47 protein-coding genes and 1 tRNA gene (1 of these 48 running past the window's edge) are annotated in these 57,252 nt (G+C 72.8%); 23 read left to right on the top strand and 25 right to left on the bottom strand.

Annotated elements, in window-relative coordinates:
• Positions 1-1,197: the beginning of an SUKH-4 family immunity protein gene (locus AC069K_RS21375; protein ID WP_478618542.1), read on the bottom strand. The gene continues 1,797 nt to the left of window position 1, outside the view; 1,197 of the gene's 2,994 nt are visible here — the first part of the coding sequence; its start codon is at positions 1,195-1,197; its stop codon lies beyond the left edge, outside the window.
• 5 nt (positions 1,198-1,202) lie between these two features.
• A complete protein-coding gene (locus tag AC069K_RS21370) occupies positions 1,203-2,177 on the bottom strand; it encodes an SMI1/KNR4 family protein (protein WP_365105860.1) in 975 nt (324 codons plus the stop codon).
• Positions 2,178-2,599: 422 nt separating this feature from the next.
• Here AC069K_RS21370 and AC069K_RS21365 point away from each other — a divergent pair, with 422 nt between their 5' ends.
• Positions 2,600-3,109: a YwqJ-related putative deaminase gene (locus AC069K_RS21365; protein ID WP_478618769.1), complete on the top strand. Its 510-nt coding sequence runs from the start codon at positions 2,600-2,602 to the stop codon at positions 3,107-3,109.
• A gap of 10 nt (positions 3,110-3,119) precedes the next feature.
• A complete protein-coding gene (locus AC069K_RS21360; protein WP_358836495.1) occupies positions 3,120-3,614 on the top strand; it encodes an SUKH-3 domain-containing protein in 495 nt (164 codons plus the stop codon).
• Positions 3,615-4,113: 499 nt separating this feature from the next.
• Here the strand turns inward: AC069K_RS21360 and AC069K_RS21355 are convergent, their stop codons facing one another.
• Complete coding sequence (locus AC069K_RS21355; RefSeq protein ID WP_478618539.1) at positions 4,114-5,466, bottom strand: sensor histidine kinase; 1,353 nt, start codon at positions 5,464-5,466, stop codon at positions 4,114-4,116.
• Between the two features lie 232 nt (positions 5,467-5,698).
• Between AC069K_RS21355 and AC069K_RS21350 the strand changes: the two genes are divergently transcribed.
• The 5 genes from AC069K_RS21350 (at position 5,699) to pth (ending at position 9,952) form a co-directional block, all read left to right on the top strand.
• Positions 5,699-5,770, top strand: a tRNA-Gln gene (locus tag AC069K_RS21350).
• A 128-nt stretch (positions 5,771-5,898) separates the two neighbouring features.
• A complete protein-coding gene (gene glmU, locus AC069K_RS21345; RefSeq protein WP_478618536.1) occupies positions 5,899-7,386 on the top strand; it encodes a bifunctional UDP-N-acetylglucosamine diphosphorylase/glucosamine-1-phosphate N-acetyltransferase GlmU in 1,488 nt (495 codons plus the stop codon).
• A gap of 117 nt (positions 7,387-7,503) precedes the next feature.
• Positions 7,504-8,478: a ribose-phosphate diphosphokinase gene (locus AC069K_RS21340; protein WP_358836491.1), complete on the top strand. Its 975-nt coding sequence runs from the start codon at positions 7,504-7,506 to the stop codon at positions 8,476-8,478.
• Positions 8,479-8,682: 204 nt separating this feature from the next.
• Entirely contained in the window at positions 8,683-9,270 is a 588-nt protein-coding gene (locus tag AC069K_RS21335) for a 50S ribosomal protein L25/general stress protein Ctc (protein WP_358836490.1), read from the top strand.
• Between the two features lie 88 nt (positions 9,271-9,358).
• Complete coding sequence (gene pth / locus AC069K_RS21330; RefSeq protein WP_358834659.1) at positions 9,359-9,952, top strand: aminoacyl-tRNA hydrolase; 594 nt, start codon at positions 9,359-9,361, stop codon at positions 9,950-9,952.
• A gap of 66 nt (positions 9,953-10,018) precedes the next feature.
• On the opposite strand, the gene ppc is transcribed toward pth, so the two are convergent.
• Entirely contained in the window at positions 10,019-12,748 is a 2,730-nt protein-coding gene (ppc, locus tag AC069K_RS21325) for a phosphoenolpyruvate carboxylase (protein ID WP_478618531.1), read from the bottom strand.
• A gap of 228 nt (positions 12,749-12,976) precedes the next feature.
• Between ppc and AC069K_RS21320 the strand changes: the two genes are divergently transcribed.
• The 3 genes from AC069K_RS21320 to AC069K_RS21310 all read left to right on the top strand — a co-directional run bounded on the left by AC069K_RS21320 (position 12,977) and on the right by AC069K_RS21310 (position 16,670).
• Positions 12,977-14,005, top strand: a complete 1,029-nt coding sequence (locus AC069K_RS21320) for an acyl-CoA desaturase (protein ID WP_478618528.1) — start codon at positions 12,977-12,979, stop codon at positions 14,003-14,005.
• Complete coding sequence (locus tag AC069K_RS21315; RefSeq protein ID WP_358834656.1) at positions 14,002-14,703, top strand: TetR/AcrR family transcriptional regulator; 702 nt, start codon at positions 14,002-14,004, stop codon at positions 14,701-14,703. The genes AC069K_RS21320 and AC069K_RS21315 overlap by 4 nt, the downstream gene beginning before the upstream one ends.
• A 275-nt stretch (positions 14,704-14,978) precedes the next feature.
• Complete coding sequence (locus tag AC069K_RS21310) at positions 14,979-16,670, top strand: FG-GAP-like repeat-containing protein (RefSeq protein WP_478618525.1); 1,692 nt, start codon at positions 14,979-14,981, stop codon at positions 16,668-16,670.
• A gap of 112 nt (positions 16,671-16,782) precedes the next feature.
• On the opposite strand, the gene AC069K_RS21305 is transcribed toward AC069K_RS21310, so the two are convergent.
• The gene (locus AC069K_RS21305; protein ID WP_478618522.1) at positions 16,783-17,784 is read right to left on the bottom strand and encodes a methyltransferase domain-containing protein; all 1,002 of its coding nucleotides are present in this window, start codon (positions 17,782-17,784) and stop codon (positions 16,783-16,785) included.
• 131 nt (positions 17,785-17,915) lie between these two features.
• Here AC069K_RS21305 and AC069K_RS21300 point away from each other — a divergent pair, with 131 nt between their 5' ends.
• Positions 17,916-18,413, top strand: coding sequence for a MarR family winged helix-turn-helix transcriptional regulator (locus AC069K_RS21300; RefSeq protein ID WP_358835919.1), 498 nt, complete (start codon positions 17,916-17,918; stop codon positions 18,411-18,413).
• On the opposite strand, the gene AC069K_RS21295 is transcribed toward AC069K_RS21300, so the two are convergent.
• Positions 18,372-19,151 carry a response regulator transcription factor gene (locus tag AC069K_RS21295; protein WP_358835920.1) on the bottom strand — a complete coding sequence of 260 codons (780 nt, stop codon included), beginning with the start codon at positions 19,149-19,151 and terminating at the stop codon, positions 18,372-18,374. The two genes, AC069K_RS21300 and AC069K_RS21295, sit on opposite strands and share 42 nt — an antisense overlap.
• Positions 19,152-19,380: 229 nt before the next feature.
• Here AC069K_RS21295 and AC069K_RS21290 point away from each other — a divergent pair, with 229 nt between their 5' ends.
• Complete coding sequence (locus tag AC069K_RS21290) at positions 19,381-19,824, top strand: GNAT family N-acetyltransferase (RefSeq protein ID WP_365105887.1); 444 nt, start codon at positions 19,381-19,383, stop codon at positions 19,822-19,824.
• A 70-nt stretch (positions 19,825-19,894) separates the two neighbouring features.
• On the opposite strand, the gene galK is transcribed toward AC069K_RS21290, so the two are convergent.
• The 13 genes from galK to rsmI all read right to left on the bottom strand — a co-directional run bounded on the left by galK (position 19,895) and on the right by rsmI (position 35,877).
• On the bottom strand, positions 19,895-21,040 hold the full coding sequence (galK, locus tag AC069K_RS21285; protein WP_478618519.1) for a galactokinase: 1,146 nt from the start codon (positions 21,038-21,040) through the stop codon (positions 19,895-19,897).
• On the bottom strand, positions 21,033-22,013 hold the full coding sequence (galE, locus tag AC069K_RS21280; protein ID WP_478618516.1) for a UDP-glucose 4-epimerase GalE: 981 nt from the start codon (positions 22,011-22,013) through the stop codon (positions 21,033-21,035). Before galE ends, galK begins: the two co-directional genes overlap by 8 nt.
• Positions 22,010-23,059: a galactose-1-phosphate uridylyltransferase gene (gene galT / locus AC069K_RS21275; RefSeq protein WP_478618513.1), complete on the bottom strand. Its 1,050-nt coding sequence runs from the start codon at positions 23,057-23,059 to the stop codon at positions 22,010-22,012. Before galT ends, galE begins: the two co-directional genes overlap by 4 nt.
• Positions 23,060-23,273: 214 nt before the next feature.
• Positions 23,274-23,948 carry a helix-turn-helix transcriptional regulator gene (locus AC069K_RS21270; protein WP_358835925.1) on the bottom strand — a complete coding sequence of 225 codons (675 nt, stop codon included), beginning with the start codon at positions 23,946-23,948 and terminating at the stop codon, positions 23,274-23,276.
• A 268-nt stretch (positions 23,949-24,216) separates the two neighbouring features.
• Positions 24,217-26,025, bottom strand: coding sequence for an outer membrane protein assembly factor BamB family protein (locus AC069K_RS21265; RefSeq protein WP_478618510.1), 1,809 nt, complete (start codon positions 26,023-26,025; stop codon positions 24,217-24,219).
• 49 nt (positions 26,026-26,074) lie between these two features.
• Positions 26,075-27,868 (bottom strand): outer membrane protein assembly factor BamB family protein, encoded by a 1,794-nt coding sequence (locus AC069K_RS21260; protein WP_365114127.1) that lies wholly within the window; start codon positions 27,866-27,868, stop codon positions 26,075-26,077.
• Between the two features lie 257 nt (positions 27,869-28,125).
• Positions 28,126-29,931, bottom strand: coding sequence for an ABC-F family ATP-binding cassette domain-containing protein (locus AC069K_RS21255; protein WP_358835928.1), 1,806 nt, complete (start codon positions 29,929-29,931; stop codon positions 28,126-28,128).
• A gap of 297 nt (positions 29,932-30,228) precedes the next feature.
• Positions 30,229-31,158: a 4-(cytidine 5'-diphospho)-2-C-methyl-D-erythritol kinase gene (locus tag AC069K_RS21250; RefSeq protein ID WP_478618506.1), complete on the bottom strand. Its 930-nt coding sequence runs from the start codon at positions 31,156-31,158 to the stop codon at positions 30,229-30,231.
• On the bottom strand, positions 31,155-32,015 hold the full coding sequence (gene rsmA / locus AC069K_RS21245) for a 16S rRNA (adenine(1518)-N(6)/adenine(1519)-N(6))-dimethyltransferase RsmA (RefSeq protein WP_365114122.1): 861 nt from the start codon (positions 32,013-32,015) through the stop codon (positions 31,155-31,157). Before rsmA ends, AC069K_RS21250 begins: the two co-directional genes overlap by 4 nt.
• Positions 32,012-33,349, bottom strand: a complete 1,338-nt coding sequence (locus AC069K_RS21240; RefSeq protein WP_478618503.1) for a ubiquitin-like domain-containing protein — start codon at positions 33,347-33,349, stop codon at positions 32,012-32,014. Before AC069K_RS21240 ends, rsmA begins: the two co-directional genes overlap by 4 nt.
• A gap of 141 nt (positions 33,350-33,490) precedes the next feature.
• A complete protein-coding gene (locus tag AC069K_RS21235; RefSeq protein WP_365114118.1) occupies positions 33,491-34,363 on the bottom strand; it encodes a TatD family hydrolase in 873 nt (290 codons plus the stop codon).
• 30 nt (positions 34,364-34,393) lie between these two features.
• Positions 34,394-34,816, bottom strand: coding sequence for a hypothetical protein (locus tag AC069K_RS21230; RefSeq protein WP_365114116.1), 423 nt, complete (start codon positions 34,814-34,816; stop codon positions 34,394-34,396).
• A gap of 182 nt (positions 34,817-34,998) precedes the next feature.
• On the bottom strand, positions 34,999-35,877 hold the full coding sequence (gene rsmI / locus AC069K_RS21225) for a 16S rRNA (cytidine(1402)-2'-O)-methyltransferase (RefSeq protein ID WP_365114114.1): 879 nt from the start codon (positions 35,875-35,877) through the stop codon (positions 34,999-35,001).
• Between the two features lie 96 nt (positions 35,878-35,973).
• Here rsmI and AC069K_RS21220 point away from each other — a divergent pair, with 96 nt between their 5' ends.
• The 5 genes from AC069K_RS21220 to AC069K_RS21200 all read left to right on the top strand — a co-directional run bounded on the left by AC069K_RS21220 (position 35,974) and on the right by AC069K_RS21200 (position 42,655).
• Positions 35,974-37,746, top strand: a complete 1,773-nt coding sequence (locus tag AC069K_RS21220; RefSeq protein ID WP_478618498.1) for a dolichyl-phosphate-mannose--protein mannosyltransferase — start codon at positions 35,974-35,976, stop codon at positions 37,744-37,746.
• A 119-nt stretch (positions 37,747-37,865) separates the two neighbouring features.
• Complete coding sequence (locus tag AC069K_RS21215; protein WP_478618766.1) at positions 37,866-39,506, top strand: penicillin-binding transpeptidase domain-containing protein; 1,641 nt, start codon at positions 37,866-37,868, stop codon at positions 39,504-39,506.
• A gap of 88 nt (positions 39,507-39,594) precedes the next feature.
• The gene (locus tag AC069K_RS21210; protein ID WP_478618495.1) at positions 39,595-40,083 is read left to right on the top strand and encodes a YbaK/EbsC family protein; all 489 of its coding nucleotides are present in this window, start codon (positions 39,595-39,597) and stop codon (positions 40,081-40,083) included.
• Positions 40,080-40,931 (top strand): EamA family transporter, encoded by an 852-nt coding sequence (locus AC069K_RS21205; protein WP_365114106.1) that lies wholly within the window; start codon positions 40,080-40,082, stop codon positions 40,929-40,931. The genes AC069K_RS21210 and AC069K_RS21205 overlap by 4 nt, the downstream gene beginning before the upstream one ends.
• A 563-nt stretch (positions 40,932-41,494) precedes the next feature.
• Positions 41,495-42,655 carry a serine hydrolase domain-containing protein gene (locus AC069K_RS21200; protein WP_478618491.1) on the top strand — a complete coding sequence of 387 codons (1,161 nt, stop codon included), beginning with the start codon at positions 41,495-41,497 and terminating at the stop codon, positions 42,653-42,655.
• Positions 42,656-42,660: 5 nt separating this feature from the next.
• Here the strand turns inward: AC069K_RS21200 and AC069K_RS21195 are convergent, their stop codons facing one another.
• From AC069K_RS21195 to AC069K_RS21185, 3 genes are read right to left on the bottom strand one after another with little or no spacing between them, the layout of a single operon-like run.
• Positions 42,661-43,467, bottom strand: coding sequence for an energy-coupling factor ABC transporter ATP-binding protein (locus AC069K_RS21195; protein ID WP_478618763.1), 807 nt, complete (start codon positions 43,465-43,467; stop codon positions 42,661-42,663).
• Positions 43,443-44,204, bottom strand: coding sequence for a cobalt ECF transporter T component CbiQ (gene cbiQ / locus AC069K_RS21190; protein WP_365114193.1), 762 nt, complete (start codon positions 44,202-44,204; stop codon positions 43,443-43,445). The genes AC069K_RS21195 and cbiQ overlap by 25 nt, the downstream gene beginning before the upstream one ends.
• 1 nt (position 44,205) lies before the next feature.
• A complete protein-coding gene (locus AC069K_RS21185) occupies positions 44,206-45,267 on the bottom strand; it encodes an energy-coupling factor ABC transporter permease (RefSeq protein ID WP_478618488.1) in 1,062 nt (353 codons plus the stop codon).
• Positions 45,268-45,467: 200 nt separating this feature from the next.
• Between AC069K_RS21185 and AC069K_RS21180 the strand changes: the two genes are divergently transcribed.
• Positions 45,468-45,818 carry an SsgA family sporulation/cell division regulator gene (locus AC069K_RS21180; RefSeq protein WP_365114189.1) on the top strand — a complete coding sequence of 117 codons (351 nt, stop codon included), beginning with the start codon at positions 45,468-45,470 and terminating at the stop codon, positions 45,816-45,818.
• 121 nt (positions 45,819-45,939) lie between these two features.
• Here the strand turns inward: AC069K_RS21180 and AC069K_RS21175 are convergent, their stop codons facing one another.
• Both AC069K_RS21175 and AC069K_RS21170 read right to left on the bottom strand, forming a co-directional pair.
• A complete protein-coding gene (locus AC069K_RS21175) occupies positions 45,940-48,165 on the bottom strand; it encodes an MMPL family transporter (RefSeq protein WP_365114187.1) in 2,226 nt (741 codons plus the stop codon).
• Between the two features lie 97 nt (positions 48,166-48,262).
• Complete coding sequence (locus AC069K_RS21170; protein ID WP_358835802.1) at positions 48,263-48,838, bottom strand: TetR/AcrR family transcriptional regulator; 576 nt, start codon at positions 48,836-48,838, stop codon at positions 48,263-48,265.
• A 154-nt stretch (positions 48,839-48,992) separates the two neighbouring features.
• Between AC069K_RS21170 and AC069K_RS21165 the strand changes: the two genes are divergently transcribed.
• Positions 48,993-52,280, top strand: a complete 3,288-nt coding sequence (locus AC069K_RS21165; protein WP_365114184.1) for a S41 family peptidase — start codon at positions 48,993-48,995, stop codon at positions 52,278-52,280.
• Positions 52,281-52,602: 322 nt separating this feature from the next.
• Here AC069K_RS21165 and AC069K_RS21160 read toward each other — a convergent pair whose 3' ends face one another.
• Positions 52,603-53,223: a MerR family transcriptional regulator gene (locus tag AC069K_RS21160; RefSeq protein WP_478618760.1), complete on the bottom strand. Its 621-nt coding sequence runs from the start codon at positions 53,221-53,223 to the stop codon at positions 52,603-52,605.
• Positions 53,224-53,446: 223 nt separating this feature from the next.
• Between AC069K_RS21160 and AC069K_RS21155 the strand changes: the two genes are divergently transcribed.
• Genes AC069K_RS21155 through AC069K_RS21140 form a run of 4 tightly spaced genes read left to right on the top strand, consistent with a single transcriptional unit; the run spans position 53,447 to position 57,122 of the window.
• Positions 53,447-55,015, top strand: a complete 1,569-nt coding sequence (locus AC069K_RS21155) for a flavin-containing monooxygenase (RefSeq protein WP_478618481.1) — start codon at positions 53,447-53,449, stop codon at positions 55,013-55,015.
• On the top strand, positions 55,012-55,932 hold the full coding sequence (locus tag AC069K_RS21150; protein WP_478618478.1) for an alpha/beta fold hydrolase: 921 nt from the start codon (positions 55,012-55,014) through the stop codon (positions 55,930-55,932). Before AC069K_RS21155 ends, AC069K_RS21150 begins: the two co-directional genes overlap by 4 nt.
• A complete protein-coding gene (locus AC069K_RS21145) occupies positions 55,929-56,816 on the top strand; it encodes an SDR family oxidoreductase (protein ID WP_478618475.1) in 888 nt (295 codons plus the stop codon). Before AC069K_RS21150 ends, AC069K_RS21145 begins: the two co-directional genes overlap by 4 nt.
• An 18-nt stretch (positions 56,817-56,834) precedes the next feature.
• On the top strand, positions 56,835-57,122 hold the full coding sequence (locus AC069K_RS21140; protein ID WP_365114176.1) for a hypothetical protein: 288 nt from the start codon (positions 56,835-56,837) through the stop codon (positions 57,120-57,122).
• The last annotated feature ends 130 nt before the right edge of the window (positions 57,123-57,252 follow it).

Here is a 57,252-nt window from a genome sequence, read left to right as displayed (position 1 = left end):
GGGCGCACCGGGCGCGTCCTGACCGCCCGTCGCCCCCGGCGGCGGTGCCTGCGGGTCGAGCGCCGGGGCGATGGCCGTCGGCGGGAGCTGGCTGCCGCCCTGGAGCAGCGCCGTCCTGGCCTCCGGGAGGACCCTCGGCGGCGGGGTGTCGTCCAGGTCCGAACCGGACAGCGGCGGGGCGAACACCGTCGCCGGAAGCGGTACGGAGCCCTCGTCCGACCCGGCGTTGGTGTCCGTACCGGCCCATGGGGTCGCCCCGGCCGGCGCATCGGCATCCGGCGCCGGCCACGGCACCGCCCCGGAGGACCCGGGCACGGGAGCCGGCCACGCGGGCGCCGCGTCCTGAGCGGGGACGGGGGCCGGGGCAGGGGCCGGCCACGAGGGGACCGCGTCCTGAACGGGGGGCGGGGTCGAGGTCGAGGCCGGGGCGGAGCCCGGAGCAGGCGTCGGGGCGGGCCACGCAGGTCCCGCGTCCTGGACGGGAGCAGGGGTCGGGGCGGACCCCTGACTCGGGGTCGAACCCAGGGCCGGAGCCGGGGCGGAGCCCTGACCCGCAGCGGGGGCCGGGGCCGGCCACGCAGGTCCCGCGTCCTGGACGGGAGCAGGGGTCGGGGCGGACCCCTGACTCGGGTTGGGACCCGGAGCGGGCGCCGAGGCCGAACCCGGCGCGGGGGCCGGGGCCGGAGTCGAGGGGGACGCCGGAGCCGGAGCCTGGGCCGGGGCCGGAGTCGAGGCGGACGCCGGAGCCGGAGTCTGAGTCGAGGCGGGGGCCGGGGCCGGAGTCGAGGCCGGGGTCGGGCCGTTGTCCCGGCGGTCCGGGATCCCCATCCTGTCCGCCGCCTCCTGCAACCACTCCGGCGGCGTCAGCAGGAACGACGTCTGGTTGAGGTCGATGCGTTCCGGCGCGGGCGCGGGCGCCGCGTCCTCGGGCTCGTCCGCCACGCCGTACTCCTCCTCGTACCGCCGGATCACCTCACCCACCGGCAGTCCCGGCCACAGCGTGGCCTCCCCGCTGTCGCGGGCGATGACGAGCCGCTGGCGGCCGCCGTCCGAGGAGGGGCCCTCGGCCCGGTCCTCGGCCCACACCACGAACCCCAGCTCGAACTCCCGCACCCGCACCTCGCGGTGCTGGTACGCGGGAACGTCCCCGTTGATCCACTCTTCCGCGCGCTCCTGCGCCTGGGCGAAGGTCACCATCACACTCACTCCCCCACCGGTACGGCGCGCGCGAAGCCGCCGTCCACCATCAGGTTCGCCACGGTCTCCAGCTCCGGCGGGTTGCCCGCCAGGCGCTGGAGGAAGTCGTCGAAATCCGTACCGCAGGGCAGCAGCAGCCGCTCCACGCGCTCCTGCACCCCCCAGCCGTCCTGGTCGCGCGCGTCGTCGTACGCGCAGAACCAGACCGAGCCGGTCGCGGAACCCTTCACCTTCACGGCGAGGATGCCGCCCTGGACGAAGGCCACGCCCAGGTAGTCCTTGGTCAGATGGTCGCGCAGGCACTTGTTGACGTAGACGAGGTCGTTGACCGCCGCCTGGTCGCGGACGGTGAAGAACGGCTGGTCCACCAGCAGCCCCAGCTCCGCGTCGAGCGCCGCGCCCACCGGCGCGCAACCGCCCGCCGCCTTCAGGAAGGTCCGGTATGCGCCGGGCAGCCGGTACCCCAAGTCCTCCTCGACGCCCAGGATCTGGGCCTCGGAGACGGACACCAGGTCCTTGGGCACTCCGAAGTGCGCGGGGCGCGTCTCCTGGAGCGGGCGGGTGCCGCGCTTGTCCTGGTCGACACCGGCCGTCGTCAGCCCTCCGTGGTGGCGCAGCAGGGCCTTCACCTCGACCGGGACCAGCTCCAGCCGGCGGGTGCCGGGCACATGGTGCCAGGTCCAGCCGTGCGGGGTGGCGACCGCGGGGACGGTGTCCCACAGCTCGTGCCCGTCGGCGGCGAGCGCCGCGTTGGCCGACACGTAGTCCGTCAGCCGCAGCTCGTCCACGCCGAAGCCCTCCGGCGGCTCCGCGATCTCCGCCGCCGCGCGCGCGTACGCCGAGAAGTCCGGGTAGCCGTCACCGTCCACCCGCACCCCTCGGGGGTGGCGGGAGGCGCGGACCGGGTCCGGGAAGTTCACGACCTGCCCGGCGTAGGCCGCGTTCGGTGGCGCGGCGTGCCCGAGCCGACCTGTCGTCATGGCGGATGCCCCCTGCGTGCGAGCTGCTGCGTCTGGCTGGTGAGGACCAGACTATGCGGTGGGGCAATACCGGGTCCCTGCCGTGCGCCCGGCCCCCGCACCACCGTGACCTGGTGTCACAACCGGGTCACCGTGCGGCGATGGTGACGACACGGACGTAGTGACATCAGAGCCCCAGCTTCCGTACCACTGGGCACATTTGGCAGTCTGTTCCCGCAACGGGGCGTTAACGGGGGCGTTGACACCGGCGGCGAAGAGCGTCGGCAACGGGAGGGACAGCGAGCACCATGCACGGAACGACCGACATATCGGGTACGGCGGCGAACGCCTCCCGGGCCGGGGCGCCGGGGGCGGGAGACCCCCGGGCGGGGGCGCCGACGGCGGCGCCCGGAACCGGGACGGGCCCGGGAACGGGGACGGGGATGGGGCCGGGGGCGGGCCCGGGAACGGGGGATCCGCGGCTCCAGTGGAGCAGCACGACCGCCTCCGCGCCTGTACTGCTGCACCGCCGCGACGGCATCCTTCCCGCCGTGGCCGCCGCGCTCTCGGTCCGGGGCCAGACGCTGACCTGTACCGCGGGCAAGGGCGACCAGCCACCGGTGCTCCACCCGCTCGTACAGGACTTCCACGACACCCTCACCAGCGGCCAGCGCGAACGCTTCACCGGGCGCTGCCCCGAGGCGATCCTGCTCTCGCGCCAGCTCTCCTCCCTGGAGTCGGCCCGCTCGGGCAAGTCACGCAGGTCCGGCCGCAAGCCGCTGACCCACAGCGAGGCGCGCCGCGCGCTGAAGCACGCCAAGGTCACCGCCCGCCGCATCCGCGAGGACGGCGACCCGCTGCACGGCAGCTACGCCCCGCCCTGCCGCTCCTGCACCGCGCTGCTCGCCCACTTCGGGGTGCGCGCCGTGGACCCCGCCGCCGAGAAGGGCTGAACCGCACACGATGCCGGACGTCTCCACCACCCGCTTCCCCGTGCCCGTCGACGCCGCGCTGCGCGCCGCCGGGTGGCACCCGGGCCGCTGGGACATCAGGCAGGCCGAGGCCTGGGCCGACGTACTGCGCGCGCACACCTCGCCCGCCGGGCACCGCCACACCGTGTTCCCGGCGGCCGTGGAGGCGTGGGCCGAGTTCGGGGGCCTGCGGCTGACCGCGCCGGGCCCCGGCCGCCACAACGCGCCCGCCACGGTCCGCTTCGACCCGGTGGCCGGGCTCCATCTGGCCCGTACGTTCGCGGACCTCGGGCGTGCGCTGGAGACGGAGCTGGCGCCGCTGGGGGAGGAGGGGGAGCAGCAGGCGGTGCTGGCGATCGACAGCGAGGGGAGGGTGTACAGCATCGACCACACGGGGGACTGGTATCTGGGCGCGGACCTGGATCTGGCCCTGAACACCCTGATGACCGGAGTCCAGCCGATCCGCCTGACGTCGCCGCGCCCCTGACGCGTCCAGGGCTTCGTCTGCGCCCCGGTGGGAAGCCCCTCGCCAGGAGTTCGTCTGCGACCCGGTGGTGGGTTGCTCGCGCAGTTCCCCGCGCCCCTCAAAACCCTCGTTCGTCTGCGGACCGTGCCCGCGTCTCGCGCAGTTCCCCGCGCCCCCAGGCGTCCGGCGGCACCCGGAACTCCCAGCTCGACCACACCCCCCAGGGGCGCGGGGAACTGCGCGACCAGCCCCCACAACCCGCACACAAAACGCCACCCCAAGCACCCCAAGGGGCGCGGGGAACCGCGCGAGCAACCCCCCACGGGCCCGCACACGAACCCCCGGCCGAAAAAAGGGGCGCGGGGAACTGCGCGACCAGCCGTCCACCACCCGCAGACGAACTCCGGCCAGAGAGGGGCGCGGGGAACTGCGCGAGCAACCCCCCACAACCCGCACACGAACCCCCGGCCAAAAAGGGGCGCGGGGAACCGCGTGGGCAGCCCACTGCGAACCGCGGCCCCTACAACCCCTCCCCCCGGGACGGCAGCACAGCCGACACCCGCCAACCCCCCGCGTCCGTGACCCCGGAGACGAACACACCCCCCAGGGCCAGCACCCGCTCCCGCATCCCCACCAGCCCGTTCCCCCCGCTGGGCAGCCCCGCGTCCGCCGTCGCGCCGTCCGCGGGGCCGTTCTCGATCTGCATCGCCACCTCGGCGTCCCGGTGGGCGAGGCGGACCATCACCTTGGCGCCCGCCGCGTGCTTGTGCACATTGGTGAGCGCCTCCTGGATCACCCGGTACGCGGTCTGCTCCACCAGCGCGTCGTACGCCCGCTCCACGCCGTGCACCGTCAGCTCGACCACCATCCCGGCCTCCCGGGACTGGCCGACCAGCGCCTCGATGTCGGCCAGGCACGGCCCCTCCTCCGCGGCGGCGGCCGCCGCCGCAGCCGCCGCGCCCACGGCCGCGAGCGGGACCGCCGCCGGCACGTCCGGCACGTCCGCCCGGGCCGCCCGGTCCGCCCGGTCCGCCCGCCGCACCGCCTCCCCCGTACGCAGCACGCCCAGCATCTCGCGCAGCTCCGTCAGCGCCTGGCGGCCCATGTCACCGACGAGCACCGCGTTCTTGACGGCCTTCTCCGGGTCCTTGCGCGCCACCGCCTGGAGCGCCGCCGCGTGCACCACCATCAGGGACACCCGGTGGGCGACCACGTCGTGCATCTCGCGGGCGATCCGGGTGCGCTCCTCCGTACGGGCCCACTCGGCGCGCTCCTCCGCGCGGTCCGCGAGCAGCGACAGCTCCCGCTCCAGGGAGTCGGCGCGCTCGCGCAGGGACTCCATCAGCCGGCGCCTGGCCCCTATATAGAGTCCCAGGAGCAGCGGCGGGGCGGTCAGGCCGAGCGCCATCACGCCGGAGAAGAGCGGGACCAGCCAGCGCCCGCCGTCGAAGGCGCCGTCGTCGACGCTCTGGTTCATCCGTACGAACGTGACGATGAAGGTGCCCGCCAGGCACATTCCGGCCAGCGCGGCGGTGATGCGGCGCGGCACCTCGGAGGCGGCCAGGGTGTACAGGCCGACGATGCCGAGCAGAAAGCCCATGTTGGCCGGGGTCACGGCGATGGAGACGAGCACGACGGCGACCGGCCAGCGCCGCCGCGCGGCCAGGGTCACCCCGGCCACCAGCCCGAAGAGCACCCCGGCCGGTACGGGGACCCCCGCGTCCCCGGCGAACTTCACGCCTTCCAGTGCGCACTCGAACGCGGAGGCCAGCCCCAGTCCGATATCCAGGGCGGCACCCCGCCGCCGTTCCCACCACCACCAGCCGCGGGAGGTCGTCCCCGCGGAGTCGTGGTCTGCCCCCGTTGCGGTCATGCCATCCAGCCTACGGGCGCCCGCCAGCGATTTTCCGGTGACTTCAGCAGCACGGAACACGATCGAACACGTACGGTCGCGGCACCCGTCCGGCGGCCCGGCGCATCGGGCGGCGCCCGGTCACGTCGGCGAGCGCGCCGATCTCCGCCGTCGCACGGAAGGCGCTTGGTACGGCATAGTGTTGGGTGCCGATCCGACGGCCTGACGCATTGTCCGGTCACGTCGGTTTCCATCCCCCGTGGTGTAATTGGCAGCACTGGGGCTTTTGGTGCCCTATGTCCGGGTTCGAGTCCTGGCGGGGGAGCTTCTGCGTCGGGTCCTGACTGTCCCAGTCAGGACCCGACGTGTTTCCCCCTCCCCCACCCGGATTTCCGCCCGCCAACCCCCCGGTATCCTGCGGATGTCCACCACACAAAGCCGAAGGGCATTCCCGTGAGCGCCACTCTTCCCCAAGTTCTCGGCTCCGCTCGAACTGGGGATATCCCACTGGCGGCCGTCGTCGTCCTCGCCGCGGGCGAGGGCACCCGTATGAAGTCGGCCACCCCCAAGGTCCTGCACGAGATCTGCGGGCGCTCGCTCGTCGGTCATGTCGTGGCGGCCGCCCGTGAGCTCGACCCCGAGCACCTCGTCGTGGTCGTCGGCCACGCCCGCGAGCAGGTCGGCGCCCACCTCGGCGCGATCGACGCCTCGGTGCGCACCGCCGTCCAGCACGAGCAGAACGGCACCGGCCACGCGGTCCGGATGGCGCTGGAGGAGCTCGGCCAGTCCATCGAGGGCACCGTCGTCGTGGTCTGCGGCGACACCCCGCTGCTGACCGGCGACACCCTGGCCGCCCTCACGCGTACGCACGAGGCCGACGGCAACGCCGTCACCGTGCTCACCGCCGAGGTCCCCGACTCCACCGGCTACGGCCGGATCGTGCGCGACGGCGCCTCCGGCGAGGTCACCGCGATCGTCGAGCACAAGGACGCGACCGAGGAGCAGCGGGCGATCCGGGAGATCAACTCCGGGGTGTTCGCCTTCGACGGAGCGCTGCTCGCGGACGCGCTGGGCAAGGTCCGCACGGACAACAGCCAGGGCGAGGAGTACCTCACGGACGTGCTCGGCATCCTGCGCGAGGCGGGGCACCGGGTGGGCGCGTCGGTCGGCGGGGACCACCGGGAGATCCTGGGGATCAACAACCGCGTGCAGCTCGCCGAGGCGCGGCGGCTGCTGAACGACCGCCTGCTGGAGCGGGCGATGCTGGCGGGTGTCACGGTCGTGGACCCGGCCACCACCTTCATCGACGTGACCGTCACCTTCGAGCAGGACGCGCTCGTGCACCCGGGCACCCAGCTGCTCGGTTCCACGCACCTGGGCCGCGGCGCCGAGGTCGGTCCGAACACGCGGCTGACGGACACCAAGGTCGGCTCCCAGGCGCGGGTGGACAACACCGTGGCGTACGACTCGGAGATCGGCGAGGACGCGTCGGTGGGCCCGTACGCCTATCTGCGGCCCGGCACCCGTCTCGGGGTGAAGGCGAAGATCGGTACGTACGTCGAGACCAAGAACGCGACGATCGGCGAGGGCACCAAGGTGCCGCACCTGTCGTACGTGGGCGACGCGACCATCGGTGAGTACTCGAACATCGGTGCGGCGAGCGTGTTCGTGAACTACGACGGCGAGGCCAAGCACCACACGACGATCGGCTCGCACTGCAAGACGGGTTCGGACAACATGTTTGTTGCTCCTGTCACAGTGGGGGACGGCGCCTACACCGCGGCCGGGTCCGTCATCACCAAGGACGTGCCCGCGGGTTCGCTGGCCGTGGCCCGTGGCCAGCAGCGGAATATCGAGGGCTGGGTGGCCCGCAAGCGGCCGGGCAGCGCGGCCGCGCAGGCGGCTGCGGCCGCTTCCGAAGAGGCCGTTGGCGAAAACTGACCGGAAACATCTGCGCCTGTCACGGCGTACCGTGATAGGCGCACACGATTCGGCTGGCTCGTCGCCAAGGGACCGCGCGGGCTCAGCAGCAGAAGACACCTCTGAGGAGACAGTGCTGTGACCGGGATCAAGACGACCGGCGAGAAGAAGCTGATGCTCTTCTCCGGCCGCGCCCACCCCGAGCTGGCCGAGGAGGTCGCGCACCAGCTGGGTGTCGGCCTCGTGCCGACGAAGGCCTTCGACTTCGCCAACGGTGAGATCTACGTCCGCTTCCAGGAGTCGGCGCGTGGCGCGGACTGCTTCCTGATCCAGAGCCACACGGCTCCGATCAACAAGTGGATCATGGAGCAGCTGATCATGATCGACGCGCTGAAGCGCGCGTCGGCCCGCTCCATCACCGTGATCGTGCCGTCCTACGGGTACGCCCGCCAGGACAAGAAGCACAAGGGCCGCGAGCCGATCTCCGCCCGGCTGATCGCGGACCTCCTGAAGACGGCGGGTGCCGACCGGATCCTCACGGTCGATCTGCACACCGACCAGATCCAGGGCTTCTTCGACGGCCCGGTCGACCACCTCACCGCCCTGCCGGTCCTCGCGGACTACGTGGGCGCCAAGGTGGACCGCTCCAAGCTGACGATCGTCTCGCCGGACGCCGGCCGGGTGCGTGTGGCCGACCGCTGGTGCGACCGTCTGGACGCGCCGCTGGCGATCGTGCACAAGCGCCGCGACAAGGACGTCGCCAACCAGGTGACCGTCCACGAGGTCGTGGGTGACGTCGAGGGCCGTGTCTGCGTCCTGGTCGACGACATGATCGACACCGGTGGCACCATCTGCGCCGCGGCCGACGCCCTGTTCGCCCACGGCGCGGAGGACGTCATCGTGACGGCCACGCACGGCATCCTGTCGGGGCCGGCCGCCGACCGCCTGAAGAACTCCAAGGTCAGCGAGTTCGTCTTCACGAACACCCTGCCCGACCCGGCCGACCTGGAGCTGGACAAGGTCACCGTCCTCTCCATCGCCCCGTCGATCGCCCGCGCGGTCCGCGAGGTCTTCGAGGACGGCTCGGTCACCAGCCTCTTCGAGGAGCAGTAGGCACACCGGAGCCACAGGTCACCGGGGTCACAGAAGATCCTTTTGGGTGCGGCCTCCCGGCCGGGTAGACTCATCGAGTTGCTCGGCGAGGGAGGCCGTACCCGTTTTCGGTACGGCGGTCCGTTATCGACGCGCTCTTCGTAGCAGGCCAGTCGTGGCCGGGTAACCGCCACCCTTTTCCCCCTGCTTCTACGAGGAGTGCACATGTCCGAGATCAAGCTCGCCGCCGAGGTCCGTTCCGAGTTCGGCAAGGGCGCCGCCCGCAGCATCCGCCGCGCCAACAAGGTCCCCGCGGTCGTCTACGGCCACGGCACCGAGCCGGTCCACGTCACCCTTCCCGGCCACGAGCTGCTGCTCGCCCTGCGTACCCCGAACGTCCTGCTCTCCCTGGACATCGACGGCAAGAACGAGCTGGCGATCCCGAAGGCCGTCCAGCGTGACGCCATCAAGGGCTACCTGGTCCACGTCGACCTGCTGCTCGTCCGCCGCGGCGAGAAGGTCACGGTCGAGGTCGCCGTCGAGACCGAGGGCGACCTGGCCCCGGGCAGCTTCCTCGTCGAGAACGTGCTGAACACGCTCTCCGTCGAGACCGAGGCGACCCACATCCCGACCTCCGTCACCGTCTCCATCGAGGGCCTGGAGGCCGGCGCCTCCATCCTCGCCAAGGACGTCCCGCTGCCCAAGGGCACCACCCTGGCCACCGACCCCGAGGCCGTCGTGGTCCAGATCCTGTCGGCCCAGGCCGAGGAGCCGGCCGCGGAGTCCGCCGAGGGCGAGTCCGCCGAGGCCTGAGCCGTACGCTCCGCCTGACTCCGGTGGCGGCCACTGCGGCCCGCCACCGGAGTTCCTCCTGCCGGCACGGACGAGAGACGCAGCACTGATGACCACGGATGCGAACGCGCCCTGGCTGGTCGTGGGCCTCGGCAACCCCGGCCCCGAGTACGCGGGGAACCGGCACAACGTCGGCTTCATGGTGGCCGACCTGCTCGCCTCCCGCGTCGGCGGCAAGTTCAAGGCGCACAAGGCGCGCGCCCAGGTCGTCGAGGGCCGGATCGGTCCGGCCGGGCCCCTCAACCGCCGGGTGATCCTGGCCAAGCCGCTGTCGTACATGAACCTCTCCGGCGGTCCCGTCACCCAGCTGCGCGACTTCTACAAGGTGCCGGTCGGGAACATCGTCGCCGTCCACGACGAGCTGGACATCGACTACGGGGTGCTGCGCCTGAAGTTCGGCGGCGGCGACAACGGCCACAACGGTCTGAAGTCGATGACCAAGTCCTTCGGGCCGGACTACCACCGGGTGCGCTTCGGCATCGGGCGCCCGCCCGGCCGGATGCAGGTCGCGGACTTCGTCCTCAAGGACTTCTCCTCGACCGAGCGCAAGGAGCTGGACTACTTCGTGGACCGCGCGGCCGACGCCGTCGAGGCGCTGGTCGTCGAGGGTCTGGAGCGGGCGCAGTCGACGTACAACTCCTGACGCGGGACAAGGGACAAGCCCCGGCAGCCGTTCGGCCGCCGGGGCTTGTTCCTGTACGCGTGCGGGTCAGCCGGTGTTGCGCAGGCCCGCCGCGACACCGTTGACGGTCAGCAGCAGCGCCCGCGCGAGCAGCGGGTCGGGGTCCTCGCCGCGCTCGGCCTCGGCGCGCTGGCGCGCCAGCAGGGACACCTGGAGGTAGGAGATCGGGTCCAGGTAGGCGTCGCGGATGGCGAAGGTCTGCTGGAGCACGGGGTGCGAGCCGAGCAGTTCGTCGCCGCCGGTGATGCGCAGGACCTCGCTGACGGTGAGGGCGTGCTCGGCCTCGATCGTGGCGAAGACGTGCTTGAGCTCGTCGGGCACCAGGGTGTCCACGTAGTGGCGGGCGATCCGCAGATCGGTCTTGGCGAGCGTCATCTCCACGTTGGAGACGAAGTTCCGGAAGAAGTGCCAGTGCTCGTGCATCTCGTCCAGGACGGTGTCCAGACCGGCCTCGCGCAGCGCCCGCAGACCCGAGCCCACACCGAACCAGCCGGGGACGATCTGCCGCGACTGGGTCCAGCCGAACACCCACGGGATCGCCCGCAGCCCGTCAAGCCCCGCGCCGGAGTCCGGGCGGCGCGAGGGACGCGAGCCCAGGTGCAGCTCGGCGAGCTGGTCGACGGGGGTGGAGGCGAAGAAGTACGCGGGCAGGTCCGGGTCCTCGACCAGCTTGCGGTAGGCCGCGTGGGCGGCGTCCGAGACCGTGTCCATCGCCGCGTCCCAGCGGGCCAGCGCCTCGTCGGACTGGCGCGGGGCGGTGTGCAGGGCGGACGCCTGGAGGGTGGCCGCGACCGTCAGCTCCAGGTTCTCGCGGGCGAGCGAGGGGATGAGGTACTTGTCGGAGATGACCTCGCCCTGCTCGGTCACCTTGATCTCGCCCTCCAGGGTGCCCCAGGGCTGCGCGAGGATCGCGTCGTGCGAGGGGCCGCCGCCGCGGCCGACGGTGCCGCCGCGGCCGTGGAAGAGCCGCAGCCGTACGCCGTAGCGGTGGGCCACGTCGCGCAGCCTGCGCTGGGCGCGGTGGATCTCCCACTGCGAGGTGGTGATGCCGCCGAACTTGGAGGAGTCGGAGTAGCCGAGCATGACCTCCTGGACGTCGCCGCGGAGCGAGACCAGGCGCCGGTAGGAGGGGTCGGCCAGCATCTCGTCGAGGATGACGTCGGCGGCGCGCAGCTCGTCGGTGGTCTCCAGGAGCGGCACGATGCCGATCTTCGCCCAGCCGGCGTGCAGATCGACCAGTCCGGCCTCGCGGGCGAGGACGGCGGCGGCGAAGACGTCGTCGGCGCCCTGGCACATCGAGATGATGTACGACTCGATGACCTCGGGGCCGAACCGCTCGAAGGCCTCCTTGATCGTGCCGAAGACGCCGAGGGTCTTCTGCCCGGCCTCGTCCAGCGGCGCGGGCGTGGGGGCCAGCGGGCGCCGGGAGCGGAGCTCCTTGGCGAGCAGCTTCTGGCGGTACTCGCGCGGCATGTCCGCGTACCGCCAGGACTCCTCGCCCAGGCGGTCGAAGAGCTGGCCGAGCGCGTGGTGGTGGGCGTCGGCGTGCTCGCGTACGTCCATGGTGGCGAGCTGGAGGCCGAAGGCGGCGAGGGTGCGGATGGTGCGGTCCATCCGGCCGTCCGCGAAGAGCTCGCCGCGGTGGGCCCGCAGGGACGTCTGGATGAGGGTGAGGTCCGCCAGGAGCTCGGAGGTGCCCAGGTAGTCGCGGCCGGGCCGGTGCGGGGTGCCCTTGGCGAGCCGCTCCTTGGTGTTGACCAGCTTCTGGCGTACGCAGGTGGCCTTGAGCCGGTAGGGCTCCTCGGCGTTGAGCCGCTTGTAGCGGGGGCTGATCTCCGGGAGCGCCTCCAGGTCGGCCTGGAGGGAGGCGAGGAGCTCGTCGGTGGCGCCCGCGTAGCGGATCGAGTTGGAGAGCAGGCCGCGCAGGTAGTCGATCACTTCCAGCGCGTCGTTGATGCCGTGCTCGTGCTGGAGGATCAGCACGTCCCAGGTGACCTGCGGGGTCACGTTGGGGTTGCCGTCGCGGTCGCCGCCGATCCAGGTGCCGAAGGTGAGCGGGCGGGTGCCGGCGGGCAGCTCGACGCCGACGCGGGCGAGCTCGGCCGCCAGGTCCTCCAGGACGTCGCCGACGGCGCCGGCGTGCAGCTCGTCCAGGTAGTAGATGGCGTTGCGGGCCTCGTCGGCGGGCTCGGGGCGCACCACACGCAGCTCGTCGGTCTGCCAGATGAGGTCGATGTTCTCGGCGAGCCGCAGGTCGACGCGGCGCCGGTCGGCCTCGGTGACCGGGGTCTCCAGGAGCGCGGCGATGCGGCGCAGCTTGTTGAGGACCGAGCGGCGGGCCGCCTCGGTGGGGTGCGCGGTGAAGACCGGGCGCACGTTCAGGTTCTTGACCGTCTCGCGCAGGTGCTCGGGGTCGGCGTCCTTGAGCATGTCGGCGGTGCGGGCGAGCAGTCCGCCCTCGGTGGCCCGGTGGGCGCGCAGCTCGCGGCCGCGGTGCACCTGCTCGGTGACGTTGGCCAGGTGGAAGTAGGTGGAGAAGGCCCGGACGAGCTTGGCGGCGGTCTCCACCTCGGTGCCGCCGAGCAGCTCGGCGGCGGCCTCGCCGTCCGTACGGGTGAGGGCGCGTACGCGCTCGACGAGCTCCAGGAGCTCGGGGCCCTCCTGGCGGACGAGCGCCTCGCCGAGGAGATCACCCAGTCGGCGGATGTCGGCGCGAAGCTCGGGGCTGGCGGCGTGGGTCTGGTCGGCACTGCTCACAGGTGCGGCTCCTTGCAGTGTTTGAGCACGTCTGGAGGGGTACTGGAGGCTTGCGGACCGCGCTGTCCGACGAGACCCAGGATAGGTGTCCCTACGTGCGACGCGGTCCACTGCCCTCTTGTGCCCACTTGTACGGCGGCGGGGCACTGCCATACTTACGTCGCCGTAGGTTACGGATCCGTAGCCAGGGCCTCTCGTCTCTTCACTCACCCCACGGGGGGATCCCCAATGACCACAAGCCCCGACCTCATCGATCCGGCCACCGAGCCGCCGGGTCCCTCCGCGACGCGCGGGGGCGAGAGCAAACGGTCCGTGGAACAGATCGCACTGCTGCTCTTCATCGTCGTCCCGTTCGTGGCGCTGCTCGCCGCGGTGCCTCTGGCCTGGGGCTGGGGCGTGAGCTGGCTGGACCTCGGCCTGATGGTGTTCATGTACTACCTGGGCTGCCACGGCGTCACCATCGGTTTCCACCGCTACTTCACGCACGGCTCGTTCAAGGCCAAGCGCCCCTTGCGCATCGCGCTCGCGGTGGCCGGTTCCATGGCGGTCGAGGGGCCGCTGGTGCGCTGGGTGGCCGACCACCGCAAGCACCACAAGTTCTCCGACGCGGACGGCGATCCGCACTCTCCGTGGCGGTTCGGCGAGACGCTGCCCGCGCTGATGAAGGGCCTGTGGTGGGCCCACATCGCGTGGATGTTCAACGAGGAGCAGACCTCGCAGGAGAAGTACGCGCCGGATCTGCTCAAGGACCCGGCGATCCGCCGGATCTCGCGCGACTTCGTGTACTGGACGATCCTGTCCCTGGCGATTCCGCCGATCGTGGGCGGTCTGGTGACGATGTCGTGGTGGGGCGCGTTCACCGCGTTCTTCTGGGGCTCGATGGTGCGGGTCGCGCTGCTGCACCACGTGACGTGGTCGATCAACTCCATCTGCCACGCGGTGGGCAAGCGCCCGTTCAAGTCCCGCGACCGCTCCGGGAACGTGTGGTGGCTCGCGGTCCTGTCGTGCGGCGAGTCCTGGCACAACCTGCACCACGCCGACCCGACCTCGGCCCGGCACGGTGTGATGCGCGGCCAGATCGACTCCAGCGCGCGGATCATCCGCTGGTGCGAGCAGCTGGGCTGGGCGTACGACGTGCGCTGGCCCACCGAGGACCGGCTGGACGCCAAGCGCAGCGAGCCCGGCGCCCCCTCCCGGCGGGCGGAGAAGGCCCACGAGGAGAGCGCCCGTAAGGACAGGGCCACCGAGGCGGCATGATGGAGGACGTGGCGACCGACTCCAGCACCACCCGCGCGACCAGCAGCAACGGCTCGGCGGGCACCGAACGACCCCGGCGGACCCGTCGTACCCGGATGACGGGCGCGGAGCGCCGGGAGCAGTTGCTGGACATCGGCCGCACGCTCTTCGCCGAGAAGGGCTTCGAGGGCACCTCGGTGGAGGAGATCGCGGCGAAGGCCGGCGTCTCCAAGCCGGTGGTGTACGAGCACTTCGGCGGCAAGGAGGGGCTGTACGCGGTGGTGGTCGACCGGGAGATGCGCTCGCTCCTGGACGGGGTGACGGGCGCGCTGACGGCCGGGCACCCGCGCGAGCTCCTGGAGCAGGCGGCGTTCGCGCTGCTCGACTACATCGAGAAGTACACGGACGGGTTCCGCATCCTGGTGCGGGACTCGCCCGTGGCGCAGTCGACGGGCACCTTCGCCTCGCTGATCTCCGACATCGCGACCCAGGTCGAGGACATCCTGGGCCTGGAGTTCAAGGCCCGCGGCTTCGACCCGAAGCTCGCCCCGCTGTACGCGCAGGCGCTGGTCGGGATGGTCGCGCTGACCGGGCAGTGGTGGCTGGACGCGCGCAAGCCGAAGAAGGCGGAGGTCGCCGCGCACCTGGTGAACCTGGCGTGGCACGGCCTGGACGGGCTGGAGCAGAAGCCCCGGCTGATAGGGCACCGCAGAAGCTGAACGGGCGGATCGTAAAAGATCTCGAATGGGCCGCGAGTTCTCTCGCGGCCCATTTTCCTCTTCAACCACACGAGTATCGGCTGTAGGCTTCACGCACATTCCCGGGGGGGATTCGAGCATTCCTTCGTGAGCGGCCCTGCGCGCCTCGACGCACCTCTCGACGCGCCGCGTGCGGGCCCCGCGAGGACTGTTCCCGCGTACGTGCGCTTTCCGTGTTCCGCGCTGTATTCCTCCCGGTTCCACCCGCATATTCCCTGGGGGGAATTTTGTCTTCTGTGCGCACCTCGCGCCCGGGCCGTCTCGCGGCCTGCACCGCCCTCGCGCTCTCGGCCGGCATGCTCCTTTCGGGCACGGCCTCGGCCGACGAGGCGCCGAAGGCGCCGCACACGGCCGTGAAGCCGGCCGGGCCCCGCCTCACCACGCTGCCGTCGCTGTCGCTGCCGCAGCACGCCAAGCGGTCCGCGGCCGCCGCGGCCACCCCGCTCAAGCCCCGTCTGGACCTCGACAAGGACGGCTCGGGCGACCTGCTCTACCGGGCGATCAACGGCAAGGCCTACATGGAGACGGGCAAGCTGAGCCAGGAGTTCGCCAACTCCTTCGGCGCGTACAAGGACCTGGTCGCCCCGGGCGACCTGGACGGCGACGGCTCCCCCGAGCTGCTGACCGTCTCCCCCACCGGGACCCTGTCGCTGTACGCGGGCGCGGGCACCGGCGGCGCGTCGTACGCCACCTGGACCGGCCAGGGCTGGAACGCGTACAACAAGCTCTTCGCCCCCGGTGACGTCAACGGCGACGGCAAGTACGACCTGCTGGCCCGCACGCCCGGCGGCGAGCTGTACCTGTACCTGGGCAACGGCAGCGCCACCGGCGACCCGTTCGCCTCCAAGGTCAGGGTCGGCGGCGGCTGGCAGGCCTACGACCAGCTGGTCGGCGCCAACGACATGAACGGCGACGGCGTCGGTGACGTCCTGGCCCGCACCCCCGGCGGCGACCTGTACTTCTACGCGGGCACCGGCAGCGCCGCCGACCCGCTGAAGTCGCGCGTGCGGGTCGGCGGCGGCTGGGACTCGTACAACCAGATCGTGCCCCTGGACGACACCGACAACGACGGCCTCGCCGACATCGCCACGCGCAGCCCCGGCGGCAGGCTCTACCTCTACCTCGCCGACGGCAAGGGCAACTTCAAGGACCGCATCACCGGCGGCCCGCAGTGGAACAGCTCCGTGGTGTTCGCCTCGCAGGGCGGCACCCCCGCGTACGGCAAGGGCGACCTGATGGGCCGGGACGCCAAGGGCACGCTGTACTACTACTACTCCCTGAACAACGGCACGCTGAGCGCCCGCCAGCAGGTGAGCAGCGAGGGCGGCTGGCTCGGCGCCCGCATGGGCTACGCGTCGTCCCTGGACGCCGACAACGACCCCGAGCTGTTCGAGGTCTACGAGAACAACCTGTACGCCGACAACGCCTACATCAGCGGCGGCTGGGGCGGCTACAACCTGGTCGTGGGCCCCGGCGACCTCAACAACGACGGCAAGGGCGACCTGCTCACCCGTGACGGCTCCGGCACCCTGTGGCTCCAGCGCGGCAACGGCGAGGCCACCGGTTTCGCCTCCCGCCTGAAGATCGGCGGCGGCTGGAACGCGTACAACCGGATCGTCGGCGCGGGCGACCTCACCGGGGACGGCCTGACCGACGTCGTCGCGCGCACCGGCGACGGCAAGCTGTACCTGTACGCGGGCACCGGCTCCTCCGCGTCCCCGTTCCGCGCGCGCGTCTACGTCGGCCCCGGCTGGCAGCAGTTCCGGAACATCGCGGCCCCCGGCGACCTGGACGGTGACGGCCGGACGGACCTGATCGCCACCAACTCCCGTGGCGAGGCGTTCCGTTACAGCTCCAACGGCTACGGCGGCTTCAAGTCCCGCGTGAAGCTGGGCGACGGCTGGAACACCTACAACGACCTGTTCTAGCAGTCCCGCCTCCGGTTCCCCGCGTCCCCGAGGGGGCGCGGGGAACCGGCGTTTTCCGGCGGCTACCCGGGCGCCGGGACCTCCGGCGGCCGGCCGTCCTGGGCGGCGGACATCAGCGGTCCTTCCTGCGGGCGACCGCGAAGATCCGGCGGAAGGGGAAGACCGTGCCGTGCGGGCCCGGCGGGTAGGCGCGGCGCAGCAGGTCGCGGTATTCGGCGAGGAAGGCCTCGGTGGCCTCCTCGTCGTCGGCGAGGGCGGTCAGGGCCGGGCGCAGGGCGGTGCCCTTGACCCAGTCCAGGACCGGGTCCTCGCCCGGCAGCAGCTGGGAGTACGTCGTCTCCCACACGTCCGCCTCGCAGCCCAGGCCGGTCAGGCGCAGCAGGTACTCGGCGGGGCTGAGGATGTGCACGTACCGGCGCCCGTGCTCACCGAGGCGTCCGCGCCAGCGCGGCGACTCGCAGAGCTCGCCGAGCAGGGCGTGGCTGGGCGAGGTGAAGTTGCCGGGGACCTGGAAGGCGAGGGTGCCGCCGGGGGTGAGGCCCTCGATCCAGCAGGCGAAGGACTCGGGGTGGTTGGGGACCCACTGGAGGGCCGCGTTGGAGACGATCAGGTCGTACGGCTCCTCGGGGGTCCAGTGGGCGAGGTCGGCCGGGCGGAAGTCCAGCCAGCCGCCGCCCGGGGTGGTGCCCGCGTGGTCCTTGTCGGCCTGGGCGAGCATCTCGGGCGAGAGGTCGAAGCCGGTGACGCGGGCGTCGGGCCAGCGGTCGGCGAGCAGCGCGGTGACGTTGCCCGGGCCGCAGCCGAGGTCCGCGATCCGGACGGGCGGACGGGTTCCGGGCGCCGGGAGCGCGCCGGGGGTGCGCTGGGCGCCCACGCGCGGGGCGGCGGGCCCGCCGGCGGCGGCCGTGTCGGCGGCGGCCGCGCCGGCGGAGCCCGGCAGCGCCGGGATCCTCGTGAGCAGGTCGAGGAACGGGCGGGTGCGGTGGCCGGAATGGTGCAGGTACTGCTGCGGATCCCAGACGGGAGCGGGCAGCGGGGCGGACGTCCGGGGGGACGCCCCGGTGGACTCCCGGGCCGGCGTCTCTACGGACTCCGGGACGAAATCGGAATGCATGTTCGAGCCCCCTTGCAGGTGCGGCTGACCGAAACGGAACAGGGTCCCGGGCCCTCCATGCCCAATGGTGGGGCTTTATATATCTTGACGTCAAGAGACTTCACGTCGACAGACCCTCTACACTGATCGACATGGAGGACGAGGTCGACCGACTGGTCTCAGCATGGCGCCGCGAGCGCCCGGACCTCGACGTGGAGCCCCTGGAGGTGCTCAGCCGCGTCAGCAGGCTGGCGCGCCACCTCGACCGGGCGCGCAGACTCGCCTTCTCCGAGCACCAGCTGGAGCCCTGGGAGTTCGACGTCCTGACGTCCCTGCGGCGCGCGGGAGCGCCCTACCAGCTCTCTCCCGGGCAGCTGCTCACCCAGACGCTGGTCACCTCGGGCACCATGACCAACCGGATCGACCGCCTCGCCAAGAAGGGCCTGGTCGAGCGGCTCCCGGACCCCAGCGACCGGCGCGGGGTGCTGGTGCGCCTGACCCCCGAGGGGCGCGACCGGGCGGACCAGGCGCTGGCCGGGCTCCTGGAGCAGGAGCGGGCGATCCTGGCCCAGCTGTCGCGCACCCAGCGGGGGGAACTCGCGGCGCTGCTACGCCAGTTGACCGCCCCGTTCGACAACGTCCCCGGCTAGGTCGGCCGGGCCGACCCCGGCCCGGCGCGCCAGGGCGACGGCGGCGAGGGTGGAGTGCACCCCGAGCTTGCCCAGCACGTTCTGCATGTGCGTACGGACCGTGTGCGGGGAGAGGAAGAGGCGTTCGGCGACGGCCTTGCGGCCGAGCCCCGCGACCATGCAGCGCAGCACCTCGCGCTCGCGCGGGGTCAGCGACTCCACCAGCCGCTCGCTCTCGGTGCGGTGCTTGCGGGCGGCGGTGAGCTCGCGCAGGACGCCGGTGAGCAGCGCGGGCGGCAGATGCGTCTCGTCCCGCAGCACCCCTCTGATCACCGCGAGCAGTCGCTGGAGCGAACAGTCCTTGGCCACCCAGCCGGACGCCCCCGCCTGGAGGGCGAGCGCGGCGCGGCGCGGGTCGTCCTTCTCGGCGAGCACCACCGTCCGTACGGCGGGCTGACCCGAGCGGACCCCGGCGACCAGCGAGATGCCGTCCACCAGGCCGTCGGCGCCGCCGCCGTCCGGCACGGCCCGGGCGACCGGCGCCCCGGCGAGCGCGCCGAGGTCGGCGTCGACGAGCATCACGTCGAAGCGGCGGCCCTCGGAGGCCCCGCGCTCCAGACAGCGCAGCGCCGCCGGGCCGCTGCCGGCGGCCGCGACGTCGACGTCGGGCTCGGCCGCCAGCGCGGCGGCCAGCGACTCCGCGAAGATTCGGTGGTCATCCACCACGAGAACCCGGATACGAACCACAGACACCCCCATGCGTCGGGGAACGGACCGGTCGGGGCACGGCGCCCGGAAGGGATCAGAGCGCAGTCGCGCGGCCGCCGCCGTGGACTGACCGATACCCCACCCCGGGCGTCGTACCCGACTGTCTCGCCCCCTGATCAACACCGGCCCCCACCGGTGCTGTGCTTCAGAGTAGGGCCGTGGGCCGGGAGCGGAAGGCAATTTGCAGAACTGATTGACCGGGTTGTTTAGGGTGTGACGCATGTTTCGTTTTGAGACGGAAGTGGACAAGGCGCGACGCATTCTGCTGGGTCAGCGGCTCAAGGACACGAATACGGAACGCTCTTCGGCGCTGCGGGCCCTGCGCGGCACCCCGCACGAGAAGGAACGCCCGCTCCACGTCTGGGCGGTGGACGGCAGGGGTGATCTGGCGGGCGGTCTCACCGGCCGCGTCTGGGCCGCCTGGCTCCTGGTGGACCTGCTGTGGGTGGACCCCGCCCACCGGGGCACGGGCCTGGGAGCCGAACTCCTCGCCCGCGCCGAGGAGTCGGCCCGCACCGACCACTCCTGCGCCCACGCCCGCGTGGAGACGTGGGACTTCCAGGCGCCGGGGTTCTATCGCCGGCAGGGGTACGAGGTGGTGGGCGAGGTGCCCGACTATCCGCCGGGTGTCACGGAGTTCATCCTCACCAAGCGGCTCCGGTAGCCGCGCCACCACCCGCCGGTCGCGTACGTCCCCGGTCGGCCGCCGCGAGCCGGGGCGCGCCCCCTCCCCGTCAGCTCCTGCGGCGCGCCCCGGCCGACGGGAGCGCCTCGAAGACCCGGGGCGCGGTGTACCCGGCCGCCGCGAAGGCCTCCTCGACCGCCTTGGCGACCGTGCCGGCCCCGGCCGCCTCGGCGAGGACGACCGCGGACCCGCCGAAGCCGCCGCCCGTCATCCGCGCGCCCAGCGCCCCCGCCGCCACCGACGCCGCCACGACCAGGTCCAACTCGGCGCAGGAGACCCGCAGGTCGTCGCGGAGCGAGGCGTGGCCCTCGGTGAGGACCGGGCCGGCCGCGCGCGGATCGCCCGCGGCCAGGTGCGCCGCGACCCGCTCCACCCGCTCGTTGTCGCTCACCACATGGCGTACGCACCGGCGGACGGTTTCGGAGTCGATCCTGGCCAGCGCGGCGTCGAGGCGCGCGTACGGAATCTCGCGCAGGGTCCGCACTCCGAGCGCCCGCGCACCCGCCTCGCAGGCGGCGCGCCGAGCGGCGTACGCGCCGTCTCCGAGCGCGTGCTTCACCCGGGTGTCGACGACGAGGAGCGCCAGTCCGTGCGCGGCGAGATCGAAGGGAACCTGACGCAGCGCCAGGTCCCTGGTGTCGAGGTGGAGCACATGGCCCTCGACGCAGCAGGCGGACGCGGTCTGGTCCATGATCCCGCAGGGGACGCCCACGAAGGCGTTCTCGGCGCGCTGGGCGATCCGCGCCAGATCGGCCCGGCCGAGCCCCAGTCCGTACAGGTCGTTCAGGGCGAGGGCGGTGACGACCTCCAGGGCCGCCGACGAGGAGAGTCCCGCGCCGGTCGGCACCGTGGAGGAGAGGTGGACGTCGGCCCCGGTGACCGGGTGGCCCGCCTCGCGCAGCGCCCAGACCACCCCCGCCGGGTACGCGGCCCAGCCGCCGCCCCCCAGGGGCTCCAGGGCGTCCGCGTCGAGCTGGACGACCCCGCCGTCCACGTCGGCCGAGTGCAGCCTGAGCACCCCGTCGGTGCGCCGCGAGACCGCCGCGACGGCCGTGTGCGGCAGCGCCAGAGGCATCACGAAGCCGTCGTTGAAGTCCGTGTACTCCCCGATCAGGTTGACCCGCCCGGGTGCCTCCCAGACCCCCTCGGGCTCCGTCCCGTACAGCGCGCGGAACCGCTCCGCCACCTCAGCCATCGACGCCCTCCAGCCCCTTGAGCCGCCGGGCGAAGTCCCAGGCGTCCGCGACGATGTGGGCCAGGTCCGCGCGGGAGGGCTGCCAGCCGAGCCGCTCGTGGGCGCGGGCGGCGGAGGCCACCAGGACCGCCGGGTCGCCCGGCCGCCGCCCGGCCGTGACCTCCGGCACCGGGTGCCCGGTGACCTTCCGTACGGTCTCGACGACCTCGCGGACGGAGAAGCCGTTGCCGTTGCCGAGGTTGCAGATCAGGTGCTCGCCCGGGGACGCCGCCGCCAGCGCGAGCAGATGCGCCTCGGCGAGGTCGGCGACGTGGATGTAGTCGCGCACACAGGTGCCGTCCGGCGTCGGGTAGTCGTCGCCGAACACCGAGATCGACTCCCGCTCGCCGAGGGCGACCTGGAGCAGCAGCGGGATCAGGTGCGACTCGGGGTCGTGGCGCTCGCCCGAGCTGCCGTAGGCCCCGGCCACGTTGAAGTACCGCAGCGAGACGGCCGCGAGGCCGTGGGCGGCGGCCTCCCCGCTGATCATGTGGTCGACGGCGAGCTTGGAGGCGCCGTAGGGGCTGGTGGGGGCGGTGGGGGCGGCCTCGGTGAGCGGCGCGGAGGCCGGTTCGCCGTAGGTGGCGGCGGTGGAGGAGAACACCAGCGTGCGCACGCCCGCGGTCCGCATGGCGTCCAGCAGGGCCATGGTGCCGCCGACGTTGTTGGACCAGTACTTCTCGGGGTGCGCCACCGACTCCCCGACCTGGGAGAACGCCGCGAAGTGCAGCACGGCGTCATAGGAGGCGTCGAGCCACCGGGACGCCTCCTGGACGCGGCCCTCGACGAAGTCCGCGCCCTCGGGGACGGCCTCCCGGAAGCCCGTCGAGAGGTCGTCGAGGACGGTCACCGTGTGACCGGCCTCCAGCAGATGGCGCGCCACCACGCTGCCGACATAGCCGGCGCCGCCGGTGACCAGGTACTTCCCGCTCATGTGCTCGTTACCTCTCGCAGTCGCCGGGCCGCGGCCTCCGGCGGCACGTCGTTGATGAACACGCTCATGCCCGACTCCGAACCCGCGAGGAACTTCAGCTTGCCGGAAGTACGGCGGACGGTGAAAAGCTCCAGGTGCAGGGCGAAGTCCCGCCGGTCGGCGGGGCCGGAGAACGGGGCCTGGTGCCAGGCCGAGATGTACGGGGTGGGCGGTTCCGCCTCCCCGAAGATCCGGTCGAAGCGCCGCAGGAGTTCCAGATAGACCCGGGGGAACTCGGCGCGGGCCGCCTCCCCCAGCGCCCGCAGGTCGGGGACGCGGGCGCGCGGATAGAGGTGCACCTCGTACGGCCAGTGCGCGGCGTACGGCACGAAGGCGACCCAGTGCTCGGCCTCCAGGACGACCCGGACGCCCTCGGCGAGCTCGCGCGCCACCAGGTCGTCGAAGAGGTTGCGCCCGCCGGTGCGCTCGCGGTGCTCGGCCAGCGAGCGGAGCATCAGGGCGGTGCGGGGGGTGGTGAAGGGGTAGCCGTAGATCTGGCCGTGCGGGTGGCCGAGGGTGACGCCGATCTCGGCGCCCCGGTTCTCGAAGCAGAACACCTGCTCCACCTGCGGGAGTTCGGCGAGCTCCGCGGTCCGGTCGGTCCAGGCCTCCAGGACCAGCGCGGCCTGCTCCTCGGTGAGGTCGGCGAAGGAGGCGTCGTGGTCGGGGGTGAAGCAGACGACCTCGCAGCGGCCGGAGTCCCCGGCGAGGGAGGGGAAGCGGTTCTCGAAGACGGCCACGTCGTAGCCGGCGGCCGGGATCTCGCTGTGCCGTCCGTCGCGCGAGGGGCACAGCGGGCAGTCGTCGGCGGGCGGGTGGTAGGTGCGGCCCTGGCGGTGGGAGGCGATGGCCACCGCGTCGCCGAGCAGGGGGTCGCGGCGGATCTCGGAGGCCGTGGAGACGGGATCGAGCGGCCGGTTGTCGGTCTCGTCCCGTACGACGTCGTCCCGCAAGTCGTAGTAGAGCAGCTCGCGGCCGTCGGCGAGCCGGGTCGACGTCTTCTTCACCTGCACCTCCACCTTCAAACAGAACCAAACATAAAGAACCACGAGCCAACACCATCAGTCAATGGGCGCGACGAAGACGGGCCCTTCGGCGCGGCACACGGCCCGCGCGGACCGGCCCGGACACGGCTGTGGGCGCGACCGCCACGCGGTCGCGCCCACAGGGTCTAGGGCACCTACAGCGCCTACGTCACCTACGGAGAAGAGGGCCCCCGGATCAGCCCGCCGGGGGCACCGCCCGGTCGAGCAGCCCGGTGCGGGCGGCCAGCGCGGCCGCCTCCAGACGGGAGCCGACGCCCAGCTTCATGAGGACCCGCTGGACGTGGGTGCGCGCGGTGGAGGGGGCGATGCCCATGCCCGCCGCGATCAGCCGGGTGTCCTCCCCGTCCGCGACCCTGACCAGCACCTCGATCTCGCGCGGGGTGAGCATCTGGAGCAGCCGCTGGCCCTCGTCGTCCGGCTGCGCGGCCGGGTTGAGCAGCTCGGCGAAGGCCCCCTGGAGCAGCTGCGGCGCCACCGCGGCCTCCCCCGCGCGCGCCTTGACCATGGCGCGCTCCACGCCTTCGATGCGCTCGTCGTGCCGTACGTACCCGGAGGCGCCCGCGGCGAAGGCGGCGGCGATCCCGCGCGGGCTCGGGACCGGCCCGAGCACCACCACGGCCACCTGCGGCCGCTCGCGCTTGATCCTGACGATCGGGTCGAACACCCCCGGCTCGGCGGGCGCGGCCGTGCCGAGCAGACACACCTCCGGCGCCCGCGCCACCACCAGCTCGGCCGCACCGGCGACCGGGGCCGCGGCGGCGAGCACCCGGTGCCCGCGGAGCTTGAGTGCCGAGGCGAGCGCCTCCGCGAGCAGGCGGTGGTCGTCGACCACCATGAGCCGCACGCCCATCGAGCAACCCCCCATCCCCCGGGGCACGTTGCCAACTGCCCTGGCCCGGCCCTCCCTGCCCCGGCAAGCTACACGCTTGTTCGACGTCGCGCGCCCCCTACCGGTGAGAAGACGCCCGGATTGCCGAAATCCCCGGCATTCGGGACTACTTGGGGAAGGAGTGTGTCCGCGCAGGTGAACGCTGCGGCCCCGGCCGCGGAGGGTGCTCCGCGGCCGGGGCCGCCGTGGTGGAGAAGTTGACGCCGCGAGCGAGGCCGGCGCCGCCGCCTCAGCCGGTGCCGAGGCCGATCAGCAGGTACTTCGTCTCGCTGGTCACCGTGCTCGGCTTCATGACCGAGGTGGCCGACATGAAGAGCTTGCCCTGGTTGTAGCGGATCTCGCCGTACTCGGGACCGAACTGCGAGAGCGCGCTGCGCACCGAGGTGTCCGCCGGGTTCTCCAGCAGAACCGTCTGCTTGAAGCTGCCGCCGTCGATGCTCACGATCTGGCTGCCCTTGTCGTACGGGGGCTTCTTGAACGCGATGACGTTGTTGCCGTCCATCCGCAGCGGGTACAGCGAGGAGCCGTCGCCCGCGTCGGCCTTGCCGGGCACCGGCTGCCCGGTGGCCAGGTCGAACGCCATGATCTCGTTGGTGCGGCCGGAGTAGCCGCTGCCGCCCGCGCCGTCGTGCTGCTCGGTCGGGACGTACAGCTTGCCGCCGCCCGCCGCGACCGAGGTGCACTTCTCCACGTCGGTGGAGTCGCAGTCGGCGGCGTACTTGTCGCCCGGCGCCGGGATGCGGGCCAGCAGCTTGCCGGTCTTGTCGTCGATGGAGAAGAAGTCCGAGATCCCGCTGCCGTCGCCCGCGGTGTCACCGACGTCGGCGGCCACCACCAGCGGCTTGGACGAGACGATGTGCGCGTACTGGACACCGGCCGGCATCTTGTACGAGGACAGCGGCGCGCCCGTCTTCGGGTTCAGCGGCTGGACGGTGACCGTGGGGTTGTCGTAGTCACCGCACTTGCGGACCGCGACCAGCGCCTCACCGCCGCCGTAACCGGCGTCCTTGCACTGGTCGGTGGTGACCTTCGGCTGCCACAGCAGCTTGCCGGTGGCCAGGTCCCAGGCGGAGCCGCCGGAGGTGCCACCGGTGGCGACCGTGCCGGCGCCGATGGTGACCTCCTCGTACATGGTCTTGCGGTCGCCCTCCTTGACGGAGTTCGTCCAGGCCAGCTTGCCGGTGGTCAGGTCGAGCACGGCGACCTCGGTGCAGCGCGCGTACTTCTCGCCGGAGGCCTTGGGGCCCTCGTAGACGATCGCCGTCTTGCTGTCGGAGGTGATGTGCCGGGTGGCCGCGCAGACCGCGCCGGGCAGCGGGGTCTTCCACAGCTGGGTGCCCTTGGCGGGGTCGTAGCCGACGACCTCGTTGACGCCCGACTTGGCGTACACCTTGTCGGTCAGCCAGGAGCCGTCCACGTGGACCAGGTCGCTCACCTTGGGCTGCGGCACCTGGAAGAGCACCTTGGAGGTGACGTTGGCGGGGGGCTGCTCCTTGCCGCCGCCCCCGGTCGAGCCGCCTTCCTTGCCGCCGTTGGCGCCCTGCGTGGAGCCGGACTTGGACTCGTCCTTCTTGTCGCCGTCCTTGCCCTTGGCGTACCAGAGGCCGCCGCCGACGATCAGCGCGACCGCGACGACCGCGGAGATGATGATCGTCGTCTGGGCGCTGGGCTTCTTGCTGCCGCCGGGACCGCCCGGGGCGCCCTGCGGCGCCATGGGCTGGGCGGGAGGCTGGCCCGGATAGCCGTAGCCCTGCTGCGGCTGGCCCGGGTAGCCGTAGCCCGGCTGGCCGGGGGGCGGGGTCTGCGGGTAGCCGTACGCGGACGGCTGCCCGGGCGCGGGGGCCTGCGGGTAGCCGTACGCCGGGCCCGCGGGGGCCGTCGGCGGCTGGGCCGGCGGCGCGGGCGGCATCGCCGGGGGCGGCGGCGTGGGGGCGCCGAAACCGCCCGCCGGGGGCTCCTGCGGGGCGCCGAACCCGGGGACCGGGGGCTGCGACGGCTCGCCCGGCGGCTGCTGGGGCGGCTGGGGAGGCTGACTCATGACGTACGTACCTCTGCGGAAGGGAAGGGGACGGAAGCGGGCGCGTTCATCAGTTGCCGAACCCCATCAGGGCCTTCTCCTTGGTGTCGCCCTTGGGGCTGGAGACGCGGCCGTTGAGGATGAAGAGCCGGCCGTCGCGGTAGGCCACGTGCTTGGAGAAGAAGCCGTTCTCGATGGAGGCGGTGGACGCCGGGTTCTGGAGCACGATCTTCGGCTGGCCCGCGCCGGCCACCTCCGCGACCGCGCCGCCCTGCTCGGTGGTGGGCGCGATGTAGGCGAGGACCTTGCCGTTCTCGGCGTTCAGCGGCAGCATCGTGCGGTCGCTGCCCGCGCTCGAACGCCACTTCTCCTTGCCGGTGTTGAGGTCGAACGCCACGACCGCGTTGGTGCGCCCGAAGGTGTCGCCGGAGCTGCGCTTGGGCTCGGTCGGCAGATACAGCGTGTTGGCGTCGGCGGCGGCGCCCAGGCAGCCCTGGAGGTCACGGTCCATGATCGCCCAGCCGCACTCCGGCTGGAAGCTGTCCTTGCTGACCAGCTCGGAGCGGAGCGAACCGTCGGGCTTGTACGTCGAGATGTTGTACTGCTTCTTGTCCTTGTTGGTCACGTAGACCACCAGCGGGTCGACCGAGAAGACCCGGGCGACCTTCCAGCCCTTGGGGAACTGCTTGGTCCACTTGGGCTTGCCGGTGGTGGCGTCCAGCTCCTGGATCTGGTCGACCGCGAGCGTGTCACCGCCGACCGTGCAGCTGCCCGCGGCGATCAGCCGGGAGCCGCCCGCGAAGGCGTCCGCACGGCAGTTGCCGTTGCGCTCCTGGCCGAAGATCTTCTTGCCGTCGAGGACCGAGAACCCGCTGACGCCGCCCATCCGGGCCACCGCCACGGTGTTGCCGCTGATCGCCAGGTCGAAGCTGGTCATGATGTCGAAGGCGTTCTCCGACGGGACCGCCACCTTCCAGCCCGCCTTGCCGGCCGCGAGGTCGACCTGCTGGAGCTGGTTGCACTTGGCGTTCTTGGTGTTGTTCTCCTGCACACCGAGGACGATCTTGCCGTCGGCGGTGGTCTGGTGCGGCGCTCCGCACAGCGGGGCGCTCAGCGGCACGCTCCACTTCTGCTTGCCGTCCGTCACCGAATAGCCGGTGACTTCCTTGTACATCGCCTTGACGACGGTGTCGCCGATCACCCAGGGGCCGGACTGCTCGGCGCCGTTCTGGGTCAGCTGGGTGGCGTTCTCCTGGAGCCAGACCTTCGCCTCGCCGTCCTTGCGGCCCGCGTTGAGGTCGTCGTTCCCGGCGCGGCCGTCGCCCTTGCCGTCGCCCTGGTCGGTCGTGGGCGAGCCGCTGGGCTGCGCGCTCTGGCTCGCCTTCGCCTCGGACTTCTTGTCGCCGTCCCCGCCCTTGGTGGCGAAGTACACGCCGCCGCCGACCACGAGCAGACCGGCCACGGCCGCCGCCACGATCACGGCGGGCTTGCCCTTGAAGGGGTTGCGTCCCCCGCCCGGCGGCTCCGGCATCGGGGCACCCGGGTACTGGGGCTGCGTCGGGTAACCGCCGTACGGGCCCGCCTGCTGGCCGTAGGGGCCGGGCTGCTGGCCGTACGGACCGGGCTGGCCGCCGGGCGCCTGCGGGTAGCCGTAGCCGGGCTGCGTCGGGGGCTGCGGGTAGCCGTAGCCGGGAGCCGGGGCGGGGCCGCCCTGCGGCGGGGCGGGCGGCATCGCGGGCGGCGGGCCCGCGGGCGGCGGCGGCGTCTGCGGCGGCTGGGCGGGCGGGGTGGGCGTCCCGGCGGGCGGGTTGCTGGGTGCCCCGAAGCCCCCCTGCGGCGGCTGCTGGCTGGGCGGCTGGGTCACAGCGTGTCTCCCCCTTCGTGCGGACCGCTGCCCGAACGGACTCCCCCGCGTTTCCGGAGCGGAATCGGACATGGTCCCGCACAGTTTGCGTCAGTCGAGCGGGGCTTCTTTGTATCACCCGAACCCCCTCGAACAGGGGGCCGGTCCGTCCCTGTTCCCAAGGGCGGACCGGCCTGTGATGCGCCTGTTATGGAGTTTGCACGTGCTCTTTACGACTCGTCACCCGTCCTCACGAGCCCCACGGGTCCCACTCGCCCCTAGGCGTCCTCGGCCAGTTCCAGCCAACGCATCTCCAGTTCGTCGCGCTCGCCGATGAGGGCGCGCAGCTCCGCGTCGAGCTTGGCGACCTTCTCGAAGTCGGTCGCGTTGTCGGCGATCTGGGCGTGCAGGCTGCTCTCCCGGTCGGAGATCTTGTTCAGCTGCCGCTCGATGCGCTGGAGTTCCTTCTTCGCGGCCCGGGAGTCGGCGGACGAGGCCGCGCCCGAGGGCCTGGCGGCGGCCGGGGCGGGGACCGGGGCCGCCTCCTCGATCATCCGCCTGCGCCGCTCCAGGTACTCGTCGATGCCGCGCGGCAGCATCCGCAGGGCGGCGTCACCGAGCAGCGCCCACACCCGGTCGGTGGTGCGCTCGATGAAGAACCGGTCGTGCGAGATGACGACCATCGAGCCGGGCCAGCCGTCGAGCAGGTCCTCCAGCTGGGTCAGCGTCTCGATGTCGAGGTCGTTGGTGGGCTCGTCGAGGAAGAGGACGTTCGGCTCGTCCATCAGCAGCCGCAGCAGCTGGAGCCTGCGCCGCTCACCACCGGACAGGTCCCCGACCGGCGTCCACTGCTTCTCCTTGCCGAACCCGAACTGCTCGCACAGCTGCCCGGCCGTCATCTCCCGGCCCGTGCCGAGGTCGACCCGGTCGCGGATCTGCTGCACGGCCTCCAGGACGCGCAGTTCGGCGGGGAGTTCGGTGACGTCCTGCGAGAGGTAGGCGAGCCGCACGGTCTTGCCGACCTTGATCTGCCCGGCCGCGGGCTGCGCCTCGCCGTCGGTACGGGCCGCGTCCGCCAGCGCGCGCAGGAGCGAGGTCTTGCCGGCGCCGTTCACCCCGACCAGACCGATGCGGTCGCCCGGGCCGAGCTGCCAGGTCAGGTGCTTGAGCAGCACCTTGGGCCCGGCCTGCACGGTCACGTCCTCCAGGTCGAAGACGGTCTTGCCGAGCCGCGCGCCCGCGAACTTCATCAGCTCCGAGGTGTCGCGCGGCGGCGGCACGTCCGCGATCAGCTCGTTGGCGGCCTCGATGCGGTAGCGCGGCTTGGAGGTGCGGGCGGGGGCGCCGCGCCGCAGCCAGGCCAGCTCCTTGCGCATCAGGTTCTGCCGCTTGGCCTCCTCGGTCGCGGCGATCCGCTCCCGCTCGGCGCGGGCGAACACGTAGTCGCTGTAGCCGCCCTCGTACTCGTAGACGCTGCCGCGCTGGACGTCCCACATCCGGGTGCAGACCTGGTCCAGGAACCAGCGGTCGTGGGTGACGCAGACCAGCGCCGAGCGCCGGGCCCGCAGATGGGCGGCCAGCCAGGCGATGCCCTCCACGTCCAGGTGGTTGGTGGGCTCGTCCAGGATGATCAGGTCCGGGTCGGCGATGAGCAGCTTGGCGAGCGCGATACGGCGGCGCTCACCGCCGGACAGGGGGCCGATGACCGTGTCCAGGCCGCTCTCGAAGCCGGGCAGGCCCAGGCCGCCGAAGAGGCCGGTGAGCACGTCGCGGATCTTGGCGTTGCCCGCCCACTCGTGGTCGGCGAGGTCGCCGATCACCTCGTGGCGGACGGTGGCCTTCGGGTCCAGCGAGTCGTGCTGGGTGAGCACGCCGAGGCGGAGGCCGCCGACGTGGGTGACGCGGCCGGTGTCGGCCTCCTCCAGCTGCGCGAGCATCCGGATGAGGGTGGTCTTGCCGTCTCCGTTGCGGCCGACCACCCCGATCCGGTCCCCTTCGGAGACGCCGAGGGAGACGCCGTCGAGCAGGGCGCGGGTGCCGTATACCTTGCTGACTGCCTCGACATTGACCAGGTTGACGGCCATTTCACTCCTGAACAGGGGGCTTGGATCGTCCCCCAGGGTACTTCCCGGCGACCCGCACTCCGTGCGGAGCGGGGTGCGCCCTGAAGGGGCGCGGGGAACTGCGCGACCGGCCCCCACCGGGCCGCAGGCGGAGAACGACCCTTTCCGGGTGCGGACCGTGCGTGGCTGGTCGCGCAGTTCCCCGCGCCCCTTGGGGTCCGTGCCTCGGGCAGCCACGACGGTCGCCCGGGGACCGGGGGGTCCTGCCTCTCAGGCAGCCGCGACCGTCGCCCGGGGGGGGGCGGGGACGCCCCGTGTTCAGGTCGGGACGACCGTTGCCCCGGGGGCCGGGGACGGTGCTGGGCGGGCGGTGCGGCAGGTGCCCGAGGTTTGCAGCGCTTCCGCGATCCTCCCGGCCGACGCCGCGTCCTCGGCCAGGAACGCCGTCGTCGGGCCGGACCCCGAGACCAGGGCCGCCAGGGCCCCCGCCGCCGTGCCCGCCGCCAGCGTCTCCGCCAGGGACGGGCGCAGGGACAGGGCCGCGTCCTGGAGGTCGTTGGAGAGCGCGCCCGCCAACGCGAACGGGTCGCCCGCGCGCAGCGCGGCGAGCAGCACCGGGTCCGCCTCCGGCGGCGCCGCGTCCGGCGTGAGGCGGTCGAACTCCCGGTACACCGCCGGGGTGGACAGCCCCCCGTCCGCCGCCGCGAACACCCAGTGGAAGGTGCCCCCGACCTCCAGCACGGACAGCCTCTCGCCGCGGCCCGTGCCCAGCGCCGCCCCGCCGACCAGGCTGAACGGCACGTCGCTGCCGAGCTCGGCGCAGATGTCGAGCAGTTCCTCGCGGGACGCGCCCGTACCCCACAGCGCGTCGCACGCCACCAGCGCCGCCGCGCCGTCCGCGCTGCCGCCGGCCATGCCGCCCGCGACGGGGATGTCCTTGGCGATGTGGAGGTGGACGTCGGGCGCAAGCCCGTACCGCGCGGCCAGCAGCTCGGCCGCCCGCGCCGCCAGGTTCGTACGGTCCAGGGGGACCTTGTCCGCGTCCGGGCCGGTGCAGGTGACGCGCAGCCCGTCGGCGGGCGCGGCCGTGACCTCGTCGTAGAGGCCGACCGCGAGGAAGACGTTGGCGAGGTCGTGGAAGCCGTCGGGGCGGGCCGGGCCCACCGCGAGCTGGACGTTGACCTTGGCGGGGACCCGGACCGTCACCGCCGGCGCGGCCGGTGCCGTCACGGCCCTCGGCGCCGTCACGGCTTGGCCTCCGCGATCCGGGCGAACTCCTCCACGGTCAGCGCCTCGCCGCGCGCCTGCGGCGAGATCCCGGCGGCGACCAGCGCCTGCTCGGCGGCGGGCGCGGAGCCCGCCCAGCCCGCGAGCGCGGCCCGCAGGGTCTTGCGGCGCTGGGCGAAGGCCGCGTCGACGACCGCGAAGACCTCCGCCTTGGTGGCGGTGGTCCGCACCGGCTCGGTGCGCCGGACCAGCGCGACCAGGCCGGAGTCGACGTTGGGGGCGGGCCAGAAGACGTTGCGGCCGATGGACCCGGCGCGCTTGACCTCCGCGTACCAGTTGGCCTTCACCGACGGCACGCCGTACACCTTGTTGCCGGGCCGGGCCGCGAGCCGGTCCGCGACCTCCGCCTGGACCATGACCAGGGTGCGCTCGATCGTGGGGAAGCGGTCCAGCATGTGCAGCAGCACGGGCACGGCGACGTTGTACGGCAGGTTCGCGACCAGGGCGGTCGGGGCGGGGCCGGGCAGCTCCTGGACCAGCATCGCGTCGGAGTGGACCAGCGCGAAGCGGTCCTTCCTCGCGGGCAGCCGGGCCTCGATGGTGGCGGGCAGCGCGCCCGCGAGCACGTCGTCGATCTCGACGGCCGTCACCCGGTCCGCCGCCTCCAGGAGCGCCAGGGTCAGCGAGCCGAGGCCGGGCCCGACCTCCACCACCACGTCGTCGGGCCGCACCTGCGCCGTCCGCACGATCCGGCGGACCGTATTGGCGTCGATGACGAAGTTCTGGCCGCGCTGCTTGGTGGGGCGTACGCCCAGCGCTGCGGCCAGTTCACGGATGTCGGCGGGGCCGAGGAGGGCATCGGGCTCAGTGGTGCTCACCGATACAGCCTACGGCCGCAGTGCGGCCACGGACTCGCCCCCCGCTGCACGTAGAGCTTCTTCGCCCGGAACGTCTGCTCGGCGGCGCTGGCGTGCTGCGGGAGGCCGCTGCCGCCCAGCGCGTGCCAGGTGCGGCCGTCGAACTGGTAGAGCCCGCCGTAGTTCCCCGTCGGGTCGACCGCGCCGGGGCGGCCGCCGGACTCGCAGTGGGCCAGGGCGCGCCAGTCGAGGTGGTCGGCGCCGCCGGCCGAGACGGGCAGCGGCTTGGTGCCGACCCGGACGCTCTGGGCGACCGGCGGGCGCACCACGTGCTCGGCCACCTTCCGCGGCTTCTGCCGCACCCCGTCGACGGTCCGCAGCGCGTAGGTGACCTTGCGGAAGCCGCGCTGGCCCGGCCGGTCGACGACCTCGGTCCCGGCGAAGAGCGAGTCGTCCCTGGTCCTGACGACCCGGTACGGGATGGGCTCCTCGCGGACCACACGGCTGCCGGTGATCCGCATGACGGTGATCGTCTGGCCGTCGCGGGGGAAGGCGGAGGGCGGCACGGAGGTGGTGTCCTGGTCGCGCAGCGAGATCCCGGCCTCCTCGACGGCCTCGGCGACCGTCGCCGCGTTGGTGCGGATCGTGCGCTCGCGGCCGTCGGCGAGGAAGGTGACCTGGCGCTCGGTGCGCACGTCCAGGCCCATGCCGGTGCGGCCGATCGCCGAGGAGCGCGAGGCCGACAGATACGCGCCCTCGGCGCGCACCCCGAGCTGGCGCAGGGCCCCGTCCACGGTCTGGGCGGTGGTCCACACCTGGCGGCGCTGGCCGTCGAGGGTGAGGGCGACGGGGCGGCCGTAGCGGACGACGACCTCGTCGCCGCCGGTCAGCGCCTCGTGCCGACCGGGCGCGACGATGTCGTGGTCCCCGACGTCGACGTGCTGGTCCGCGAGGAGCTCGTCGACGTCGTCCGCGAAGGTGTGCAGGGTGCGCGGGACGCCGTCGACGGTGAGCCGTACGGCCTTGTCGTTGACGAGGAAGGCGGTCGTCCCGCCCGCGAGGAAGGCGACCACCAGCGCCTGCGGGATGAGCCGGCGCAGGGCCTCGGGACCGGCGCCGAACAGCGCCCCGCCGCCGCGGCGCCGCCGGGCGGCCCGTCGCGCCCCGGCCCGCGGCCCCTCCTGCGGTACGGCGCCCCGGCGCGGCCGGGGCACTTCGGCCGCCTGCGTCTCGAAGGCGTCGTACGGCTGCCCGGCGGGCGGCGGCGCGTCCTGCGCGTACGGCGGCTCGGCCGTTCTCGTCGCCGCGCGGCGGCCGCCGCGTGCGGCACGGTGACTGCCCTGCGAATTGCTCACGGCGCTCCAGAGTTCCGGCCTGTCGTCCCGTCGAGGGCGGGACATTAGCGGAGCCTTCGTCACCGTCCAAAGCGATTCGACTACGGAGCGTCGCCGCGCTACCCTGCACTCGCCCACCCGGGGCACCCGGGCCGTTATCCGTCAGTAATCGAAGGCGCGCGCCGTGTTCTCCGCGACCGCCGCGGCCAGCACGTCCTCGTGGACCGTCTTCACCGCCGCCATGGCGCGCACCGTAATCGGAATGAGATACGGCGCATTGGGCCGTCCGCGGTACGGCGCCGGGGTGAGGAAGGGCGCGTCCGTCTCCACGAGGACGAGTTCGAGCGGGGCGACCGCGAGCGCGTCGCGCAGCGGCTGGGCGTTCTTGAACGTCATGTTCCCGGCGAAGGACATGAAGTAGCCCGCCCGCGCGCAGAGTTCCGCCATTTCCGCGTCCCCGGAATAGCAGTGGAAGACGGTGCGCTCCGGGGCGCCCTCTTCCCGCAGAATGCGCAGCACGTCCGCGTGCGCCTCGCGATCGTGGATGACGAGCGCCTTGCCGTGCCGTTTGGCGATCTCGATGTGCGCCCGGAAGGACCGCTCCTGGGCGGCCATGCCGTCGGCGCCGGTGCGGAAGTAGTCCAGACCCGTCTCGCCGACGGCCTTGACGTGCGGGAGGGCGGCGAGCCGGTCGATCTCGGCGAGCGCGTCGTCGAGGGCGGCGTCACCGCCGGGCTGCCGCGCCCCCTGGCGCGACCAGTTGTCGGGGTCGCCCAGGACGATCCTGGGCGCCTCGTTCGGGTGCAGGGCGACGGCGGCGTGCACGTTCTCGTACGCCTCGGCCGTCTCCGCCGCCCACCGCGAGCCCTTGAGGTCGCAGCCCACCTGGACCACCGTGGTCACCCCGACGGCCGCGGCCCGGGTCAGGGCCTCCTCGACCGTCGTGGACTGCATGTCCAGGTGGGTGTGCGAGTCGGCCACCGCCACACCGAGCGGTTCGGGCAGGGGCGGCGGGGCATCCTTGGCGGCACTCATGGGGCCGATCCTATGAAAGGCCCCGGCCCGTCACTTCTTGTGGTGGTGCTGGAAGGGGTGCAGGAGGTCCGACAGGTGCCAGTGGTGGCCGGCCTCGGGCTCGGCCGCCGGCGTGGCGCCCGGCGCGGCCGCGGGGGTGTCCGGCTCCGGGTCGCCCCCGGAGCCCACGGGCCCGGCCGGCGCCTGGTGGGTCGACTGGTGGGCGAGCCACTGCTGCACGCTGGAGACCCGGCCGGCGCGCAGGGTGCGCACGACGTGCCCGCCGCAGTTCATGCAGGTGGGCTGGGACAGCGGGGAGGGAACCCGCTCCCCGTCGGCCTTGTAGACCACGAACGACTGCCCCTTGCCGTCCACGTGGTGCTCTATCTCGTACGCCTGCTCCCAGCCGTATCCACACCTCATGCACGCGAAGGCGTAAGCCTCGTGCGCCGTGGTCTCAGCGATCTCACTCATCTGCCGGCTCCCTTGTCCGCTGGACAAGCTCTTGCGAGCGCTCCTTGCGAGCGGAGGCGGGAAAGCGCCCCCGATCCATGGGACGCCTTTCGCCGCCGAAACGCATCAGGGGCTGTCGAGTGTTGGTGCCGATTTGGCCTTTCCTAGGCAAAAGCCCCGGTGCGCGGCCTGCGCTTTACTTTTTACGATAGTCCTTTGCCGTTCTCCGGTGCCTGTCGTGCCGCGTTCTTTGCCGCCACGACGGCGTCGAACACCTCGCGCTTGGGCAGGCCCGCGTCGAGTGCCACGGCGGCGATCGCCTCCTTGCGCCGCTCGCCCGCCTCCTCGCGCACCAGCACCCTGCGCACCAGCTCCTCGGCGTCCAGCTCGGCCGGCCCGGTCTCGGCCGCGCCCTCCACCACCACGGTGATCTCGCCGCGCACCCCGTCGGCGGCCCAGGCGGCGAGGTCGCCCAGGCTGCCGCGCTTGACCTCCTCGTACGTCTTGGTCAGCTCGCGGCAGACGGCGGCGCGGCGCTCGGCGCCGAAGACCTCGGCCATCGCGGCGAGCGTGTCGTCGAGGCGGTGCGGGGCCTCGAAGTAGACGAGCGTGCGGCGCTCGCCGGCCACCTCGCGCAGCCGGCCGAGCCGCTCGCCCGCCTTCCGCGGCAGGAAGCCCTCGAAGCAGAACCGGTCGACGGGCAGCCCGGACAGGGCGAGCGCGGTCAGCACCGCCGAGGGGCCGGGCACGGCCGTGACCTTGATGTCCTTCTCCACGGCGGCCGCCACGAGCCGGTAGCCGGGGTCGGAGACCGAGGGCATCCCGGCGTCGGTGACGAGCAGCACGCGCGCGCCGCCCTCCAGCGCCTCGACGAGTTCGGGCGTCCGGGCGGACTCGTTGCCCTCGAAGTAGGAGACGACCCGCCCCGAGGTGTGGATGCCCAGCGCCCGGGTCAGGCCGCGCAGCCGCCGGGTGTCCTCGGCGGCGACGACGTCGGCCCGCTCCAGCTCGGCGGCGAGGCGCGGCGGCGCGTCCGCGATGTCGCCGATGGGGGTGCCTGCGAGTACGAGTGTTCCGGTCACCCCGCCATCCTCCCAGCCTCCGGGCTCCGCCGTTCGCCCGGACCGGATCGGGCCCGGCCACGGGACTCGCACAGGCCCTTTCCCTACGATGGCGCGGTGACCAGTACTGCGCCGCAGACCCTTGAGGGCCATGACGCCGAAGACCCGCCGCCCGGCTGGCAGGACCGGCTGCGCCGCTTCGGCTACGCGGCCCGGCCGAGAACCGGCCTGCGCGAGCGGCTGGTGCCGCCCTACACCCGGCCGTCCGGCCGGCTCTGGGCGGTCCTGAACGTCCCCCCGGCGACCGCCGGGCGCCTGGTGCGCTGGTCGGGCTGGGGCGGCCCGCTGCTGGTCACGCTGGTGGCGGGGGTGCTGCGGTTCTGGCGGCTCGGCAGCCCGGACGCGGTGATATTCGACGAGACGTACTACGCCAAGGACGCCTGGGCGCTGATCAACCGCGGCTACGAGGGCGCCTGGCCCAAGGACGTCGACAAGGCGATCATCAAGGACCCCTCGTCGGTGCCGATCCCCACCGACCCGGGCTACGTGGTGCATCCGCCGGTCGGCAAGTACCTCATCGGCATCGGTGAGAAGTGGTTCGACTTCACGCCGTTCGGCTGGCGCTTCATGATGGCGGTGCTCGGCACGCTCTCGGTGCTGATGCTCTGCCGGATCGGGCGGCGGCTGTTCCGCTCGACGTTCCTGGGCTGCCTGGCGGGCGCGCTGCTCGCGGTGGACGGGCTGCACTTCGTGATGAGCCGCATGGCCCTGCTCGACCTGGTGGTCATGTTCTTCGTGCTCGCGGCCTTCGGCTGTCTGCTGATCGACCGGGACCGGGCGCGCGCCCGGCTCGCGGCGGCGCTCCCCGAGGGCGAGGGGGGCGGCCTGCGCCCGGACACGGCCGTGGCGGAGGGCCTGCGCCTGGGGTGGCGCCCGTGGCGGATCGCGGCCGGGGTGATGCTGGGGCTGGCCTGCGGCACCAAGTGGAACGGCCTGTACGTCCTGGTCTTCTTCTGCGTCATGGCGGTGCTGTGGGACGCGGGCGCCCGGCGCACCGCGGGCGCGGTGCGGCCGTACCGCGCGGTGCTCCGCCGGGACGCCCTCCCCGCCTTCCTCTCCACGGTCCCGGTGGCGGTGGTGACGTATCTGGCCTCCTGGACCGGCTGGTTCATGACCGACAAGGGCTACTTCCGCAACTGGGCGCACGGCCGCGACGGGCTCTCCCCCGACCACGTCAAGCTGCCGCTGCTGGGCAGGGTGAGCCTGCCGCAGTTCGACATGGGCTGGATGCCGGAGTCGCTGCGCAGCCTGTGGCACTACGAGTCCGAGGTCTACAGCTTCCACGTCAACCTCACGGACCAGCACACCTACCAGTCGAACCCGTGGAGCTGGATCGTCCTGGGCCGCCCGGTCTCGTACTTCTACGAGAGCCCCTCCCCCGGCACCGACGGCTGCCCCTCCTCCACCACCGGCAAGTGCGCCCGCGAGGTGCTGGCGCTCGGCACGCCGCTGCTGTGGTGGGCGGCGTGCTTCGCGCTCCTGTACGTGCTGTGGCGCTGGGCGTTCCGGCGCGACTGGCGGGCGGGGGCGATCGTCTGCGGCGTCGCGGCGGGCTATCTGCCCTGGTTCCTCTACCAGGAGCGGACGATCTTCTTCTTCTACGCGGTCGTCTTCGTGCCGTTCCTGTGCCTGGCGGTGGCGATGATGATCGGCGCGATCCTCGGGCCCCCGGGCTCGGACGAGCGGCGCCGGGCGGTGGGCGCGATCGGCGCGGGCGTGCTGGTGCTGCTGATCGTCTGGAACTTCATCTACTTCTGGCCGCTGTACACGGGCACGTCGATTCCGCTCGATTCCTGGCGGAATCGGATGTGGCTGGATACGTGGGTGTGAGCCGCTGAGCGGTGTCCCGGTCCGGTAACGGGTGGGGCCGGTGTCACTGCTGTCACGTAAAGTTCCTCCCAAGCAAACTCTTGAACATGTTCAAGAGACTCCTGGGGAGGGGCTGCGAGATGCGCAGTGGAGCCAAGGCCGCCATCGTCGGCGGTGTGTTCGTGGTCGTCGGCACCGGTGTGGTGTACGGCGGCTACCAGATGGTGGCCGGGGACGGCTCGTCCTCCGGTTCGCATACGCGGGCGGCGCCGGTACGGACCGGCCCGCCCAGCACCGACGAGATCACCAAGACCGCCCGGGCGTTCTTCGACGCCTGGACCAAGGGGGACGCGGCGGCGGCCTCGGCCCTGACCAACAACAACGCCGCCGCCCAGGCGGCGCTCACCGCCTTCCACGACGAGGCGCGCGTGGGCAAGGTGACGATCACGCCGGGGGCGGCCACGGGGGCGACCGTTCCGTACACGGTGAAGGCGGAGGTCTCCTACGAGGGGAAGACCGCGCCGCTCGACTACGGCTCCCGGCTCACCGTCGTGCGGGGCGTGAGCACCGGCAAGGCGCTGGTGGACTGGCAGCCGGCCGTCGTCCACCCGAAGCTGAAGCCGGGCGGGAAGCTGGTGACGGGGGCCGCCAAGAACCCCGAGATCGAGGCCGTGGACCACCGGGGGCGGGTGCTGACCAAGGAGAAGTACCCCTCGCTCGGGTTCGTCCTGGACGCGCTGCGGCAGAAGTACGGCGACAAGGTCAACGGCACGCCGGGCGTGGAGACCTGGATCGAGGGCGGCGCCGAGGGCGCACCGAACCAGACGCTGCTCACCCTGGCCAAGGGCAAGCCCGGCAAGCTGACGACGACGCTCGACGCGGACGTCCAGGCGGCGGCCGAGCAGGCCGTGAAGCAGTTCGCCGAGTCCTCGGTGGTGGCGATCGAGCCGGCGAGCGGGGAGATCCGGGCCGTCGCGGACAACCGCAGGGACGGGTTCCCCGCCTCCCTCCAGGCGTCCGTGGCCCCCGGCTCCACCATGAAGATCGTCACCGGCGCGATGATCATCGCGAACGGCGTGGGCGGGGCGGACCAGCCGGCCGAGTGCCCGGCGACGGTCCCGTGGGAGGGCTACACCTTCCACAACCTGAACGACTTCACCATCGCGCACGGCACCCTGACCGACGCGTTCGCGCGGTCCTGCAACACCGCCTTCATCAAGCCGGTCAGGCCCCTCGCCGACAAGGGCATCGCCGGCACCGCCCTCGGCCAGACCGCCCGGGACTACTTCGGGCTCGGCCAGAACAACTGGAAGCTCGGCGGTGTGAAGTCCTTCGACGGCCGCGTCCCGGACTCCTCCGGCGTGGAGACCGCCGCCTCCTACATAGGCCAGGGCAAGGTCCAGATGAGCCCGCTCGACATGGCGTCCGTCTCGGCCACCGTCATCGCGGGCGGGTTCCACCAGCCGGTGATCGTGCCGAAGTCCCTGGACGACCGGGAACTGGCCACCGCCAAGCCGCTGCCCGACTCGGTCGCCTCGCAGCTGAAGCAGATGATGCACGCGGCGACCACCGGCAGCGGGACGGCCGTGAAGGCGATGGCCGGGGTGCCCGGACCCAAGGGCGCCAAGACCGGCTCGGCCGAGGTGGACCGGCAGGGCACCTCCAACAGCTGGTTCACCGGTTACGGCAACGGGCTCGCCGCGGCGGCCCTCGTCCAGTCCGGCGGCCACGGCGGGGAAGCGGCGGGACCGGTCGTGGCGCGGGTGCTGCGAGCGGGGTGAGCGGGGCGGAGCCCCGGGGGGCGCGGAGTTCGGGGCGTGGGGAAACGCCCTCGCACCCGGCCCGGGGCTCCCGCTAGCCTGCGGGGGCATGAGCGCTCAAGAATCCCCCGCCCACCCCCGGTTCGCCGAGGCGCTGCGCGCCCTCGGGCTCGACGTGGAGGTACGCCGCTTCCCGGACGCCACCAGGACCGCCGCCGAGGCGGCCGCCGCCATCGGCTGCGATGTCAGCGAGATCGTGAAGTCGCTGGTCTTCGAGGCGGACGGGGCCCCGGTGATCGTCCTGATGGACGGCTCGTCACGGGTGGACGTGGAGCTCGTACGGCGTGAGCTGGGCGCGGAGAAGGTGCGGCGGGCCGGGGCCGGACTCGTCCGGGAGACCACCGGTTACGCGATCGGAGGCGTCCCGCCCTTCGGCCATGTGCGCCGCACCCGGGTCCTCGCCGACCGCGCGCTCCTCGACCACGCGGTGGTCTGGGCCGCGGCCGGCACGCCCCACACCGTCTTCCCGCTCGACCCCAAGACGCTGATCGCGTACGCGGGCGGGGCGCTGGTCGACGTACGCGAGCGCACGGCGTGAGCCTGGCGGTCGCACTGGCCGTCCTGCTCGCCGCCGTCACCCACGCGTCCTGGAACGCGATGGCGCACACGATCAGGGACCAGCTCATCGCGTTCACCCTCATCGGCGGCGGGGCGACGGTGATCGGCGCGGTGCTCGCGGTGTTCGCCCCGCTGCCCGCGTCCGGCGCCTGGCCGTACCTCGCCGCGTCGGCGGCGCTGCACACCGGCTACCAGTCCCTGCTCATGCGGTCGTTCACCCTGGGCGACTTCGGCCAGATGTACCCGATCGCCCGCGGGACGGCGCCGCTGGTGGTGACCGTGCTGGCGGTGGTGTTCGTCGGCGAGAGCCTCAACGCGTGGCAGGCGGCCGGGGTGGCGGTCGCCTCGGCGGGCCTGGTCGGGGTCGCCCTGTGGGGCATCCGGGGCTCGGGCGCGCGCCCGCACTGGCCGGCGCTGCTGGCCGCGCTGGCGACGGGGCTGTCCATCGCGGCGTACACGGTGGTGGACGGGGTCGGCGTCCGCGCGTCCGGTACGCCGCTCGGCTACATCGCGTGGCTGATGATCCTGGAGGGGCTGCTGATCCCCGGGTACGCGCTGTACCGCCGCCGCGGTGAACTGCTGGAGCAGGTGCGGCCGTACGCGGTTCGCGGCCTGCTGGGGGCGGCGCTGTCCATGACGGCGTACGGCCTGGTCCTGTGGGCCCAGACCCGCGCGCCCCTGGCGCCCGTGGCGGCCCTGCGCGAGTCGAGCATCATCGTGGGGGCGGCGATCGGGGCGGTGTTCTTCAAGGAGCGGTTCGGGGGGGTGCGGATGGTGGCGGCGGGGGTGTTGGTGGTGGGGATCGGGCTGATGCTGCGAGCGGGCTGACCCCCGGGCTGCCCCCACCCCGCCCCTTCCCTAAACCCTCCGGGGGCGGGCGGGGGCGAAGGCGCGTTTCCCAGGGGCTACGCCCCCGAACCCCGTGCGGGGCTACGCCCCCAACTCCCCCTCACGGGGCCTGCGGCCCCTGCACCCCGCTTCTCCCGCCTGCGGACCGTGCTGGGTTGCTCGCGCAGTTCCCCGCGCCCCTAGGCACCTAGGGGCGCGGGGAACTGCGCGCTCAGCCACCTAGGCCCCGCAGACAACCACCGGGCCCTGAAGGGGCGCGAGGAACTGCGCGACCAGCCCTCCACGCACCCGCAGACGACCCCCGGGCGGACCAGGGGCGCGGGGAACTGCGCGAGCAACCCACCACCACCCGCAGACGAAGTTCCGACCCGATAAGGGGCGCGGGGAACTGCGCGATCAGCCACCCACCAACCCGCAGACGAACCCCCGGCCCACCCGGGGCGCACCGGCGGCGGAGGGCCGGGAAGAATCGTGTTGTGCCGCCGTGTTCAAGGGGGCGAGACGCGTCGGGCCCGGCGCGCTAGGGGAACAGGAGCGGAACCGTGGACGCGCAGGGATCGACGGACCCGGGGTACGAACCCGTCCGGGACGCCTTCCTCCGGAACTTCACCCACCGCGGCGACCGCGGCGCCGCCGTGGCCGTCTACCGGCACGGCCGGAAGGTCGTCGACCTGTGGGGCGGGACCAAGGACGTCGACGGGCACGCGCCCTGGGCCGTCGACACCGCCCAGGTCGTCCGCTCGGCCACCAAGGGCGTCGCCGCGGCCGTCCCCCTCCTCCTCCACCAGCGGGGCCAGCTGGACCTGGACGCGCCGGTCTCCACGTACTGGCCGGAGTTCAAGGCGCACGGCAAGGACCGCGCCCTCGTCCGCCACCTCCTCTCCCACCGCGCCGGCGTCCCCGCCCTCGACCGGCCCCTCACCCCGGCCGAGGCCGCCGACGGCGCGTCGGGGGCGGACGCGGTCGCCGCGCAGGCGCCGTTCTGGGAGCCGGGGACGGGGCACGGCTACCACGCCCAGACGTACAGCTGGCTGCTGGGCGAGCTGGTGCGCCGCGTCACCGGCCGCACCATCGGCCGCTGGGTCGCCGAGGAGATCGCCCGGCCGCTGGGCGCCGACTTCTGGATCGGGCTGCCCGCTCAGGAGGCCCCCAGGGTCGGGCGCGTGGGCCCCGTGGAGGCGCCCTCCGTGCCCGGGGGCATCACCCTGCGTCCCAAGCCGGCCGTCGCCGCCGCCTACGCCGACCCGGACTCCCTCACCCGCCGCGCCTTCGGCGCCATCGACCCGCTCCCGGACGAGAACGACCCGGACTACCGCGCCGCCGAACTCCCCGCCTCGGCGGGCATCTCGACCGCCCGCGGCCTGGCCCGCTTCTACGCCGCCACCCTCGGGGAGGTCGACGGACGGCGGCTCTTCGCGCCCGCCACCGTCGCCCTCGCCCGTAGCGAGGAGTCGAGCGGCCCGGACCGCGTCCTGGTCGTCAACACCCGCTTCGGCCTGGGGTACATGCTGCACGGCCCCGCGTCCCCGCTCCTGGGCCCCGGCTCGTTCGGGCACCCGGGCCGCGGCGGCTCGCTGGGGTTCGCCGACCCGGAGTCCGGCATCGCCTTCGGCTACGTCACCAACGGCCACCAGAAGGGCGTCACCGCCGACCCGCGCGCCCAGGCCCTGGTGCGCGCGGTCCGGGAGGCCATCACCCCGTAGGCCGGTTACGCCTTGGCCGCCGCCGCCCGGGGGTCGAAGCCGAACGGCAGCTCCAGGCGGTGCGTGCGCATCAGCTCGTCGTCCGCCAGGACGTCCGCCGTCGGGCCGTCCGCCGCGATCGTGCCCCCGCTGAGGATCACCGAACGGCCGCACAGCTCAAGGGCGTACGGCAGGTCGTGCGTGACCATCAGGACGGTGACGTCCAGCGCCCGCAGGATGTCGGCCAGTTCGCGCCGCGACGCCGGGTCGAGGTTGGACGAGGGCTCGTCCAGGACCAGGATCTCCGGCTCCATCACGAGCACCGTCGCCACCGCGACCCGGCGGCGCTGGCCGAAGGAGAGGTGGTGCGGCGGGCGGTCGGCGTACTCCGCCATCCCCACCCGCTCCAGCGCGGTACGCACCCGGGCCTCGAGTTCCGCCCCGCGCATCCCGGACGCCGCCGGGCCGAACGCCACGTCCTCGCGGACGGTCGGCATGAACAGCTGGTCGTCGGGGTCCTGGAAGACGATGCCGACCCGGCGCCGGATCTCGGCGAGGTTGCGCTTCTCCACGGGCAGCCCGGCCACCCGCACCGTGCCCGCGCCGCCGACGAGGATGCCGTTGAGGTGCAGGACCAGCGTGGTCTTGCCCGCGCCGTTGGGGCCGAGGAGCGCGACCCGCTCGCCGCGCCGCACCGTCAGGTCGACCCCGAACAGGGCCTGGTGGCCGTCGGGGTAGGCGAAGGCCAGCCCGCTCACCTCCAGGGAGGCGGGAGGAACGGAAGGATCGGAAGAGGTCACCGACGTGTTCACAGAGTCCACCCCAACAGACAGATCACCAGAGCCGACGCGGGAAGCGCCGCCGCGTAACGCCATTGCGCGCCGGTCGCCGTCACCTCGTCGATGACCGGCATGGAACCCGCGTACCCGCGGCTGACCATGGCCAGATGGACGCGCTCGCCGCGTTCGTAGGAGCGGATGAAGAGCGCGCCCGCCGACTTGGCGAGGACGCCCCACGCCTTCGGTCCCCTCGCCTCGAAACCGCGCGAGCGGCGGGCGATCGACATCCGGCGCATCTCGTCGGTGATCACGTCACCGTAGCGGATCATGAACGAAGCGATCTGGACCAGGAGGGACGGGAGCCGGAGCCGCTGGAGGCCGAGGAGCAGGGCCCGCAGGTCCGTGGTGGACGCCAGGATCACCGAGGCGGCGACCCCGAGCGTGCCCTTGGCCAGGACGTTCCAGGCGCCCCACAGCCCGTTCACGCTCATCGACACGCCGAGCACGTGCACCTGCTCGCCCGGCACCACGAACGGCATCAGCACGGCGAACGTGACGAACGGGATCTCGATCAGCAGCCGCTTGAGCAGGAAGGGCGCCGGGATCCGGGCCGTGGCCGCGACCGAGGCGAGCAGCACCGCGTACAGCCCGAAGGCCCAGACGGCCTCGCGCGGGGTGGAGACGACCACGATGACGAAGAGGAAGACGGCCGCCAGCTTGCAGTGCGGGGGCAGGTCGTGGACCGGTGATGCGCCCTGCCGGTAGAGCTTGTGCGCGTGGCCCGCGCCCATGTCAGACCTTCTCCGTCTCGGGGACGGAGGTGGGCGTGGCCTCGGCGGCGGTGCCGCGGCGGCGGCGCACGGCCCAGAAGATCCCGCTGCCGACGCCGATCGTCACCCCGACGCCGATCATGCCGGCGAGGCCGGTGGCCACCCGGTCGTCGCCGATGTCCTTGACGGAGTAGCCCGCGAGCGGCGAGTCCTCGGTGGCGTGCTTCTTCTCCTGGGTGTCGATGCCCTTGTCGTGGGCGACCTTCTCCAGGCCGTCGGGCGAGGCGGAGGCGTAGAAGGAGAAGAAACCGGCCAGCAGGAGGGCGGCGACGGCGAAGGCGGCGCGGACCTTGTGCGTGGACCGGGCCCCGGTGGGTACGGGCTCGGGAGCGGGGGCGTCGACCAGTTCGTCGCCGATCCGCAGCTTCAGCGGGGCGTGCAGGCCGCGGGCCCCGTGGACGAGGTCGGGCCGTACGGCGATGACCGCGCCCACGGTGAGCGCGGTGATGGCCGCCTCGCCGATGCCGATGAGGACGTGCACGCCGACCATCGCGGTGAGCACCTTGCCGAGCGGGACGTCGGTGGTGCCGCCGACCGCGTAGACCGCGGTGAAGGCGAGGGCGGCGGCCGGGACGGAGAGGAGGGCGGCGACGAAGGTGGCCGCGGTGACGGAGCTCCGCCTGCGGGGCAGCACCTTCACCAGGCCGCGGAAGACGGTGTACGCCACGACCGTCGTCACGATCGCCATGTCGGTGATGTTGACGCCGAGCGCGGTGAGGCCGCCATCGGCGAAGAGGATGCCCTGCATGAGGAGCACGACGGAGACACAGAGGACGCCGGTGTACGGGCCGACGAGTATCGCCGCGAGCGCGCCGCCGAGGAGATGGCCGCTGGTGCCGGCGGCCACGGGGAAGTTCAGCATCTGTACGGCGAAGATGAACGCCGCGACGAGACCGGCGAGCGGGGCCGTCTTCTCGTCGAGTTCACGTCGGGCCCCGCGCAGGCTGACCGCGATGGCGGCCGCCGCGCCGACTCCGGCTACCGCGGAGACGGGGGCGTTGATGAATCCGTCGGGGACATGCATGGGTGCTCTCCGCTGGGCCTGGATGGCTGGAACCATTCGAGTGAACCGCTCGATGATAGTCGTGCACCTGCGAACGGGTCGCAAGAGCGCACGCGCGAGATTTACCCACCGTTCTCACGCCCGGCACGCCCCCGAAAATATGGGACATTTGATGATGAAGCACCCGAGTGGTTGCGCAGAGTGAGTGTGAGGAGCGACTGATGTCCCCCGCCGTCGAGGAACACGCCCGCGCGAGGATCGTCTCGGACGCCCCGCACCACCGACCGGTTCCGGTCGCCCTGCGCTACGACCCCGCCGCGGACCCCCTGACCGTGCGCTTCGCCTTCCCCGGGGGCAACGAGTGGGTCTTCCCGCGCTCGCTCCTGGAGGCCGGGCTGCGCCGGCCGGCCCGCCGCGGCGACATCGTCGTCTGGCCCTGCGGACGGGCCCAGACCGTCGTGGAGCTCCACTCCCCGGACGGAGTAGCGGTGGTCCAGTTCGACAGCTCGCCCCTGGTCCGCTTTCTGCGGCACACCTACAGCGTGACGCCCGCGCCGAGCGGACGGCCCTAGTCGCCCCGGCGTAGCCGGACGTACGCAACGCAAGAGCCGGCCCCTACGCGTGATGCGTAGGGGCCGGCTCGCCGCACGGTCCCGTCCCCACAGGCCGTGGGCGCTGCGGGGGCTCTGCGGGTCAGACGCGCGTGAGCTCGCGGTCGTCGTCGCCGTCGGACGCCTTCGCCGCGTGGGCCTTGAGGCCCTCACCCTCGACGTCGACGTTGGGCAGGATCTTGTTGAGCCAGCCCGGCAGCCACCAGGCCTTCGCGCCGAGCAGGGCGAGCACCGCCGGGACGATGGCCATCCGGACCACGAAGGCGTCGAAGAAGACCGCGATCGCCAGGGCGAAACCGATCATCTTGATCATCTGGTCGCTGGCCCCGATGAAGCCGGAGAAGACCGCGATCATGATCACCGCGGCGGCCGTGACCACCCGGGCGCCGTGCCGGAAACCGGTCACGATCGCCTGGCCGGGCCGCTCGCCGTGGACGAACGCCTCGCGCATCCGGGTGACGAGGAAGACCTCGTAGTCCATGGCCAGACCGAAGACCACGCCCACCATGAAGATCGGCATCATCGACATGATCGGGCCGGGGTTCTCCACCCCGAAGAGCCCGCCGAGCCAACCCCACTGGAAGACCGCGACGACCGCGCCGAGGGCGGCGACCACCGAGAGCAGGAAGCCGAGGGCCGCCTTGAGCGGGACCAGGACCGAGCGGAAGACCACCATCAGGAGCAGGAAGGCCAGGCCCACCACGAGCGCCAGATAGGGCAGCAGCGCGTCGTTCATGCGCTGGGAGAAGTCGATGTTCATCGCGGTCGCGCCGGTGACCAGGACCTCGGCCTTGGTCTCGGACTTGATGTCCTTGCCCGCGTCCCGGATCGACTGGACCAGGTCCTCGGTCTCCGTGGAGGACGGCTTGGACTTCGGGATGACCGTGATGGTCGCGGTGTCGCCCGCCTTGTTCAGGGCGGGCGCCATGACCTCGGCGACGTCGGGCAGCTTCTTGATGGTGGCGGAGGTGCGGTCGGCCGCGGCCTGCGCACCGCCGGACGCCCCGGCGCCGTCCACGACGATCATCAGCGGGCCGTTGAAGCCCGGGCCGAAGCCGTCGGAGAGGGTGTCGTAGGCGCGGCGCTGGGTCGTCGAGGTCGGCTGCGAGCCGTCGTCGGGCAGACCCATCTCCAGGGAGGCGGCCGGGATGGCGATGGCGCCGAGCCCGATCACACCGGCGAGCAGCACCCAGATGGGCCTGCGCAGCACGAAGCTGGACCAGCGGGTGCCCATGTTCGGCTTGGTCTCGGCGGGCGTCGCCTCGGCCGTACCGGCCTCCATCTTCCTGCGGGTGCGGCGGCCGAAGACGCGCTTGCCCGCGAAGCCGAGCACCGCCGGGATGAGGGTGAGCGCGATCAGGACCGCGATCACGACCGTACCGGCCGCGGCCACGCCCATCTTGGTGAGCATCGGGATGTTGACGACCGCGAGGCCGCACAGCGCGATGACGACGGTCAGACCGGCGAAGACGACCGCGGAACCGGCCGTTCCGACGGCCCGGCCGATGGCTTCCTCGCGCTCGCGGCCCTCCCGGAGCTCGGCCCGGTAGCGCGAGACGATGAAGAGCGCGTAGTCGATGCCGACCGCGAGGCCGATCATCGAGGCCAGCGTCGAGGTGGTGTTGCCGAGGTCCAGGACGTTGGCGAGCGCGGTGATGGTCGAGACGCCGATGCCGACGCCGATGATGGCGGTGATCAGCGGAAGGCCGGCCGCGATCAGCGAACCGAAGGTGATCATCAGCACGATGCCGGCGATCACCACACCGATGATCTCGCCGGAGCCCGTCTCGGGCTTGGCCTGGAGCGCGTCACCGCCGATCTCGACGGTGAGCCCGGCCTTCTGCGCGGCCTTGCCGGAGTCCTCCAGCGCCTCGCGGTCGCTGTCCTCCAGGGCCATGCCGTTGACCTTGTACTTCACGGATATGTACGCGGTCGAGCCGTCCTTGGAGACGGCGTTGGCCTGGTACGGGTCGGTCACCGAGGCGACCTGCTTCGATCCCTTGGGCAGCTCGGCGACGACCTTGTTCACCTCGGCCTTGCCGGCCGGGTCGTTCATGCTCTTGCCGGCCGGGGCCTTGAAGACGATACGGGCGGTGGCGCCGTCGGCGCTGCCTCCCGGGAAGCGCTCTTCCAGCAGGTCGAAGGCCTTCTGGGCCTCGGTGCCGGGCATCGAGAAGGAGCTGGCGGAAGGAGTGGAGGCGGACGCGGCGCCGAATCCGGCGAGGAACAGCAGCGCCACCCACACCAGGGCGACATAGCGGCGGCGCCGGAAGGCGAACCTGCCGAGTCGGTAGAGGAACGTGGCCACGAGGGCGTACTCCCGGTCGGTCGTTGGCTTACAGGGCGTGGATAACCAGCCCGACGACGAGAGCGGCGTACGTCAGGTGGGGCAGGTTGGTGGGGAGCTAGACGGGATCGCCGAGGGCGGGGAGGACCACGGCGTCGATGTAGTTTCCGAGGAAGGCCTTGTCGATCGGCCGGTCCTCGACGAGCTGCCGGGCGACGAAGGCGCCGACCAGCATGTGCACGACGTAGGGGAGCGCGGGACAGTCCGCGCGGACCTCGCCGCGGTCCACCGCGCGCCGCAGCACCTGGTCGAGACCGGTGATCTCCGGCTCGATCAGCACCTCGCGCAGCGCCTGGTGGAGATCGGGGTTGTCGTGGACGGCGCGCATCAGACCCCGCATCAGGGCGGAGTCCTTCTCCAGCTTGCAGTCGTCCTCAAGACCGACCAGCTCGTGGAAGTCGCGGCGCAGCGAGCCGGTGTCGATCTCGTGGAGAGCGACCGGCTTGTTGTGCCGCAGCGCCCGCGCGACCAGCTCCGGCTTGTTCCCCCACTGACGGTAGAGGGTCGCCTTGCTGGAGCGGGTACGGGCGGCGACGGCGTCCATCGTCAGGGCGTCGTAGCCGACCTCGCGCAGCAGGTCGAGCACCGACTCGTACAGCTCCGCCTCACGCTCGGCGGTGAGCCTGCTTGCCATCTTCTCGACCTCCCATCCGAACGAAACGGTTTCGTACGCACACGAGAATATCGCTGCCGCCGATCGAAACGAAACCGTTTCGCTTGTGTTCTGTGCCACAACTGTGAGGGCTCCATAAGTTGCCGCGCCCCCCTGGCGCGGAAAGCATTGACGAGTGAGCGACGCACCCGAGGACGACCAGCAGCCGGCGCCCGTCAGCGACGGCGCCTACCTCCGCTTCCCCCATCTGCACGACGACTTGCTCTGCTTCGCCGCCGAGGACGACCTGTGGGTGGCGCCCCTGGTCCCGGCCGGCCACCGCCCGTCGCGGGCCTGGCGGATCACCGTGGACCGCACCAAGGTCAGCCACCCCCGGTTCTCCCCCGACGGCTCCCGGATCGCGTACACGACCTGGCGCAGCCTGGACCCGGAGATCCATCTGGCCCCGGTCGACGGCGGCCCGGCCCGGCGGCTGACCTACTGGGGCTCGCCGGACACCCGGGTCTGCGGCTGGACCCCGGACGGCCACATCCTGGCCGTCTCCTCGCACGGCCAGCCCTTCTCGTACTTCTCATGGGCCTACAGCGTCCCCACCGACGGCTCCCCGGGCGGACGGCTGCCCTGGGGCCCGGTCTCCGACATCGCCTGCGCCGACCTCGACGGCGAGCGCCGCACCCTGCTGCTCACCGGCAAGCCGCCGCACGAGCCCGCCGCCTGGAAGCGCTACCGGGGCGGCGCCACGGGCCGGCTGTGGCTGCACGGCGAGCGCCTCCTGCCGGACATCGGCGGCCACCTCGACTCGGTGATGTTCGTCGGGGACCGGATCGCCTTCCTCTCCGACCACCAGGGCGTCGGCAACCTCTACTCCTGCCGGCCCGACGGCTCCGACCTGCGCCGCCACACCGACCACGACGAGTACTACGCCCGGCACGCCTCCTCGGACGGGCGCCGGGTGGTCTACCAGTGCGCGGGCGACCTGTGGATCGTGGACGCGCTCACCCCCGACTCCGTCCCGCGCCGCCTGGACGTGCGCCTGGGCGGCCCGCGCGCCGGACGGCGTACGTACCAGGTGCCCGCCGCCAGCCATGTGGACGCGCTCTCGGTCGACACCACCGGCCGCGCCAGCGCGGTCGTGGTGCGCGGCAGCCTGTACTGGCTCACCCACCGCGACGGCCCGGCCCGCACGATCACCGACACCGCCGGGGTCCGCGTCCGCCTGCCCGAGATGCTCGGCACCGGCGGCCAGGTGGCGTACGTGACGGACGCGGACGGCGAGGACGCGGTGGAGATCGCCTACCTGCCCCGGGCGAGCGGCGACCGCGAGCCCCGGCGGCTGGCCTCCGGCGAGCTCGGCCGGGTCCAGGAGCTGATCGCGGACGCGGAGGGCGAGCGCCTGGCGATCGCCTCGCACGACGGCCGGCTGCTGCTGATCGACGTCACCGAGGACTCCGACGGCGAGGTCACCGAGCTGATCCGCTCGATCAACGGACCCGTGCGCGACCTGGCGTTCTCCCCGGACGGCTGCTGGCTGACCTGGTCCCACCCGGGCATCGGCCGCTCGCTGCGCCAGATCAAGATGGCCCGGATCGCCGGTCCCGGCGCCCGGGTGATCGTGGACGTCACCAACGGCCGCTTCGAGGACGAGAACCCGGTCTTCACCCGGGACGGGCGCTATCTGGCGTTCCTGTCCTGGCGCGGCTTCGACCCGGTCTACGACGTCCACACCGGCGACCTGTCCTTCCCGCTGGGCTGCCGCCCGTATCTGGTCCCGCTCTCCTCGGCCACCCCCTCGCCCTTCGCGCTGCTGCCCGACGGGCGCCCGGCGGCGGGCGGGCTCGACCCGCTGGAGGAGTCGGGCGACGGCACGGTCACGGTGGAGGTGGAGGGCCTGGAGAGCAGGGTCACGCCGTTCCCGGTGGCCGCCTCCAAGTACTCGGCGCTGCACCCGGTCTCCGGCGGCGGTCTGGTGTGGCTGCGCTGGCCGATCTCGGGGGCGCTCGGCGAGACCTTCGCCAACCCGGCGGACACCTCCGGGCGCCCGACCCTGGAGCACTTCGACATCACCAAGGCGCGCAAGACCGAACTCGTCGACCACCTCGACTGGTTCGCGGTGAGCGGCGACGGCAGCCGGCTGGTGGTCGTCGACGAGGGCGACCTGCGGGCCGTGCCCGCCACCGAGTCCGGGGACACCGACTCCACCATCTACCTCGACCTGCGCCGGATCCTGCACGAGGTGGACCCGCCCTCGGAGTGGCGCCAGGCCTTCGACGAGGCGGGCCGGATCATCCGCGCCTACTTCTGGGAGCCGCACATGTGCGGCATCGACTGGAAAGCGGTCCTCGACCAGTACCGCCCGCTGGTCGAACGGGTCGCCTCCCCCGACGAGTTCGCCGACCTGCTGCGGGAGGTGCTGGGCGAGCTGGGCACCTCGCACGCCTACGTCTCGGCCGCCCGCAGGAACGAAGGCCCGCCCCACTACCAGCGCCCCCAGGGCCTCCTCGGCGCCAACCTCGTCCACCGCGAGGAGGGCTGGATGGTCCGGCGCATCCTGCCCGGCGACTCCTCCGACTCCAAGGCCCGCTCCCCGCTGGCCGGCACCGGCATCCGCGAGGGCGCGGTGCTCACCCACGTCGACGGCCGCCCGGTGGACCCGGTGGCGGGCCCCTACCCGCTGCTCGCGGGCTCGGGCGGCACCACCGTCGAACTCACTTTCCGGCCCGCCGAGGGCGGGGGCCGCTCCCGCCGGGTCGCGGTGGTCCCGCTGGTGGACGAGCGCCCGCTGCGCTACCAGGACTGGGTGGCCAAGCGCCGTGCGGTGGTACGGGAGCTGAGCGGCGGCAAGTGCGGCTACCTGCACATCCCGGACATGGGCGGCTCGGGCTGGGCCCAGTTCAACCGGGACCTGCGCCTGGAGATGTCCCGCCCGGCCCTGATCGTCGACGTACGGGGCAACGCGGGCGGCCACATCAGCGAGCTGGTGATCGAGAAGCTCACCCGCAAGATCATCGGCTGGGACCTGACCCGGGACGCCCAGCCCGTGAGCTACGCCTCCAACGCGCCCCGGGGCCCGGTGGTGGCGCTGGCCGACGAGGCGACCTCCTCCGACGGCGACATGATCACCGCCGCCTTCCGGCTGCTCGGCCTGGGCCCGGTGGTCGGCCAGCGCACCTGGGGCGGGGTGGTCGGGATGACCGGCCGCCACACGCTGGGGGACGGCACGGTGATCACGGTGCCGATGAACGCGGCCTGGTTCGACGACTACCAGTGGTCCATCGAGAACCACGGCGTCGAGCCGGACCTGGAGGTCCTGCGGACCCCGCTGGACTGGGCGGAGGGCCGGCACGCCCAGCTCGACGACGCGGTACGCCTCGCGCTGGACCTCCTGCACGGCACCCCCGCGGCGACACCCCCCGGCTACACGGCCGCCCCGGACAGGCGCCGCCCCGACCTACCACCACGGTGAGCCCCGGCGGCCGGCGACGACCCGGTCACGGGTTGCCGACGGCGGCATCCCCTGAGCGCCCCGAAGGGGCGCATCCAGGGGCGCGGGGAACTGCGCGAGCAACCCACCACGACCCGCGGATCCACTCCGGCCGACCAAGGGGCGCGGGGAACTGCGCGACCAGCCACCCACCGGCCCGCAGGTGCAATCCCGGCCCGACAAGGGGCGCGGGGAACTGCGCGAGCAACCCTCCACCGGCCCGCAGAAGAAATCCGGACCCACTAAGGGGCGCGGGGAACCGCGCGAGCAACCCACCACGACCCGCGGACGAAGAACGCGCCGATCAGGACTCGCCCGCCAGACGGCGATCCATGGCCAGGGACAGCTCCGCCTCCACCACCTGCCCGGCCAGAGGCCGCAACCGGGAGAGATCCTCGCTCGGGGCGTGCGTCCGCAGCAGCTCGACGAAGAGCGCGGCCAGCGCGTCCGCGTGGGCGCGGACCTCCCGCCCCGCCGCGAGCACCGCCGCCAGCGGCACCCCCTCACGCACCAGCGCGGCCGAGACGTCGAGCAGCCGCCGGCTGATGTGGACGATCTCCTCGCCGTCGACCGCGAGATAGCCGAGGTCGAGCGCCGCCGCCAGGTTCTCCGGGGTCACCTCGCCCGCGAAGTGGTCGGCGAGGGCCTCCGGAGTCAGCCGGACCGGGGTCTCCTCGGTCGGCTCGACCAGCCCGAGCGCCTCCCCCGCGTCGCGCCCGGACTCGAAGGCGGCGGTCAGGTCCGCGATGCCGGAGAGGGTGTGGCCGCGCTCCAGCAGGGCGGCGACGGTGTGCAGCCGGGCGAGGTGGCGCTCGTCGTACCAGGCGATCCGGCCCTCGCGCCGCGGCGGCGGGATGAGGCCGCGCTCGCGGTAGAACCGCAGCGTGCGTACGGTGATGCCGGCCTTGGCGGCCAGCTCCTCCATGCGGTACTCCCGGGGCCCGCCCGCAGCGCCGCCCCCGTCCCCGCTCCCCACTCCTGCGTCTGCCACGTCCGCCAGCCTATGTTGTACCGCCGGTAACTTTCCCCCGCGCACCCCTACCGCTCGGTATGCCGCTGCTCTACCCTCCCAACTGTGCCAGTGATTACTGGCAGAGTTTCGCGTCATTCAGACTCTCCGCACAGACGTCCTGCATGGAGGCGGTGGCATGGTCCAGCACGAGCGCGAGCCCGAGCACGTACGGGTGGCGGTGATCGGGTCCGGATTCGGCGGACTCGGGGCCGCGGTCCGGCTGCGGCGGGAGGGCATCACCGACTTCGTCGTCCTGGAGCGGGCGGGCTCGGTCGGCGGGACCTGGCGGGACAACAGCTATCCCGGGTGCGCCTGCGACGTACCGTCGCACCTGTACTCCTTCTCCTTCGCGCCCAACCCCGACTGGCCGCGCACCTTCTCCGGGCAGGAGCACATCCGGGCCTATCTGGAGCACGTCGCCGACACCTTCCGGCTGCGCCCGCACATCCGCCTCGACCACGAGGTCACGCTGATGCGCTGGGACGGCGAGCAGCTGTACTGGGTGATCGAGTGCGCCAACGGCAGCGTCCTGCACGCCGATGTCGTCGTCTCCGCGACCGGGCCGCTCTCCGACCCCAAGATCCCCGACATCCCCGGGCTCGACACCTTCCCCGGCAAGGTCTTCCACTCCGCGCGCTGGGACCACGACTACGACCTGAGCGGCAAGCGCGTCGCCATGATCGGGACGGGCGCCTCCGCCATCCAGATCGTCCCGGCCGTCCAGCCGAAGGTGCGCGCCCTCACCCTCTTCCAGCGCACCCCGCCGTGGGTCATGCCGCGGATGGACCGGGCGATCACCGCACCCGAGCGCTGGCTGCACCGCCAACTGCCGTTCACCGGGGCCGCGCGCCGCGGACTGCTGTGGGGCATCCGGGAGTTGCAGGTCAGCGCCTTCACCAAGCGGCCGAACGAGCTGGGCCTCGTCGAGGCGCTGGCCAAGCGCAACATGGCGCGGGCCATCAAGGACCCGGCGCTGCGCGCCAAGCTGACGCCCGACTACCGCATCGGCTGCAAGCGCATCCTGCTGTCCAGCGAGTACTACCCGGCGCTCGCCAAGCCCAATGTGGACCTCGTCGCCTCCGGGCTCAGCCAGGTGCGCGGCTCCACCCTGGTGGCCGCCGACGGGACCGAGACCGAGGCCGACGCGATCGTCTTCGGCACCGGGTTCCACGTCACGGACATGCCGATCGCCGACCGCGTCATCGGCGCGGAGGGGCACACGCTCGCGGAGGCGTGGAAGGGCGGCATGGAGTCGCTGCGCGGCGCCACCGCCGCCGGCTTCCCCAACTGGATGACGATCATCGGGCCCAACACGGGCCTGGGGAACTCCTCGATGATCCTGATGATCGAGTCGCAGCTCAGCTACATGGCCGACTACCTGCGGCAGTTGGACGTCCTGGGCGGACGCGTGGCACTCGCCGCCCGGCCCTCCGCCGTCGGCGCCTGGAACCGGCGCGTGCAGGAGCGCATGAAGCGGACCGTGTGGAACACCGGCGGCTGCACCAGCTGGTACCTGGACGCCAGTGGCCGCAACACCACCATCTGGCCCGGTACGACCGGCGAGTTCCGCAGGGCGACCCGCGAGGTCGACCTCGCGGAGTACGAGGTGGTCCGCGCCGGAGCCGCCGAACCGGCCCCCGCCGAACCCGGCAGCGCCCAGGAGCCGGACGCGAGCCCCAGCGCCCCCGAGGCGGTGGCCTCATGAGGCGCCCCGCCCACGTCACCTCGGGCCCCTTCGCCCCGCCCGAGCCCACCCGTACGCTCACCGCCGTCTCCGCCGACGGCGCCCGGCTGCACGTCGAGGTGCACGGCCCCGAGGGCGCCCCGGCCGTCGTCCTCGCCCACGGCTGGACCTGCTCGACCGCCTTCTGGGCCGCGCAGATACGCGCCCTGGCCGGGGACCACCGGGTCGTCGTCTACGACCAGCGCGGCCACGGCCGTACGGCCGCGAGCCCGATGTGCTCCGCCGAGGCGCTCGCCGACGACCTGGAGGCGGTGCTGGGGGCCGCCCTCGCGCCGCGCGAGAAGGCGGTGCTCGCCGGGCACTCCATGGGCGGGATGACGCTGATGGCCGCGGCCGGCCGCCCGGCCCTGCGCGAGCACGCGGCGGCGGTGCTGCTCTGCTCCACCGGCAGCTCGCGCCTGGTCGCGGAGTCGCTGGTGGTGCCGCTGCGGCCGGGCCGGCTGCGCACCCGCCTCACCGCGGCGGTCCTCGGCTCCAGGGCCCCGCTCGGCCCCGTCACACCGGTGGCGAAGAAGGTCCTGCGGTACGCGACGATGGGCCCGGGGGCCGCCCCGGACCGCATAGAGGCGTGCGCCAGGATCGTGCACGGCTGCGCCCGGGGCCCCCGGTACGCCTGGTCGCAGGTGCTGGCCGGGCTGGAGATCGACGCCCGGATACGGGAGTTGACGGTGCCCACCGCCGTGGTGGCGGGCACGGCCGACCGGCTCACCCCGCCGGTGCACGCCCGCCGGATAGCGGCGGCGCTGCCCGACTGCGTGGGCCTCACCGAACTCACCGGCATCGGCCACATGACGCCGATGGAGGCCCCCGAGGTCATCACGGAACGCCTCCGTGAACTGGTCCGTACGTATGTGAGCGTCGAGGAGGACGTGGCATGAGCAGGGTGAGCCTGGAGGGGCAGGTCGCGGTCGTCACGGGCGCGGCCCGGGGCGTCGGCGAGCTGCTGGCGCGCAAGCTGTCGGCGCGCGGCGCCAAGGTGGCCCTGGTCGGCCTGGAGCCGGACGAGTTGAAGCGGGTGGCCGCGCGGCTGCACACCGAGGCCGAGTCCTGGTTCGCTGACGTCACCGACCACGAGGCGATGGCGCGGGTGGCGGGCGAGGTCAAGGAGCGGTTCGGCAAGGTCGACATCGTGGTCGCCAACGCGGGCGTCGCCTCGGGCGGCCCGTTCGTGGACTCCGACCCCCACGCCTGGCGCCGGGTGATCGAGGTGAACCTGATCGGCGGCGCGGTCACCGCCCGCGCCTTCCTGCCCGTCCTGATGGAGAGCCGGGGCTACTTCCTCCAGATCGCCTCCCTCGCGGCGATCACCCCGGCGCCGATGATGACGGCGTACTGCGCGTCCAAGTCGGGCGTGGAGGCCTTCGCGCACAGCCTGCGGGCCGAGGTGGGTCACAAGGGCGTGCGGGTCGGGGTCGGGTATCTGTCCTGGACCGACACGGACATGGTGCGCGGCGCGGACCAGGACGCGGTGATGCGCGAGCTGCGGCAGCGGCTGCCGTGGCCGTCCAACCGCACGTACCCGCTGGGCCCGGCCGTCGACCGGATCGTGGCGGGCGTGGAGCGCCGCTCCTCGCACGTGTACGCGCAGTGGTGGCTGCGCGGGATGCAGTCGGTGCGCGGCTACCTGCCGGCGGTGATCGGGGCGGTGGGGCAGCGCGAGATGCGCCGTTTCGAACCGCGGCTCGGGTCGGTGAGCCGGGGTCTGGTGGGCGCGGGAGGCGCCGCCGACGAGCAGGAACGCACCCTCCGTGACCTTCCGTAACTGATCGAAATGCGCCGTATGTCCTCGCGTGCCACGCTGGTCGAGGCCCGGCGGAGCCGAGGGAAAAGCCCCGGCACCCGGCCCCTCAACATCCTCGTAGGAGTGAACTCGATGGGCATCAAGGACCAGTTCCAGGACAAGGCGCAGCAGGCCCAGCAGAAGGGCAAGCAGGCGATGGGCGCCAAGAAGGACCAGCAGCAGGAGCGCGCCCGCCAGGCCCAGCAGAAGGGCCGCGAGCTGCCGGACGAGGCCCAGCGGGCCTCGCAGGCGCAGCAGGACAAGTTCGACATGGACTACGACGCCTAGTCGCACTCCTGTGAACGAGAAGTGGGGGGGGGGGGGGGGGGGGGGGGGGGGGGGGGGGGGTGGGGGGGGGGGGGGGGGGGAGGGGGGGCGGGGGGCAGCAGGATGAGTGGAGGGGGCCTGCGGGACTGGT

The organism is Streptomyces sp. NPDC043908, assembly GCF_056435525.1.
The sequence above is the reverse complement of the archived record's forward strand: the minus strand, read 5'-3'. Positions and strand labels throughout refer to the sequence as shown.

What these genes read in the sequence shown, in the direction of transcription:
- AC069K_RS21370 (WP_365105860.1), bottom strand. Translation starts at nt 2,177, where the DNA reads ATGACGACAGGTCGGCTCGGGCACGCCGCGCCACCGAACGCGGCCTAC.
- AC069K_RS21365 (WP_478618769.1), top strand. Translation starts at nt 2,600, where the DNA reads ATGGGGCCGGGGGCGGGCCCGGGAACGGGGGATCCGCGGCTCCAGTGG.
- AC069K_RS21360 (WP_358836495.1), top strand. Translation starts at nt 3,120, where the DNA reads ATGCCGGACGTCTCCACCACCCGCTTCCCCGTGCCCGTCGACGCCGCG.
- AC069K_RS21355 (WP_478618539.1), bottom strand. Translation starts at nt 5,466, where the DNA reads ATGACCGCAACGGGGGCAGACCACGACTCCGCGGGGACGACCTCCCGC.
- AC069K_RS21335 (WP_358836490.1), top strand. Translation starts at nt 8,683, where the DNA reads ATGTCCGAGATCAAGCTCGCCGCCGAGGTCCGTTCCGAGTTCGGCAAG.
- pth (WP_358834659.1), top strand. Translation starts at nt 9,359, where the DNA reads ATGACCACGGATGCGAACGCGCCCTGGCTGGTCGTGGGCCTCGGCAAC.
- AC069K_RS21320 (WP_478618528.1), top strand. Translation starts at nt 12,977, where the DNA reads ATGACCACAAGCCCCGACCTCATCGATCCGGCCACCGAGCCGCCGGGT.
- AC069K_RS21315 (WP_358834656.1), top strand. Translation starts at nt 14,002, where the DNA reads ATGATGGAGGACGTGGCGACCGACTCCAGCACCACCCGCGCGACCAGC.
- AC069K_RS21305 (WP_478618522.1), bottom strand. Translation starts at nt 17,784, where the DNA reads ATGCATTCCGATTTCGTCCCGGAGTCCGTAGAGACGCCGGCCCGGGAG.
- AC069K_RS21300 (WP_358835919.1), top strand. Translation starts at nt 17,916, where the DNA reads ATGGAGGACGAGGTCGACCGACTGGTCTCAGCATGGCGCCGCGAGCGC.
- AC069K_RS21295 (WP_358835920.1), bottom strand. Translation starts at nt 19,151, where the DNA reads ATGGGGGTGTCTGTGGTTCGTATCCGGGTTCTCGTGGTGGATGACCAC.
- AC069K_RS21290 (WP_365105887.1), top strand. Translation starts at nt 19,381, where the DNA reads ATGTTTCGTTTTGAGACGGAAGTGGACAAGGCGCGACGCATTCTGCTG.
- galK (WP_478618519.1), bottom strand. Translation starts at nt 21,040, where the DNA reads ATGGCTGAGGTGGCGGAGCGGTTCCGCGCGCTGTACGGGACGGAGCCC.
- galE (WP_478618516.1), bottom strand. Translation starts at nt 22,013, where the DNA reads ATGAGCGGGAAGTACCTGGTCACCGGCGGCGCCGGCTATGTCGGCAGC.
- AC069K_RS21270 (WP_358835925.1), bottom strand. Translation starts at nt 23,948, where the DNA reads ATGGGCGTGCGGCTCATGGTGGTCGACGACCACCGCCTGCTCGCGGAG.
- AC069K_RS21265 (WP_478618510.1), bottom strand. Translation starts at nt 26,025, where the DNA reads ATGAGTCAGCCTCCCCAGCCGCCCCAGCAGCCGCCGGGCGAGCCGTCG.
- AC069K_RS21255 (WP_358835928.1), bottom strand. Translation starts at nt 29,931, where the DNA reads ATGGCCGTCAACCTGGTCAATGTCGAGGCAGTCAGCAAGGTATACGGC.
- AC069K_RS21235 (WP_365114118.1), bottom strand. Translation starts at nt 34,363, where the DNA reads ATGAGTGCCGCCAAGGATGCCCCGCCGCCCCTGCCCGAACCGCTCGGT.
- AC069K_RS21230 (WP_365114116.1), bottom strand. Translation starts at nt 34,816, where the DNA reads ATGAGTGAGATCGCTGAGACCACGGCGCACGAGGCTTACGCCTTCGCG.
- AC069K_RS21215 (WP_478618766.1), top strand. Translation starts at nt 37,866, where the DNA reads ATGCGCAGTGGAGCCAAGGCCGCCATCGTCGGCGGTGTGTTCGTGGTC.
- AC069K_RS21210 (WP_478618495.1), top strand. Translation starts at nt 39,595, where the DNA reads ATGAGCGCTCAAGAATCCCCCGCCCACCCCCGGTTCGCCGAGGCGCTG.
- cbiQ (WP_365114193.1), bottom strand. Translation starts at nt 44,204, where the DNA reads ATGGGCGCGGGCCACGCGCACAAGCTCTACCGGCAGGGCGCATCACCG.
- AC069K_RS21185 (WP_478618488.1), bottom strand. Translation starts at nt 45,267, where the DNA reads ATGCATGTCCCCGACGGATTCATCAACGCCCCCGTCTCCGCGGTAGCC.
- AC069K_RS21180 (WP_365114189.1), top strand. Translation starts at nt 45,468, where the DNA reads ATGTCCCCCGCCGTCGAGGAACACGCCCGCGCGAGGATCGTCTCGGAC.
- AC069K_RS21170 (WP_358835802.1), bottom strand. Translation starts at nt 48,838, where the DNA reads ATGGCAAGCAGGCTCACCGCCGAGCGTGAGGCGGAGCTGTACGAGTCG.
- AC069K_RS21160 (WP_478618760.1), bottom strand. Translation starts at nt 53,223, where the DNA reads ATGGAGGAGCTGGCCGCCAAGGCCGGCATCACCGTACGCACGCTGCGG.
- AC069K_RS21155 (WP_478618481.1), top strand. Translation starts at nt 53,447, where the DNA reads ATGGTCCAGCACGAGCGCGAGCCCGAGCACGTACGGGTGGCGGTGATC.
- AC069K_RS21150 (WP_478618478.1), top strand. Translation starts at nt 55,012, where the DNA reads ATGAGGCGCCCCGCCCACGTCACCTCGGGCCCCTTCGCCCCGCCCGAG.
- AC069K_RS21145 (WP_478618475.1), top strand. Translation starts at nt 55,929, where the DNA reads ATGAGCAGGGTGAGCCTGGAGGGGCAGGTCGCGGTCGTCACGGGCGCG.
- AC069K_RS21140 (WP_365114176.1), top strand. Translation starts at nt 56,835, where the DNA reads ATGTCCTCGCGTGCCACGCTGGTCGAGGCCCGGCGGAGCCGAGGGAAA.